44 protein-coding genes are annotated in these 57,671 nt (G+C 73.8%); 31 read left to right on the top strand and 13 right to left on the bottom strand.

The features are described 5' to 3' along the window. Positions 1 to 261: 261 nt before the first annotated feature. Positions 262 to 1,290, bottom strand: coding sequence for a LacI family DNA-binding transcriptional regulator (locus AB0O07_RS35080; RefSeq protein ID WP_365641337.1), 1,029 nt, complete (start codon positions 1,288 to 1,290; stop codon positions 262 to 264). Positions 1,291 to 1,560: 270 nt separating this feature from the next. Between AB0O07_RS35080 and AB0O07_RS35075 the strand changes: the two genes are divergently transcribed. The 8 genes from AB0O07_RS35075 to AB0O07_RS35040 all read left to right on the top strand — a co-directional run bounded on the left by AB0O07_RS35075 (position 1,561) and on the right by AB0O07_RS35040 (position 12,914). Beyond that, positions 1,561 to 2,868 carry an extracellular solute-binding protein gene (locus AB0O07_RS35075; RefSeq protein ID WP_365641335.1) on the top strand — a complete coding sequence of 436 codons (1,308 nt, stop codon included), beginning with the start codon at positions 1,561 to 1,563 and terminating at the stop codon, positions 2,866 to 2,868. A 242-nt stretch (positions 2,869 to 3,110) separates the two neighbouring features. Beyond that, on the top strand, positions 3,111 to 4,124 hold the full coding sequence (locus tag AB0O07_RS35070; protein WP_365641333.1) for a sugar ABC transporter permease: 1,014 nt from the start codon (positions 3,111 to 3,113) through the stop codon (positions 4,122 to 4,124). Positions 4,125 to 4,142: 18 nt separating this feature from the next. Next, the gene (locus AB0O07_RS35065; RefSeq protein ID WP_365641331.1) at positions 4,143 to 5,072 is read left to right on the top strand and encodes a carbohydrate ABC transporter permease; all 930 of its coding nucleotides are present in this window, start codon (positions 4,143 to 4,145) and stop codon (positions 5,070 to 5,072) included. 150 nt (positions 5,073 to 5,222) lie between these two features. Beyond that, positions 5,223 to 6,656 carry a GH1 family beta-glucosidase gene (locus AB0O07_RS35060; RefSeq protein ID WP_365641424.1) on the top strand — a complete coding sequence of 478 codons (1,434 nt, stop codon included), beginning with the start codon at positions 5,223 to 5,225 and terminating at the stop codon, positions 6,654 to 6,656. 299 nt (positions 6,657 to 6,955) lie between these two features. Beyond that, on the top strand, positions 6,956 to 8,920 hold the full coding sequence (locus tag AB0O07_RS35055) for a S53 family peptidase (RefSeq protein WP_365641328.1): 1,965 nt from the start codon (positions 6,956 to 6,958) through the stop codon (positions 8,918 to 8,920). 129 nt (positions 8,921 to 9,049) lie between these two features. Beyond that, positions 9,050 to 10,492 (top strand): polyprenol phosphomannose-dependent alpha 1,6 mannosyltransferase MptB, encoded by a 1,443-nt coding sequence (gene mptB / locus AB0O07_RS35050; RefSeq protein ID WP_365641325.1) that lies wholly within the window; start codon positions 9,050 to 9,052, stop codon positions 10,490 to 10,492. After that, the gene (locus tag AB0O07_RS35045) at positions 10,489 to 11,922 is read left to right on the top strand and encodes a glycosyltransferase 87 family protein (RefSeq protein ID WP_365641322.1); all 1,434 of its coding nucleotides are present in this window, start codon (positions 10,489 to 10,491) and stop codon (positions 11,920 to 11,922) included. Before mptB ends, AB0O07_RS35045 begins: the two co-directional genes overlap by 4 nt. Positions 11,923 to 12,104: 182 nt before the next feature. Further along, the gene (locus tag AB0O07_RS35040; RefSeq protein WP_365641320.1) at positions 12,105 to 12,914 is read left to right on the top strand and encodes a DUF4232 domain-containing protein; all 810 of its coding nucleotides are present in this window, start codon (positions 12,105 to 12,107) and stop codon (positions 12,912 to 12,914) included. Here the strand turns inward: AB0O07_RS35040 and AB0O07_RS35035 are convergent. Beyond that, entirely contained in the window at positions 12,901 to 13,467 is a 567-nt protein-coding gene (locus tag AB0O07_RS35035; protein ID WP_365641317.1) for a helix-turn-helix domain-containing protein, read from the bottom strand. The genes AB0O07_RS35040 and AB0O07_RS35035 overlap by 14 nt on opposite strands. Before the next feature lie 102 nt (positions 13,468 to 13,569). Here AB0O07_RS35035 and AB0O07_RS35030 point away from each other — a divergent pair, with 102 nt between their 5' ends. Continuing rightward, positions 13,570 to 14,031 (top strand): nuclear transport factor 2 family protein, encoded by a 462-nt coding sequence (locus AB0O07_RS35030; RefSeq protein ID WP_365641314.1) that lies wholly within the window; start codon positions 13,570 to 13,572, stop codon positions 14,029 to 14,031. 94 nt (positions 14,032 to 14,125) lie between these two features. Here AB0O07_RS35030 and AB0O07_RS35025 read toward each other — a convergent pair whose 3' ends face one another. After that, positions 14,126 to 14,893, bottom strand: coding sequence for an IclR family transcriptional regulator C-terminal domain-containing protein (locus tag AB0O07_RS35025; protein WP_365641311.1), 768 nt, complete (start codon positions 14,891 to 14,893; stop codon positions 14,126 to 14,128). Positions 14,894 to 15,073: 180 nt separating this feature from the next. Between AB0O07_RS35025 and shiA the strand changes: the two genes are divergently transcribed. Genes shiA through AB0O07_RS35010 form a run of 3 tightly spaced genes read left to right on the top strand, consistent with a single transcriptional unit; the run spans position 15,074 to position 18,408 of the window. Then, positions 15,074 to 16,441 (top strand): shikimate transporter, encoded by a 1,368-nt coding sequence (gene shiA / locus AB0O07_RS35020; RefSeq protein ID WP_365641308.1) that lies wholly within the window; start codon positions 15,074 to 15,076, stop codon positions 16,439 to 16,441. Between the two features lie 47 nt (positions 16,442 to 16,488). Next, a complete protein-coding gene (locus tag AB0O07_RS35015; protein ID WP_365641305.1) occupies positions 16,489 to 17,349 on the top strand; it encodes an isocitrate lyase/PEP mutase family protein in 861 nt (286 codons plus the stop codon). A gap of 18 nt (positions 17,350 to 17,367) precedes the next feature. Next, on the top strand, positions 17,368 to 18,408 hold the full coding sequence (locus tag AB0O07_RS35010) for a C-terminal binding protein (protein WP_365641302.1): 1,041 nt from the start codon (positions 17,368 to 17,370) through the stop codon (positions 18,406 to 18,408). On the opposite strand, the gene AB0O07_RS35005 is transcribed toward AB0O07_RS35010, so the two are convergent. The 8 genes from AB0O07_RS35005 to AB0O07_RS34970 form a co-directional block, all read right to left on the bottom strand. Beyond that, positions 18,405 to 19,673 (bottom strand): exo-alpha-sialidase, encoded by a 1,269-nt coding sequence (locus AB0O07_RS35005; RefSeq protein WP_365641301.1) that lies wholly within the window; start codon positions 19,671 to 19,673, stop codon positions 18,405 to 18,407. The genes AB0O07_RS35010 and AB0O07_RS35005 overlap by 4 nt on opposite strands. Then, positions 19,670 to 20,512, bottom strand: coding sequence for an aldolase/citrate lyase family protein (locus AB0O07_RS35000; RefSeq protein ID WP_365641298.1), 843 nt, complete (start codon positions 20,510 to 20,512; stop codon positions 19,670 to 19,672). The genes AB0O07_RS35005 and AB0O07_RS35000 overlap by 4 nt, the downstream gene beginning before the upstream one ends. A 100-nt stretch (positions 20,513 to 20,612) precedes the next feature. Beyond that, positions 20,613 to 21,608 (bottom strand): aldo/keto reductase, encoded by a 996-nt coding sequence (locus AB0O07_RS34995; protein ID WP_365641296.1) that lies wholly within the window; start codon positions 21,606 to 21,608, stop codon positions 20,613 to 20,615. Further along, positions 21,605 to 22,561, bottom strand: coding sequence for a dipeptide/oligopeptide/nickel ABC transporter ATP-binding protein (locus AB0O07_RS34990; protein WP_365641293.1), 957 nt, complete (start codon positions 22,559 to 22,561; stop codon positions 21,605 to 21,607). The genes AB0O07_RS34995 and AB0O07_RS34990 overlap by 4 nt, the downstream gene beginning before the upstream one ends. Further along, positions 22,558 to 23,472: an ABC transporter ATP-binding protein gene (locus AB0O07_RS34985; RefSeq protein WP_365641291.1), complete on the bottom strand. Its 915-nt coding sequence runs from the start codon at positions 23,470 to 23,472 to the stop codon at positions 22,558 to 22,560. The genes AB0O07_RS34990 and AB0O07_RS34985 overlap by 4 nt, the downstream gene beginning before the upstream one ends. Before the next feature lie 3 nt (positions 23,473 to 23,475). Then, the gene (locus AB0O07_RS34980; RefSeq protein ID WP_365641288.1) at positions 23,476 to 24,447 is read right to left on the bottom strand and encodes an ABC transporter permease; all 972 of its coding nucleotides are present in this window, start codon (positions 24,445 to 24,447) and stop codon (positions 23,476 to 23,478) included. Positions 24,448 to 24,450: 3 nt separating this feature from the next. Next, on the bottom strand, positions 24,451 to 25,380 hold the full coding sequence (locus tag AB0O07_RS34975) for an ABC transporter permease (RefSeq protein WP_365641285.1): 930 nt from the start codon (positions 25,378 to 25,380) through the stop codon (positions 24,451 to 24,453). Between the two features lie 3 nt (positions 25,381 to 25,383). Next, positions 25,384 to 27,000 carry an ABC transporter substrate-binding protein gene (locus AB0O07_RS34970; RefSeq protein WP_365641282.1) on the bottom strand — a complete coding sequence of 539 codons (1,617 nt, stop codon included), beginning with the start codon at positions 26,998 to 27,000 and terminating at the stop codon, positions 25,384 to 25,386. 236 nt (positions 27,001 to 27,236) lie between these two features. Between AB0O07_RS34970 and pdxA the strand changes: the two genes are divergently transcribed. From pdxA to AB0O07_RS34915, 11 genes are all read left to right on the top strand, one after another. Then, the gene (pdxA, locus tag AB0O07_RS34965) at positions 27,237 to 29,843 is read left to right on the top strand and encodes a 4-hydroxythreonine-4-phosphate dehydrogenase PdxA (protein WP_365641279.1); all 2,607 of its coding nucleotides are present in this window, start codon (positions 27,237 to 27,239) and stop codon (positions 29,841 to 29,843) included. A 524-nt stretch (positions 29,844 to 30,367) separates the two neighbouring features. Beyond that, on the top strand, positions 30,368 to 32,275 hold the full coding sequence (locus AB0O07_RS34960; protein WP_365641276.1) for a BTAD domain-containing putative transcriptional regulator: 1,908 nt from the start codon (positions 30,368 to 30,370) through the stop codon (positions 32,273 to 32,275). A 91-nt stretch (positions 32,276 to 32,366) separates the two neighbouring features. Next, complete coding sequence (locus AB0O07_RS34955) at positions 32,367 to 34,637, top strand: TOMM precursor leader peptide-binding protein (protein ID WP_365641274.1); 2,271 nt, start codon at positions 32,367 to 32,369, stop codon at positions 34,635 to 34,637. Next, positions 34,627 to 36,636, top strand: a complete 2,010-nt coding sequence (locus AB0O07_RS34950) for a TOMM precursor leader peptide-binding protein (protein ID WP_365641271.1) — start codon at positions 34,627 to 34,629, stop codon at positions 36,634 to 36,636. The genes AB0O07_RS34955 and AB0O07_RS34950 overlap by 11 nt, the downstream gene beginning before the upstream one ends. 144 nt (positions 36,637 to 36,780) lie before the next feature. Continuing rightward, positions 36,781 to 38,457, top strand: a complete 1,677-nt coding sequence (locus tag AB0O07_RS34945; protein WP_365641268.1) for a nitroreductase family protein — start codon at positions 36,781 to 36,783, stop codon at positions 38,455 to 38,457. Between the two features lie 103 nt (positions 38,458 to 38,560). After that, the gene (locus AB0O07_RS34940; RefSeq protein WP_365641421.1) at positions 38,561 to 41,431 is read left to right on the top strand and encodes a lantibiotic dehydratase; all 2,871 of its coding nucleotides are present in this window, start codon (positions 38,561 to 38,563) and stop codon (positions 41,429 to 41,431) included. Next, a complete protein-coding gene (locus AB0O07_RS34935) occupies positions 41,419 to 42,492 on the top strand; it encodes a lantibiotic dehydratase C-terminal domain-containing protein (protein WP_365641265.1) in 1,074 nt (357 codons plus the stop codon). Before AB0O07_RS34940 ends, AB0O07_RS34935 begins: the two co-directional genes overlap by 13 nt. Continuing rightward, a complete protein-coding gene (locus AB0O07_RS34930; RefSeq protein WP_365641263.1) occupies positions 42,489 to 43,604 on the top strand; it encodes a M50 family metallopeptidase in 1,116 nt (371 codons plus the stop codon). The genes AB0O07_RS34935 and AB0O07_RS34930 overlap by 4 nt, the downstream gene beginning before the upstream one ends. Positions 43,605 to 43,658: 54 nt before the next feature. Next, positions 43,659 to 44,693 (top strand): ABC transporter ATP-binding protein, encoded by a 1,035-nt coding sequence (locus tag AB0O07_RS34925; protein WP_365641261.1) that lies wholly within the window; start codon positions 43,659 to 43,661, stop codon positions 44,691 to 44,693. Next, entirely contained in the window at positions 44,690 to 45,445 is a 756-nt protein-coding gene (locus AB0O07_RS34920; protein WP_365641258.1) for an ABC transporter permease, read from the top strand. Before AB0O07_RS34925 ends, AB0O07_RS34920 begins: the two co-directional genes overlap by 4 nt. Then, a complete protein-coding gene (locus tag AB0O07_RS34915) occupies positions 45,442 to 47,436 on the top strand; it encodes a TOMM precursor leader peptide-binding protein (protein ID WP_365641255.1) in 1,995 nt (664 codons plus the stop codon). Before AB0O07_RS34920 ends, AB0O07_RS34915 begins: the two co-directional genes overlap by 4 nt. A gap of 100 nt (positions 47,437 to 47,536) precedes the next feature. Here the strand turns inward: AB0O07_RS34915 and AB0O07_RS34910 are convergent, their stop codons facing one another. Next, positions 47,537 to 47,713 (bottom strand): thiazolylpeptide-type bacteriocin, encoded by a 177-nt coding sequence (locus AB0O07_RS34910; protein WP_365641253.1) that lies wholly within the window; start codon positions 47,711 to 47,713, stop codon positions 47,537 to 47,539. A 260-nt stretch (positions 47,714 to 47,973) separates the two neighbouring features. Between AB0O07_RS34910 and AB0O07_RS34905 the strand changes: the two genes are divergently transcribed. Beyond that, positions 47,974 to 49,221 carry an amidohydrolase gene (locus AB0O07_RS34905; RefSeq protein ID WP_365641417.1) on the top strand — a complete coding sequence of 416 codons (1,248 nt, stop codon included), beginning with the start codon at positions 47,974 to 47,976 and terminating at the stop codon, positions 49,219 to 49,221. 217 nt (positions 49,222 to 49,438) lie between these two features. Beyond that, on the top strand, positions 49,439 to 50,359 hold the full coding sequence (locus AB0O07_RS34900) for an MHYT domain-containing protein (RefSeq protein ID WP_365641414.1): 921 nt from the start codon (positions 49,439 to 49,441) through the stop codon (positions 50,357 to 50,359). A gap of 59 nt (positions 50,360 to 50,418) precedes the next feature. On the opposite strand, the gene AB0O07_RS34895 is transcribed toward AB0O07_RS34900, so the two are convergent. After that, the gene (locus tag AB0O07_RS34895; protein ID WP_365641250.1) at positions 50,419 to 51,207 is read right to left on the bottom strand and encodes a FadR/GntR family transcriptional regulator; all 789 of its coding nucleotides are present in this window, start codon (positions 51,205 to 51,207) and stop codon (positions 50,419 to 50,421) included. Between the two features lie 267 nt (positions 51,208 to 51,474). Here AB0O07_RS34895 and AB0O07_RS34890 point away from each other — a divergent pair, with 267 nt between their 5' ends. Genes AB0O07_RS34890 through AB0O07_RS34865 form a run of 6 tightly spaced genes read left to right on the top strand, consistent with a single transcriptional unit; the run spans position 51,475 to position 57,519 of the window. Then, complete coding sequence (locus tag AB0O07_RS34890; protein WP_365641248.1) at positions 51,475 to 52,827, top strand: MFS transporter; 1,353 nt, start codon at positions 51,475 to 51,477, stop codon at positions 52,825 to 52,827. A gap of 1 nt (position 52,828) precedes the next feature. Beyond that, positions 52,829 to 54,574, top strand: a complete 1,746-nt coding sequence (locus AB0O07_RS34885) for a dihydroxyacetone kinase family protein (RefSeq protein ID WP_365641245.1) — start codon at positions 52,829 to 52,831, stop codon at positions 54,572 to 54,574. 25 nt (positions 54,575 to 54,599) lie between these two features. After that, positions 54,600 to 55,076 (top strand): ribose-5-phosphate isomerase, encoded by a 477-nt coding sequence (locus AB0O07_RS34880; protein ID WP_365641242.1) that lies wholly within the window; start codon positions 54,600 to 54,602, stop codon positions 55,074 to 55,076. After that, complete coding sequence (locus tag AB0O07_RS34875) at positions 55,076 to 55,861, top strand: triose-phosphate isomerase family protein (RefSeq protein WP_365641239.1); 786 nt, start codon at positions 55,076 to 55,078, stop codon at positions 55,859 to 55,861. Before AB0O07_RS34880 ends, AB0O07_RS34875 begins: the two co-directional genes overlap by 1 nt. Beyond that, on the top strand, positions 55,862 to 56,662 hold the full coding sequence (locus AB0O07_RS34870; protein ID WP_365641236.1) for a sugar phosphate isomerase/epimerase family protein: 801 nt from the start codon (positions 55,862 to 55,864) through the stop codon (positions 56,660 to 56,662). Further along, entirely contained in the window at positions 56,662 to 57,519 is an 858-nt protein-coding gene (locus AB0O07_RS34865; protein ID WP_365641233.1) for a phosphogluconate dehydrogenase C-terminal domain-containing protein, read from the top strand. Before AB0O07_RS34870 ends, AB0O07_RS34865 begins: the two co-directional genes overlap by 1 nt. The last annotated feature ends 152 nt before the right edge of the window (positions 57,520 to 57,671 follow it).

The following is a 57,671-nucleotide window of genomic DNA, read 5'->3' as shown; positions in this document are numbered from 1 at the left end:
GACCGGGCGGACCTGGCTCCGGATCCCGCCGGTCGCCGGTCGCCGGTCGCGCGCTGGTCGGGCCCCCGCCGGGCCGTGGCACGCGGGCCGCGCCCGGGCTCCGGCGGCAGGGGCCGGGCCCCGGTGGGAGCCGTGCTCGTCGGACGGTGCGAACGAGCCCCGGCGTGTCGTGTTCTCCCGGGACACGCCCGTCACCGGTCGCGGCCCGCGTGCCGTACGTCGCGCGACCTGGCGGAGGTCGCGCGACACGCCGTACGCCCCTCAGGCGCTCTCGCGGCGTACCAGCGTCGTCGGCAGGACCACATGGCGGCGGGGGCGGTCGAGGTCCGCGATCTCGTCCAGGAGCAGGCGGGTGATGGCCCGGCCGATCTCTTCGGACGGCTGGTCCACGCTGGTCAGCGGTGGGACCGTATGGCGCGCCACCATCGAGTTGTCGAAGCCCACGACCGCCACGTCCTCGGGGACACGCCGGGCCCGCGCCCGGAGTTCGGTGAGCGCGCCCGCCGCCATCACGTCCGACGCGGCGAAGACCGCGTCGAGGCCGGGACGCCGTTCCAGGAGCGCGCGCATCGCGGCCCGGCCGCCCTCCTCGGTGAAGTCCGCGGGGGCCACCAGGGATTCGTCCGGGGCCAGGCCCCGTTCGGCGTGGGCCTCGCGCCAGCCGCGCAGCCGGTCGCCGCCGACGTCCATGTCCAGCGGGCCGGTGATGGTGGCCACCGCCGTACGGCCCTGGGCCAGCAGATGGCGTACCGCCTGGGCCGCGCCGCCCGCGTTGTCGGAGCGGACATGGCTCAGCGGCTCCCCGACGGCCCGCCGCCCCGCCAGCACCGTCGGTATCCGCAGCTTCTCCAGGAACTCCGGCAGCGTGTCGTCCCGGTGGACCGAGACCAGCAGCACCCCGTCCACCCGGTGCGCCTCCACGAACCGGGTCAGCCGCTCCCGCTCCCGCCGGTTGCGGACCAGGATCAGCAGCAACTGCATGTCGGTGTCGGCGAGTTCCGTGCTCACCCCCCGGATCACCGCGGAGAAGTACGGCTCCGAGGCCAGCCGGCTCTCCGACTCCGGGATCACCAGCGCGATGCTGTCCGTCCTGCTGGTCACCAGCGAGCGCGCGGCCGGATTCGGTACGTACTTCAGCTCCGCGATCGCCGCCTCGACCGCCGCCCGCGCCTTCGCGCTCACGCCCGGCGCGCCGTTCACGACCCGCGAGACCGTGCCACGCCCCACCCCCGCGAGCTGGGCCACCGCTTCAAGAGTTGGCCTTCTGCCGGGCGGTTTACGGCTGCTCATCACGTCTCCTGACTCTCGCCCCCGGAGGGCGCCGGGACGCCCACCAGGAGATTGTGCTGGCCGACGCCGGATCCGGCCGAACCCGCCCTGGATTCGGACACATTCACGCAACGGAACCGACTTCGACTCTTGACACAGGCCGGTGTTCACCGAAGAGTCTTCCACAACCCGTTGGGAGCGCTCCCAGTTTCTGTCAGGAGCGGTCTCCCAGTCAGTCGAACGTGAGCCGTGGCCGCGCCCTTCCGCGCGCCGCCGCCAGGAGGAACACACATGGGCACTGCCCGCAGACGCTTAGGGTCCACCCTCGCCGCCGTGACCTCGGTCGCGGTCTCCCTCGTCCTGGTCGCGGGCTGCTCCAGCGGCTCGGACGCGGACAAGGCGCGTACGGAGGACGGCAAGACCGTCATCACCATGGGCCTCTTCGGGGTCATGGGGATCAAGGAGACCGATCTCCTCGACCGGTACATGAAGGAGAACCCGGACATCGTCGTGAAGGCGGATGTGGCGGGTGACGAGCAGAGCTACTACACCGCGCTCCAGACCCACCTCACCGCGGGCAGCGGCCTCAAGGACATCCAGGGCATAGAGATCGGCCGGGCCAAGGAGCTGGTGGACACCCGCGCCGACGCGTTCGCCGACCTCTCCAAGGACGGCGACCTCACCCACTTCCTCCCGTGGAAGTCGAGCCAGGTCACCACCAAGGACGGCAAGCTCCTCGGCCTGGGCACCGACATCGGCCCCATGGCCGTCTGTTACCGCAAGGACCTCTTCGAGCAGGCCGGACTCCCCACCGACCGTGAGGAGGTGGCGAAGCTGTGGGCGGGGGACTGGTCCAAGTACGTCGACGCGGGGCGGGACTTCAAGGCGAACTCGAAGGACAAGAAGGTCGCCTTCATGGACAGCGCCAGCGGGCTCTTCAACGCCATGATCTACGGCGGTGACAAGCAGTTCTACGACAAGGACGGCAAGCTGGTCTACCGCGACAACCCGGTCGTCACGGACGCCTGGAAGCTCTCGGTGGACGCCGCGCGGTCCGGACTCACCGCCCGGCTCCGCCAGTTCCAGCCCGGCTGGGACCCGGGCCTCGCCAACGGCACCTTCGCCACCGCCGTCTGCCCGGCCTGGATGCTCGCCCACATCAGCGAGAAGGCGGGCCCCGCCAACAAGGGCAAGTGGGACGTGGCCAAGGCGCCCAAGGGCGCCAACTGGGGCGGCTCGTTCCTCGGGGTGATGGAGAGCAGCCCGGTCAAGAAGGAGGCGGAGAAGCTCGTCGCCTGGCTGACCGCGCCCGAGCAGCAGGCGTACATCTTCGAGAAGCTCGGCAACTTCCCGTCGTCGAAGAAGGCGATCGACACCCCCGAGGTCTCCTCCGGCACGTCGCCCTACTTCAGCGACGCGCCGATCGGCCAGATCTTCGGGGACGCGGCGAAGGAGATCCCGGACGAGCAGATCCTCGGGCGCAAGGACGGCAGCATCAAGGACACCTTCTCGGCCGGGCTGCAACTGGTCGAGCAGGGCAAGAATCCGGACGAGGCCTGGAAGACCACCGACGAGCGCATCGAGAAGCTGACGCGCTGACGCCGTTCCGCCCGCGGGACCGTCGCGGGGCGCCGGTCCCGGGCCCTGCCCGCCCCGCCGGCCGGTCCCGCCGTCGGCCCGCCGGCGCCGTCACCACCGGGCCGGTCCTGCCCCGACCACAGGTCAACGGCCCGGTCCGGCGGTACGGGTGGCCCCGTACCCCCAGCAGCACGGGTACCACCGCCACCCCTCCCGCCGGACCGGGCCCGCCCCACCGATCACTCCACCGGAAGGAAGCCCACGTGGCCACCTCCACCCCCGCCGCCCCCACGGGCGGACGCCCGCACCCCGCGTCAGCCGGTCCTCCCGCCCCGGGCGGCACGGGGGGCGGGGCGTCCCGGCAGGCACGGCGTAACCTCCTGCACCGCCTGGACATCGGGGCGGTGCCGTACGGCTTCATCGCCCCGTTCTTCCTGATCTTCGCCGCCTTCGGGATCTACCCCCTGCTCTACACCTTCTGGATCTCCCTGCACCGGGTCGAACTCGCCACCATGGACACCATGGAGTGGCGCGGGCTCGCCAACTTCACGGAGCTGATCGCCGACGACCGGTTCTGGAACGCCCTCACCAACACCTTCACCATCGGTGTCATCTCCACCGTCCCGCAGTTGCTGATGGCGCTCGGCCTCGCCCATCTGCTCAACTACCGGCTCCGCGGCTCCGCCTTCTTCCGGGTGGCCGTCATCACCCCGTACGCCACCTCCATCGGCGCCGCCGCCCTCGTCTTCACCATGCTCTTCGAACGCGACTTCGGCATGATCAACTGGGGGCTCGGGCTCCTCGGCATCGACCATGTCGACTGGGAGAGCCAGAAGTGGCCCGCCCAGCTCGCCGTCTCCACCATCGTCATCTGGCGCTGGACCGGCTACAACGCCCTTCTCTACCTCGCCTCCATGCAGGCGATACCGAAGGACCTCTACGAGTCCGCCGCCATCGACGGCGCGTCCCGCTGGCAGCAGTTCCGCACCGTCACCATCCCGGGCATCAGCGCCACGATCATCTTCACCATCGTGCTCTCCACCATCGGCGCCACCCAGCTCTTCGGTGAGCCGCTGATCTTCGGTCAGGGCCCCAACGGCATCAGCGGCGGCGCCGACAACCAGTACCAGACGCTCGGTCTGCTGCTCTACGAAGAGGGCTGGAAGAACTACCAGATGGGGCGGGCCTCGGCGATCGCCTGGGCGATGTTCCTCATCCTGATCCTCGTCTTCGTCCTCCAGCGCCTCGTCGCCCGCTTCACGTCCCGTACGTCCTGACCAGGGAGCAGCACCCCCATGACCACCGATATCGCACAGGTCCGGGCGGGCGTCGGCGACCGGACCACCCCCCGCCCGCAGACGCGGGGCGGGCGCCGGTTCGCGCGCGCCCTGCGGCCGGGCGCCGGGCGGCAGCACCACGCGGGGCCGCTCGCCTATGTCCTGCTCGGATTCGCCGCGCTGGTCTCCCTCTTCCCGCTGTACTGGACGATGGTGGCCGCCTCGACCGACAACACCCGGGTCTCCCAGACCCCGCCGCCGTTCCTGCCGGGCCCCAACCTGCTCACCAACCTCGGGACGGCGTGGCGGGACGCCGCGATGGGGCAGGCGATGGTCAACAGCCTGATCGTCGCCGGGGTGATCGCCCTGTCGACCGTCTTCTTCGCCACCCTCGCCGGCTTCGCCTTCGCCAAACTCCGCTTCCGGGGCCGCAACATCCTGCTCATGATGGTCATCGGCACGATGCTGGTACCGCCGCAGCTCGGCGTGGTGCCGCTCTTCATGATGATGGCCGACCTCGGGTGGGGCCAGCGGCTCCCGTCCGTCATCTTCCCGACCCTGGTGAGCGCCGTCGGGGTCTTCTTCATGCGCCAGTATCTGAAGGAGGCGCTGCCCGACGAACTCATCGAGGCCGGACGGCTGGACGGCGCGCACTCGCTCCGCATCTTCTGGTCCATCGTGCTGCCGATCGCCCGGCCCCCGATGGCCGTCCTCTTCATGATCACGTTCGTCCACGCGTGGAACGACTTCTTCTGGCCCTTCATCGCGCTGGACATGACCAACCCGACCGTGCCCGTCGCCCTCACCCAGCTCAGCGCGGGGTATGTCCGCGACCAGTCCGTGATCATGGCCGGCGCGCTGCTCGGCACCCTGCCGCTGCTCGCGATGTTCATCGTCTTCGGCCGGCAGATCGTCGGCGGCATCATGCAGGGCGCCGTCAAGGGCTGACCGTTCCGGTACGGGGCGGCCGTACCGTACGGGCCGACGCCCCCTCGGTCCCCGGTCCCGCGCCCCTCCTCGACCCACCCACGCACCACACCGTTCGATCTCTGCGGAAGGACCCTTGTGGCCACCTCAGCACCTCCCACCGGGCGCGCCCTGGACCCTGCGGTATCCCCGGACGCCGCGGCGCCGCTCCGCTTCCCGCCGCACTTCCTCTGGGGCACCGCGACCGCCGCGTACCAGATCGAAGGCGCCGTCGACGAGGACGGCAGGACCCCCTCCATCTGGGACACCTACTCCCACACCCCGGGCCGGGTGCGCAACGGCGACACCGGCGACATCGCCACCGACCACTACCACCGCTGGCCCGAGGACATCGAGCTGATGTCCGGCCTCGGGGTCGGCGCGTACCGCTTCTCCGTCTCCTGGCCCCGCGTCCAGCCCACCGGACGCGGCCCCGCCTCGGCGAAGGGGCTCGACTTCTACCGGCGGCTCGCCGACGCGCTGCTGGCCAAGGGCATCGAACCCGTCGTCACCCTCTACCACTGGGACCTGCCGCAGCACCTGGAGGACGCGGGCGGCTGGCCCGAGCGGGACACCGCGCTCCGCTTCGCCGAGTACGCGGGTCTGGTCGCGGACGCGCTGGGCGACCGGGTGAAGACCTGGACCACCCTCAACGAGCCCTGGTGCAGCGCCTTTCTCGGCTACGGCTCGGGCGTGCACGCCCCCGGCCGTACCGACCCCGCCGACGCGCTGCGCGCCGCGCACCACCTCAACCTCGGCCACGGGCTCGCCGTCGCGGCGCTGCGCGAGCGGCTGCCGGAGGACGCCCGGATCTCCGTCACCCTCAACCTCCACCACGTACGGCCGCTCACCGACAGCGCGGCCGACCGCGACGCCGCCCGCCGGATCGACGGCCTCGCCAACCGGGTCTTCACCGGCCCCATGCTGGGCGGCGCCTACCCCGCCGATGTCATCGAGGACACCGCGTCCGTCACCGACTGGTCCTTCGTGCACGACGGCGACCCGGCCCTCATCCACCAGCCGCTCGACATCCTCGGCGTCAACTACTACTCGCCCACGCTCGTCTCGCACCACGACGGGCCGCCCCTCCACGGCGCCGACGGGCACGGCGCGAGCGACCACACCCCCTGGCCGGGCGCCGACCACGTCGCCTTCCACCAGACCCCCGGCGAGCGGACCGCGATGGGGTGGACGATCGACCCGAGCGGACTCTACGAACTGCTGCTGCGGGTACGGGACGACCACCCCGGGCTGCCGCTGATGATCACCGAGAACGGCTCGGCCTTCGACGACTACGCGGGCCCCGACGGCGCGGTCCGCGACCCGGAGCGGGTCGCCTACCTGCACGGCCATCTGACCGCCGTGCACCGGGCGATCGAGGCGGGGGCGGACGTGCGGGGGTACTTCCTCTGGTCGCTGCTCGACAACTTCGAGTGGGGGTACGGCTACAGCAAGCGCTTCGGCACGGTGTACGTCGACTACGCGACCCAGCGCCGCATCCCCAAGTCCAGCGCGCACTGGTACGCGAAGCTCACCCGGAACGGGACGCTGCCGCCGCGCGACTGACCGCGCGAACCGGCCGGGGGCGCAGGCCGGGGGAGGAGAAAGGGGGGAGGGCGCGGTTCCGGTGACCGGGGAGGCACCGGGGCCGCGCCCCGCTCCGGCGAGCGGAACGCCCGGGGGCGGGGCTGTGCCCGGCCGCCCGGGTTGAGCGGGACATGACGTGTCTTTGGGTTTCCTTTGGCCGGCGCATGTCCCTCTGATGAACAGTTGATCGCAAGAGTGAACGGTACCCGTGGGCCCCAACCAGGCGGCCCGCAGCGCCGGTTCACGCGTGCCGGTGCCCTCACACCGCAGGGGGTTCCATGAGATCCAGCCGACCGCGCCCGCGCACCGCACTGACCTGGGCGGCGACCCTGCCGCTGGTCGTCGGTGCCCTCGCGCTCGGCGTCCCGTCCGCAGGCGCCGACACCGGGCCCGCCGGACGCGACACCCTTCACGGCACCCAACCGCTCTGGGCGACGCCCCGCGCCGACCGGGGCGGCGTCCCCGCCACCACCCCCGTCACCGCCCGCGTCTATCTCGCGGGCCGGGACGCCGCCGGGCTCGCCCGCCTCGCCCGTGCGGTCTCCGACCCCGGGAACGCCGCGTACGGCCACTATCTGAGCGCCCGGCAGACCGAGGAGCGCTTCGGCGCCACTCCGGAGCAGACAACCCGGGTCACCGCCTGGCTGACGGCGGCCGGACTCAAGGTGACCGCCGCCAACAGCCGTTATCTGACGGTGCGCGGCGACGCCGGGGCCGCCGGAAAGGCCTTCGCCACCCATCTCCGCCACTACACCAAGGACGGCCACACCTACCGCGCCCCGGACACCACCCCCTCGGTCCCCGGCGCGCTGAACGGCGCCGTCCTCACCGTCACCGGTCTGGACAACGCACCGCACCGGGCCACCCACGACGACACCCTGCCGCCCCCGGACGACGTCTTCCGCAACGCCGGCCCGTTCTCCTCCTCCTACGGCTCCCGGACCGACCCGAACCTCCCCTCCGCGTACGGCACGAAGGCCCCGTACGCCGTGAAGGGGTACACCGGCAAGCAGCTCAGGGCCGCCTACGGGGCGAAGAACCACACCGGCAAGGGCGTCACCGTCGCCATCACCGACGCGTACGCCTCGCCCACCATCGACCAGGACGCCCGTACCTACGCACGGCGCAACGGCGACCGGGCCTACCGTCCCGGCCAGCTCTCCCAGCTCGTACCGTCCGACTACCGGTACACCGAGGAGTGCGGCGCCGCCGGCTGGTACGGCGAGGAGACCCTCGACGTCGAGGCCGTGCACGCGGTCGCGCCCGAGGCGGACATCCTCTACGTCGGCGCCTCCTCCTGCCTCGACGACGACCTCATCGACGCGCTGGGCCGGATCGTGGACGGCCGGCTCGCCGACATCGTCTCCAACTCCTGGGGCGATGTGGAGTCCAACCAGACCCCCGCCTCCGCCGCCGCCTACGACCAGATCTTCCAGCGCGGCGCCGTCGAGGGCATCGGCTTCTACTTCTCCTCCGGCGACTCCGGCGACAACGTCGCCGCCACCGGCACCAAGCAGGTCGACATCCCGGCCAGTTCGGCGTGGGTGACCGCGGTCGGCGGCACCTCCCTCGCCGTCGGCAAGGGCGACACGTACCAGTGGGAGACCGGCTGGGGCACCCTGCGCGCCCCGCTCTCCGCCGACCGCACCCGCTGGGACGGGTTCCCGGGACCCTTCACCTCCGGCGCGGGCGGCGGCACCAGCGCGACCGTGCCGCAGCCCTTCTACCAGCGGACCGTCGTCCCCGGCCGGCTCGCCCGCGCGCACGGCGGCGCCCCGATGCGCACCACCCCCGACATCGCGGCAGTCGCCGACCCCAACACCGGCTTCCTGGTCGGCCAGACCCAGACGCTCGCCGACGGCACCCTCGGGTACGACGAGTACCGCATCGGCGGTACTTCGCTCGCCGCCCCCGTCATCGCGGGCATCCAGGCGCTCGCCCAGCAGGCCCGCCACGGGGTGCCGGTCGGCTTCGCCAACCCCGCGATCTACCAGCGGTACGCCACCGCCGCCTACCACGACGTGACCGACCACCCGCTGGGCGCCGGGCGCGGCCTCGCCGTCGTACGGAACGACTTCGTCAACGGGCAGGACGCGGCGGACGGCATCGTCACCTCCGTACGCACCCTCGGCGCCGACAGCTCGCTGGCGGCCGTCGCGGGCTACGACGACGTGACGGGCGTCGGCACCCCGGCCGGCGGCTATCTCGCCTCGTACACCCCGCCGGCGCACGCGCGGCGCTGACGGTACGGGAGGGGTGGTACGGGAGGCCCGGTCCTCCCGTACCACCCCCGCGCCGTTCGCAACGCGCCCGCCACCGGTACGTGGCGGTGGCGTCGCCTCCCGGCCATCCCCTCCTGCGAGCCTCCACGAATGCTCGCCCTGAACGCCGATGTGAAACCCGATCGCTGCCGGATCGTGGGGCTCGTGGGGACCGTCGCGCTGACCGCGGGCGGTGTCACCGCGGGCGCCCTGCCGGTCCGTGACACGCCGCTGCCCACCTCGGGCCGGGGCGCCCTGGGCCTGCTCTGCGCGTACTTCGGGCTCGTCCTGCTCATCGCCGCCTGGTGGTGGCTGGGGCGCGCGGTGCGCTCCGCGCGCCCGCCCGCGCCCCGCGAACTGCTCACCACGCTCGCCGTCTGGGCGGCGCCGCTGCTGGTCGGGCCGCCCCTGTTCAGCCGGGACGTCTACAGCTACCTCGCCCAGGGCGCCATGGTCGACACCGGGATCGACGTCTACCGCCACGGGCCCGCGCTGCTGGGCGGGCCGCTCGCCGCCGAGGTCGCGCCCGTCTGGCTGCACACCCCGGCGCCGTACGGTCCGGTCTTCCTCGCCGTCGCCGCCAGGACCACCGACCTCGTGCCCGACCAGCTCGCCCCCACCGGGCTCTCCTCCGGCGTCCTCGGGATGCGCCTGGTCGCGCTCCTCGGCGTCGCGCTGATGGCCGTCTTCCTGCCGCTCCTCGCCGACCGCTGCGGGGTCTCCCGCGCGGCCGCGCTCTGGCTCGGCGCGCTCAACCCGCTCGTCCTGCTCCACCTGGTCGCGGGCGCCCACAACGACGCGCTGATGCTCGGGCTGCTCGGCGCCGGACTGGTCGCCGCCCTCGGCGCGCTGCCGCTCCGCGCCACCGTCCTCATCACGCTCGCCGCCCTGGTCAAGGCGCCCGCCGCCCTCGGGCTGCTCGCCGTCGCCGCCCTCTGGTCCGGCCAACTGACCGGCCGCGCCCGGGGGATCAGGGCGATCGCGCTGACCGGCGCCGTCGCCCTCGCCACCACCGCCCTGGTGACAGCCGTCACCGGCACGGGATACGGCTGGCTCGCCACCCTCAACACCCCCGTCTCCGCCGGAAACTGGTCCCTCACCAGCGGACTCGGCCGGCTCAGCGGCGCCCTGCTGGACGCGGCCGGCACCGGCCTCGGCGAACTGGCCGTCCCCGTCTGGCGCTGGTGCGGCCTCGTCGCCACCGCCGTCGCCGTCGGGGTGCTCTGGCTGCGCAGGGAGCGCCTCGGACCGGTGTACGCGCTCGCCCTCAGCCTGCTCGCGGTCTTCGCCCTCGGCCCGGCGTTCCGCCCCTGGTACGCGCTGTGGGGGCTGTTCCTGATCGCCGCCGCCGCGCCCGAGGGCCGGGTCAGGCGGTGGGCCGCCGGCGGCAGCGGGGTGCTCGCCCTCGCCCTGCTGCCCAGCGGCTCACCACCCGACGCGCTCCAGCTCACCCTCGCCGTCGGCGGCGGGGCGCTCGCGCTGCTCGCCCTGTGGTGGATGTTCGAGATGTCCGACCCGGCGACGCTGCTCTCCCGTACCCGGACCGCGTCATGAGCGCGGCACCGCTCCGGCGCGCCGTGGCCACCCCGGTCCGCCGGGCGCTCACCGCAGGTCTCCTCGCCGCCGCCACCGCCGCCTTCCTCGCCCTTGTCCCGCTCCACCGGGACTTCTTCGACGTGGCCGTCTACTACGGCACGGTCGACGACTGGGTGCACGGCGGCCGGATCTACGACTACCTCAAACCCGGCACCCACTACGGGTTCACCTACCCGCCCTTCGCCGCCGTGGCGATGGTGCCCATGGCGCTCGTCCCCTGGCCGGTGGCGGTCGGCGTCAGCATCCTGCTGAGCGCGCTGGCCTCCGCGCTGCTGCTGCACTGGCTCGCCGTCCCGGTCGTCCGGCGCGCGCTGGCGGCGCGGCGGGGGCGTACGGACGGGGCGGGTGCGACGGACGGGGTGCGCGCTGCGGACGGGGCGGGTGCGACGGACAGGACGCGCTTTGCGGACGGGGCGGGTGCGGCGGACCGTACCGGCGGCAAGGGCGCCGGGGGCGCGGCCGGGGGCGGCGGGGCCGCCGACGACCCGGTCGGGCGGGAGTGGTTCGTCCTCACCGTCACCGGGTGTCTCTTCGCGCTCCTCGAACCCGTCCGGGACACCTTCAGCTTCGGCCAGGTCAATCTGGTCCTGGTGGCGCTCGTCTTCGCCGACGCCCGGCTGCTGGCGGGACGGCACGCCCGGTACGCCGGGATCGGGATCGGCCTGGCGACCGCGATCAAGCTCACCCCCGGGCTCTTCATCGGCTATCTCCTGATCACCGGACGGCGGCGGCAGGCCGCCGTCGCGGGCGGTACGGCGGCCAGCGCCACCCTCCTCGCCGCCCTCGTCGACCCGGACGCCTCCCGGGCCTTCTGGACCGAGGCCCTGTGGGACACCGACCGGGTGGGCGAACTCGGCTATGTCTCCAACCAGTCGCTCCAGGGCGTCCTGGCCCGGCTCCAGCCCGACCACCCGAGCCGTGCCCTCTGGGCCGTCTGCGTCCTCGTGGTGCTCGCGCTCTGGGCGTACCGCGCCCGCGCCGCCGCGCGCGACGGCGACGACCGCGCCGGGTTCGCGCTGACCGGCCTCGCCGCCTGTCTCGTCTCCCCGGTGACCTGGGTGCACCACCTCGTCTGGCTGATCCCGGCGCTGATCGTCCTGGCGGACGCGGTGTTCGTACGACCCCTGCCGGGCGAGCGGCGGCGGCTCGGACGGGCGGTGTGGACCGCGCTGTACGTGGTGCTGTGCAGCAGCGTCGTCTGGCTCTGGCGGTGGGACTCGACCGGGCCCGACGCCGTCCTCGGGGCCAACGCCTATGTCTGGATCACGCTCGGGCTGCTCCTCGTGGCTCCCCGCCCGACCGCCCGCCGGGCGGCCCGCGCGGACGCTCCCGTCCCGGCGGAGGCGCCGCACCCGATCGGCGGAGACGTGGCACCCTCCCGGAGCTGACCGCACGGCCGGTGGTTCCGCCCCGTCCGACCGGGAAGACGAGATTCCGGAGGACCGGCCACGCCCTCCGGATACGGCAGAGGGCCGTATTTCAGCAACTTTCGGGTATATGTGCGATGAAGGGGTTTGTGCCGGGTATACGCGGTCGGGTATCGCGCGAGGCGAAGGGACAGGTGGAGTACATGTCCGAGCACTTCCAGAACTCCGGGGAGACGCCGCCACGACGCGGGCGCCCCGGCGCACCCGCCCGGCGCGCCGGAGGCCGCCGGGCGTGGCGTACGGCGGCGCTCGCCGCCACCGCGACCCTGCTGGCCGTGGCCACCGCCGCCTGCGGCAGCGGCGGGGGCTCCGCCGGCGGCTCGGCCGACCCGGCCCCGTCGGCCTCGGCCGGCGCGCCCTCGGGCACCGGCGCGGCGGGGGAGCCGAGCGCGGCCTCCGCCGGCGCCGACTCCTCCGGAGGAGCCTCCTCCGGTGGCGCCTCCGCCACCGCGCCGAGGACGACGGACACGGCGGGCTCCGCTGCCCCCTCGGCGCCCGCCGCGCCCTCCGCAACGGGGAACTCCTCCGTCGGGACCCAGTCGGCCACCTCGTACGCCCGCTGTACCGCCGCCCGGCTCGGGCTGAGCCTGAGTTCGCCGAACCCCGGCGCCGGGCAGGTCTACTACGATCTGCGCCTCGTCAACAAGGGGTCCGCCCCCTGCACCCTGCGCGGCTTCCCCGGGGTCTCGCTGCTCGCGGGCGACGGCGCCCCCATCGGCCGTCCCGCCACCCGGGAGGGCGGGCAGCTCCCCGCCGTCAACCTGAAGCCCGGCGTCACCGCGTATGTCACGCTGCACACCCTGAACCAGGGCATCAAGGGCGACTCCTGCTGGGCCAGGCCCAGCCTGCTCCAGGTCTATCCGCCCGGCTCCACGGACGCGATGACGCTGGCCACCTCGGAACCCCGGGTCTGCGGGGACACCTTCACGGTGGGGGCGGTCAGGGCGGACTGAGCAGCCGGGCCACGGCCGCGCGGGCCTGGTGGGCCGGGGCCGGGTCGCCGCTGATCGCGGCGGTCACCATGGCCCCTTCGGCGAGCAGGAAGACCGGCTCGGCCACCGGCACCCCGGTGGCGCCGACCCAGGCCCCGAGCTGGTCGCGGAAGGCCCGCTTGTGCGCCCTGACCTCGGCCAGCACCGCCTCGGACGACGCGCCGAGCTCACCGAAGGCGTTGATCCAGGCGCACCCCCGGAACCCGGGCTCGGCGAACCACCCGGCGAGCCAGTCGAAGACCGCGAGCACCCGCTCGTACGGGTCGGCGACCCGCTCCACATGGGTGGCCAGATTCCCCCGCCACCGCAGGTCGCGGCGTCTCAGCATCGCCACCACCAGCTCCTCCTTGGTGGCGAAGAACCGGTAGATCCGCTTCAGCGGAAGCCCGGAGGCCGCGCGGATCTCGTCCATGGAGACCGCGCGGACGCCCCGCGCGTAGAGGAGCCGCTCGGCCGCGTCGAGCAGTTCCTCGCGGTCCCGGCGGTTCCGCTCCTCGGTGATCGGGGCCGGCATCCTGGGCTCCTTGACGTCGAGAACGCTCGTTCTCTACCTTGCTGAGCGCTGGTAGAGAATAGACGTTCTCGTTATACGTTCTCCATACGAGGAGGCCCCTCCGTGCCCGAAGAGCGCCCGCCGTTCCCGCCGTTCACCCGCGAGACCGCCCTGCGGAAGGTCCAGGCGGCCGAGGACGCGTGGAACACGCGCGACCCGGAGCGAGTCGCCCTGGCGTACACGCCCGACTCGGTCTGGCGGAACCGGGACACGTTCATCGGCGGGCGCGAGGAGATCGTCGCCTTCCTGACCGCCAAGTGGGAGCGTGAGCGGGAGTACGCGCTGCGCAAGAGCCTCTGGTCGTTCGACGGGAACCGGATCGCCGTCCGCTTCCAGTACGAGTGGCACGACGACGCGGGCCGGTGGTGGCGCAGTTACGGCAACGAACTCTGGGAGTTCGACGAGCGCGGCCTCATGCGGCGCCGCGAGGCGAGCATCAACGACGTCGCCATCGACGAGGCCGACCGCCGGATCCACGGCCCGCGCCCCGAGGCCGAACACGGGGCGGACATCCCGCTCCGGTGACACCCGCCGCTCCCGTGCCGGCCGTCCCCGACGTCGGCCGTCACGGGAGCGGGGACCGGGGGGCGGGGGGCGGGGATCCGGAGCGGCGCGGGCGTCAGAGCGGCGGGGCGGCCTTCGCGATGCGTTCCGCCTGGGCGCGCAGCGGGGCGACGACCGTCTCCTCCAGCTCGGACGGGGCGAACCGGGTGGCGGGGAAGAGCGTGGAGAGCGCGGTCGGCGGGGCGGCGTCCCCCGGCACCAGGACCGCGACGCCCGCCATTCCGACGTCGAGTTCGCTCGTCGACCAGGACCAGCCGCGCTCGGCCGCGGTGGTGAGCTGCTCCCGCAGGACCGCCCGGTCGGTCACCGTGTGCGGGGTGTAGGCGCGGATGTCCGCCGTCAGGAGATACGCGTCCAGCTCCGCCGGGGGGAGATGGGCCAGCAGGATCCGGCCCGCCGAGGTGACATGGGCCGGTGAGCTCTCCCCGATCGGGATGTGGAGATGGAGGGTGCGCGGGGCGTTGGCGCCCGCGACATACCGGACGTCGTGCCCGTCCAGCACCGCCATCAGCACCGACTCGCCCACCTCCCGGCTCAGTTCCCGGATGTACGGCTCCACGGCGGCCACGCCCAGGTTGGCCAGGTAGGAGAAGCCGAAGTCCAGCACGCGCGGCGCGAGCGAGAAGCTCCGGCCGCTCTGTGCCACGTACCCCAGATCGGCCAGCGTCAGCAGGATCCGCCGGGTGGTCGCCCGGCTGAGCCCGGTGGCCTCGGCCACCTCGGTCAGCGTCCGGTGCTGATGGCGCGCGTCGAAGGCGCGGAGCACCTGGAGCCCCCGGTCCAGCGACTCAAGAAAATGCTCTCCCCGCTCCTGCGGCGCCATGCCCCGGCTCCTTTCGGTCACGTCGATCATAGGAGCCCCCTGAGGGAGCCCTGTGCGAGAGCCCCTGAAGAAGCTCCTGGTACGACCCTTGACACCCTTCCCCGGCATATCTACGGTCACGTTTCAGCCGAGTTTCGGAGAGCGCACTAAAGTTCGCTCAGCGAACACAATGGAGTGTCCATGAGCACACCCGTCATGTCCAGCGGGACCGATGAGCGCCAGGCGCGCCGCGCCGCGTTCGGCAGCTTCGCCGGCGCCGTCATCGACTGGTACGACTTCATCCTCTACGGGCTGGTCGCCGCGCTGGTCTTCAACACCGAGTTCTTCCCCGACGTCAGCCCCGCCATCGGCACCCTCGCCGCGTTCGCCACCTTCGGCGTGGGCTTCCTCTTCCGCCCGCTCGGCGGCATCGTCTTCGGTCACTTCGGCGACCGGATCGGCCGCAAGCGGATGCTCGTCCTCACCATGGTGATCATGGGCACGGCGACCACCCTCATCGGCTTCCTGCCCGGCTACGCCACCATCGGCTGGTGGGCCCCGTTCCTCCTCGTCGTCCTCCGGGCCGTCCAGGGCTTCGCGGTCGGCGGCGAGTGGGGCGGCGCCGCGCTGATGGCCGTCGAGAGCGCGCCCAAGGCCCGGCGCGCCTTCTACAGCAGCGGCGTCCAGGTCGGCTACTCGGTGGGGCTGGTCATCGCGACCGGCTTCGTCCTGCTGATGAGCAGTGTCACCACCGACGCGCAATTCCTCGCCTGGGGCTGGCGGGTGCCCTTCCTCGCCAGTGTCGTCCTCGTCGCCATCGGGCTCTGGGTACGGAGCCGGGTGCAGGACGCCCCCCAGGTCGTGGAGCAGGTCGAAGCGGCCGAGACCACCGCCGCGGCCCAGGGCAAGCGCCGTATCCCGCTGGTCGAGGCGTTGCGCGAACACCCCCGCGCCTTCGCCCAGATCTTCGGGCTCCGCCTGGTCGAGCTGGTGTCGGGGTACATCGTCACCGCCTTCGCCCTCAGCTACGCGACCAGCGAACTCGGTTACTCGCGGCCCTTCATGCTCAACGTCGGCCTCCTCGTGGGCGCGCTGGGCATCCTCACCATCCCCGCGTACGCCTATCTCTCCGACCGGATCGGCCGGCGCCGGGTCTACCTCACCGGGGCGGTCGCCGGTGCCGTCCTCGCCGTCCCCTTCTTCCTCGCCCTGGAGAGCGGCTCGAAGATCGCCACGGTCATCCTCGCCGTGCTGCTCTTCAACGTCGCCCACGACCTCGCGGTCAGCGTCCAGCAGCCGCTCTTCACCGAGATGTTCGGGGCCGAGTACCGCTACAGCGGCGCGGGCGTCGGCTACCAGTTCGCCAGCGCGATCGCGGGCGGCTTCACCCCCTTCATCGCCGCCGCCCTCGCCACGCTGACGGACGGCTCCTGGCACCTCGTCGCCCTCTACCTCTTCATCGGCTGCGCCGTCTCGGCCGTCCTCGCCTTCAACCTGTCGCGCGACCACACCCCCACCCCGGACCGGCGTGCGCCCCGCAGGGAGCCCGAGCCGACGGCCGGCGCCTGACCCCCCGTCCACCGACCGCGCCCACCCCTCCACCGAAAGGCCCCGTTGTGCAGCGGCCCGCTTCCTTGCGCACCCTCCTCGACGCCCCCGGCATCGTCAGCGCCCCCGGCGCCCCCGACTCCCTCACCGCCCGGCTCGTCCAGGCCGCCGGGTTCCCGGCGGTCTACATGACCGGCTTCGGCGCCACCGCCGGCCGGCTCGGCACCCCCGACATCGGGCTGCTCAGCCAGACCGAGATGACCGAACACGCCCGCAACATGACCCGCGCCGTCACCATCCCGGTCATCGCCGACGCGGACACCGGATACGGCGGCCCCTCCAACATCGAGCGGACAGTGCGCGAGTACGTCCAGGCCGGGGTCGCCGCGATCCATCTGGAGGACCAGATCGCCCCCAAGCGCTGCGGCCAGATGGCCGGGATCCGGCTCATGGACGCGGCGGAGAACGTACGGCGGCTGCGGTGCGCTGTCGAGGCGCGCGGCGACGACGACCTGCTGGTCATCGGCCGCACCGACGCGCTGCCCGCCGCCGGGGTGACCGAGGCGGTCCGGCGCGCGCACGCCTACCAGGAGGCCGGGGTCGACCTCGTCTTCGTCGACGGCATCAAGCACATCCACGAGGTCGAGGCGGTCGCCGAGGCCGTCGAAGGACCGAAGGTCGTCTCGCTCGTCGACGGCAACGAGACCACCCGGCTCACCGCCCAGGACCTCACGGACCTCGGCTTCTCCGTCGTCCTCTACGCCGTCACCACCCTCTTCACCGCCACCCGCGCGGTCGCCGACGCCCTCGGCCACCTCAAGGCGGCCGGCACCCCGCTCGGCGGCCCGGCCCAGCACACCTACGGCGAGTTCACCGAACTGGTCGACCTCGCCCACCACCAGGACCTCGACCAGCGCTTCGGCGCCTGAGCGGGGCGGGAAGGCACCATGAGCACCACGACTTCCACGGCGACCACGTCCACGGCCGCCACCCCCACCGCCGCCATCCCCACCGTCGTCGTCACCGACTACGAGTTCGCCGATCTCGCCCCCGAGCGCGCCGTCATCGAGGGCGCCGGCTTCCGGCTCGTCCCCGCCCAGGCGAGGACCCCCGAAGAACTCGTCGCCGCCTGCGCCGGCGCCGACGCCGTCATCAACCAGTACGCCCAGCTCACCGCCGAGGTGATCGGAGCGCTGCCGAAGGTACGGGTCATCTCCCGCTACGGCATCGGCCTCAACACCATCGACGTCGACGCCGCCACGGCCGCCGGGATCATCGTCGCCAACGTCCCCGACGGCTCCCTGGAGGACGTCTCCGACCACACCTCGGCGCTGATCCTCGCGCTCGCCCGGGGACTCGGCCCCTACCGCGCCTCCCTGGCGGCGGACGGCTGGGACTACACCGTGGCCGCCCCGCTCTTCCGGCTCCGCGGCCGGACGCTCGGGCTGCTCGGATTCGGCCGTATACCGCAGTACGTCGCCCGCAAACTCGCCGGATTCGGGCTCCGGGTCCTGGCCAGCGACCCGTACGCGGACCCCGCCGTCGCGGCCGGCCTCGGCGTGGAGCTGGTCGACACCGAAACCCTGCTGCGCGCCGCCGACTTCGTCTCGGTCCACACCCCGCTCACCCCCGAGACCACCGGGCTGCTGGGCGCCGAGGCGTTCGCCCTGATGAAGCCGACCGCCTACCTCGTCAACACCGCCCGGGGACCGGTGATCGACCAGGACGCGCTGGTCGCCGCCCTGGAGTCGGGGCGGATCGCGGGCGCCGGGCTCGATGTGTTCGCCACCGAGCCGCTGCCGGCGGGACACCCGCTGCGCACCCTCCCCAACGTCCTGCTCTCGCCGCACTGCGCCTGGTACTCGGAGGACTCCGAGGCGGAGATACGCACCAAGGCGGCGAGAAACGTGGTGGAGGTGCTGACGGGCGCCCCGCTCACGTACCACGTCAACAAGGACGTCGTGCCGCGCCGGGCCCCGTCGGCCTAACCGGAGAGGCGCGCGCCGGTCCACTCCGGGGTCAGCCGGATGTACTGGATCGCGCGCCGGTGCCGGGTGAACGCGACATGCAGGGTGCCGTCCTCGTCGGCGGCGACGGTCGGATAGGACAGCTCCCGGTTGAGCCCGTCCCGTGAGTTGTTCGTCAGGCAGTAGCCGTCGCCGGTCGCCAGGTCGTGGCGGACCGGCCAGGTCACCCCGCCGTCCGAGGAGACCGAGAGCGAGAGCGGCGCGCGCGGGGCGCCCCAGAAGGCCCCTCCGTCCCCGGGCGTCCCGGCCGTCTGCGGAGCCGTACCGGTGGGCGGCGCCGCTCCCTCCGGTACGCCCGCTCCCTCCCGTACGCCCTCGTCGTCGATCTCGTCGTACAGCGACTCCCGGCGCTCGGTGGCGTCGGCCGCGCTGCTGGGGTTGTGGACCAGCGCCAGCCGGCCGTCGGCCAACGGGACGAACTGGACGGAGGAGTTGTTGTTCGGCACCGCCAGCGGCTCGGGCGCGCTCCAGGTCAGCCCCTCGTCCCGGGAGACCGACCGGTGCACCGCGTCCGCCCGGCGGCTGCGGAAGAGCGCGATCAGCGTCCCGTCCGGCAGCGGATGGACGTTCATGTGCACCAGACCGGTGGAGCCGGGCACCGGACGCTCCGTCCAGCTCGCGCCCGCGTCGTCGCTGACCATCACCGCGCTGGTGTCCCGCCCGCCGGACCAGCGCTCGCCCGGCACCGAGGGGCAGCGGAAGACCGGCAGCAGCCACCGCCCCGACGGCAGCACCGCCACCGGCTGGCGGACGAAGATCCCGCCGCCGGGTGTCGCGGGGAAGAGCACCCGGGGCGCTTCCCAGGTCGCCCCCGCGTCCCGGCTCACCCGGCACCGTACCTCCGCCGTGTCCTGACGGCCCGCCCGCTGCGCGGTGTGCAGCAGCCACAACGCGCCCGAGGGCGCCGCGAAGAGCACCGGGTTCTGCTCGGAGCGCGTGGCGTCGGCGGAGAGCCGGACCGGCGCCGACCAGGCCGCACCGCCCGGCCCCGGGGCCTCCCGCGCCAGCCGCGCGAACCAGACGGAGATGTCGCCCACCCCCTCCTGCGTCCCGGCGAACCAGACACAGCCGAGGTCGCCACCGGGCAGCCGGGCCAGATTCGCCGCGTGGTTCTGTACGGCGGGCGCCGACAGCAGCGCCTCGGCACGCCCCGGCTCGGCGGGATGCGGGCGCACCACCCCGTCCGCGCCCTCCGCGCCGCCCGTCTCGCCCGGCGCCGAGGTCATCGGGGCTCCCCGCCCTGGCCGTCGTCGTCCGGGCCGTTCCCGTCCACGCGGCCGGCGTCCGGGAGCGCGTCGGCGAGGTGGCGGCCCGCGATCTGCTCCAGGTGGGCCAGGTCGCTGGAGACCGTCGCGAAGGTGAACCCCTGCGCCAGCCGCGCCGCCGCGCTCGCCCCGTCCGCGTTGTGGATCCCCGCCGCGATCCCGGCCGCCGCTGCCGCCTCCCGCACCGTGACCAGCGCGGCCTCGAACCGGTCGGCCACCGCCGGGTCCGTCGAGGTGGCACCGCCGATGGCGATCCGCAGATCGGAGGGGCCCACATAGACCCCGTCCAGCCCCTCGGTGGCGCAGATCTCCGCGACGTTCGCCAGCCCCTCGGCGGTTTCGATCATCGCGAGCACCACCGTCTGCTCATGCGCCTCGGCCGGATGGGGGCCGATCCGCAGGGCCGAGCGCATCGGCCCGTACGAGCGCCGCCCGACCGGCGGATACCGTACGGCGGCCACCGCGTCCGCCGCGTCCCGCGCCGTGTCGACCAGCGGCACGATCACCCCGGCGGCGCCCGCGTCCAGCGCCCGGCCGATGGGGGAGGGGTCGTTGGCCTCGACCCGGACCAGGCCGACGGCGGTGGAGCCCTTGGTGTCGATGGCGGTGAGCGAGGCGAGCAGCCCGGTGTACTCGATCAGACCGTGCTGCGCGTCGAGCGCCACATAGTCGTAACCGAGACGCGCGATGCGCTCGGTGGAGACCGGGGAGTCGAGAACGGACCAGTAGCCGACCAGCCGTTCACGGGCGCGCAGCGCGGCGGCGAAGGCGGCGGGCGTACCGGGCGTGGAGCGGGTCATGGGCGGGACTCTCCTTGGGTGTCGGGGCGATTGTCGGGGCGGGTGTCGGTGTGCCGAGTGGGCCGTGCCGGGGCGTCGGGTCCCGGGTACGGGCGCGGGGTCAGCGGTGGTAGGCGGGCATCGGGCCCCGGAGCGCCGCGCCGACCTCCTCGCAGGCGGCGGTGGTCTCCGGAGCGAGCGGGCCCGCCTGCGCCGCGGCGATATTGGCCCGCAGCTGCTCGGTGCGCGAGCCGCCGAGGAGCAGCGCGTCGGTGGAGGGGCGCTCCAGCAGCCAGCGCAGCGCCAGTTCGGTGAGCGGGATCCCGGCCTCGGAAGCGATCCCGGACAGCCGCTCCACCGCGTCGAACAGCCGCTGGTCCCAGTACCGTTCGCGGTACATCGCCGCCAGCCGGGAGTCCCCGAACCGGCCCGATTCCGGGGTACGGGCGAAGGAGTGACGCCCCGTCAGCAGGCCGCCGCCGAGCGGGTTGTAGACCAGGGTGCGCAGCCCGGAGACCGCCGCGTACTCGACGTACTCCTCCTCAAGGCGGCGCGCCAGCAGGTTGTGCAGCTGCTGGGCTACGACCGGGCGCGGCGCGCCCGACGCGTCGGCCACGCGGGTGAGTTCGGCGATCTGCCAGGCCGAGTGGTTGGAGACGCCGAGGGCGAGGATCTTGCCCTCGGCGGCGAACTCCGCGACCGCGCCGAGGGTTTCCTCGACCGGCGTGGAGCGGTCCGGCTGGTGGAGATAGAACAGGTCGACATGGTCGGTGGCGAGCCGCCGCAGACTGCCCTCCAGCGCGGCGCGCATCCCGGCGGCGGAGAGCGGGGCGTGGCCGCCCTGGTCCGGGTGGGGGATACCGGCCTTGGTCGCCAGGACGATCCGGTCCCGGCGCCCCGGCAGCAGCGTGGCGAGGATCCGCTCGCTCTCGCCGCCCGCGTAGCCGTTCGCCGTGTCGACGCCGGTGATGCCCGCGTCCAGCGCGGTGTCGAGCATCGCGGCGGCGCCCGCCCGGTCGACGGTGTCACCGAAGGTCATCGTGCCGAGCACGAGCCGGGAGAGCGGACGGTGCAGGCCGGGCAGGACGAGCCCGGGGGTGTCGGGTCCGGTGGTCACGGGAGATCGCCTTCCGGTACGGGGGTGGGGGACGCGGGGGCATCGGCGGTGGTCGTCGTACGGGCGCCGGGCTCGCCGGCCGGCTCTGCGTGGCGTGCGGGGGTGAGCAGGTGACGGGGTTTGACGCCCCGGACCGTGGTGGGGTCGAGGGCGGCCCGGCGCAGCGCCCGGGTGTACGGCTCGGCCGGGGAGGCGAGCACACCGGCGGTCGGGCCGCGCTCCACGACCCGGCCCGCGCGCATCACCACCACATCGGTGGAGATCTCCCCGACCACCCCGAGATGGTGGGCGATGACCAGATAGGCGATGCCCGTCTCGCGCTGCAACTCCCGCAACAGCTCCAGGACCTGGGCCTGTACGGAGACATCGAGCGCCGAGGTGGCCTCGTCGCACACGAGCAGGTCGGGGCGGGAGGCGAGCGCGCGGGCGATACCGATGCGCTGGCGCTGCCCGCCGGAGAACTCGGGCGGTCTGCGGTGCAGCGCGGTGGCCGGCAGGCCCACCCGGTCCAGCAGCTCGGCCGCGCGCCGCGCCCGGCGCGCCCGGTTCGCCTCCCCGGCGATCCGCAGCGGCTCGGCCACGATCTGCTCGGCCGTCAGATGCGGGTCGAGCGAACCGTACGGATCCTGGAAGACCATCTGCACCCGCCGCCGCAGCGGGCGCAGCCGCCGCTCCGGCAGCGCCGCGATATCCGTACCGTCCAGCAGGATCCGGCCGGACGCCGGGCGCAGCAGCCGTACCAGCGCACGGGCGAGCGTCGACTTGCCGCACCCCGACTCGCCGACGACGGCGAGCGCGCCGCCGCGCTCCAGGGTGAGGCTCACCCCGTCGACGGCACGGAGCGGGCCGCGCGCGGTCGGGTACTCGACCACCAGGTCCTCGACGCTCAGCAGAGGCGCCTCGCCGGACGCGGCGTGCCCGGCCGCCGAGCCGCCGGCACCCAGGGCGCTCACGCCGTCACCCCGTGCGGCGCGGCACCGTCCGGCGCGTCCTCGTCCCAGGGGCCCAGCCGTGGCACGGCGGCGAGCAGGGCGCGGGTGTACGGCTCGGACGGCGCGTCCACGATGCGGGCCGCGGGGCCCGACTCCACGAACGCTCCGTCCCGCATCACATGGATACGGTCGGAGACGACCCGGGCCACCCCCAGGTCATGGGTGATCATCAGCATCCCGAGGGACTCCCGTTCCTGTAGCTCCATCAGCAGGTCGAGCACGCCCGCCTGCACGGTGGCGTCGAGCGCGGAGGTCGGCTCGTCCGCGATCAGCAGCTCCGGCTCACCGGCCAGCGCCATCGCGATCAGCATCCGCTGGAGCATGCCGCCGGAGAACTGGTGCGGATACGCCGTCCACCGCGTCCCGGGGTGCGGGATACGGACCTGGGCGAGCAGCTCCGTACCGCGCTCCCGCACCTCCGTACGGGAGAGCCCGGGGTGGCGCAGCCGCAGCGCGTCGCCGAGCTGGCGGCCGATGGTGTGGACGGGGCTGAGCGCGGTCATCGGGTCCTGCGGGATCAGCGAGACGGTGCGGCCCCGGACCGCGCGGGCCGCCGCCGGATCGGCGAGGACATCGCGCCCGGCGATCCGTACCGCGCCCGAGAGCACCGCCAGCCCCTCCGGCAGCAGCCGCAGCACGCCCATCGCGGTCGTCGACTTGCCGGAGCCGGATTCCCCGATCAGGGTGACGGTCTCGCCCCGGCGCACCGTGAAGCTCACCCCGTCCACGGCGCGCACCACCCCGTGCGCGGTGATCAGCTCGATCTGGAGCTCCTCGACCTCCAGCAGCGGCACCCCGCCCCCTGCTCCGGCCCCTGTCCCGGCTTCCTCGGCGGCGGCCCCCGAGCCGGTCGCGGTCGTCGTACGGTCCATGGCTCAGGCTCCCTTCCCGGCGCGCGCGGCACGCGGCGCCCGCACCGTACGGGTCCGCTCGCGCAGCCCGTCGCCGATGAGGTTGACGCCGACCACGAGCAGCACGATGGTCAGCCCCGGCAGGGTCACCAGCCACCAGGAGGTGGTCAGATAGTCCTGGCCGTCCGAGATGATCCTGCCCCAGGTGGCGAACGGCCGCTGCGGGCCCGCCCCCAGGAAGCTCAGCGCGCTCTCCAGCAGTACGGCCTGGGCGAGCAGCAGCAGGACGACGAGCCCGGCCGGGCGGATGATGTTGGGGATGACATGGCGGCCCAGGACCGACCAGCCGCGCAGCCCCAGCACCCGGGCCGCCGCGACATACGGTTTCTCCCGCTCCACCAGGACCAGCGAGCGGGTGAGCCGGGCGACCTCCGGCCACTGGGCGACGGCGATCACCGCGGTGATGACGGGCACCGAGGGCCCGAAGAGCGCCACCACGAGCAGCAGCATCATCAGCAGGGGCAGCGCGAGCTGCGCCTCCAGCAGCCGGGAGACCACCGTGTCGACCCAGCCGCCGAAGAACCCGGCCGCCGAGCCCGCCGCCACCCCGATCACCCCGGAGACCAGGACCGCGAGGATACCGACGGTCAGCGAGACCTGGCCGCCGTGGAGGATCCGGGAGAGCAGATCCCGGCCGAGCTGGTCGGTGCCGAGGAGATGGCCCTCGCTGAGCGGCGGCAGCCGACGCCGGGAGAGGTCCTGCGCGTCGGCGCCCGGCAGCGGCAGCACCCGGGCGAGCGCGACCGGGAGGACGACGAGCGCGGTGCAGACCGCGCCCGCCCACACCTTGATCCGGGCGTCGCGCCGCCGCCGGGTGGCGGTGGCGCGGGCGAGCGCGCGGGCGGTCACCGCGCTCGGCCGGGCGCGCTCCCGCCCGGATCCGGGCGCGCCGGGCGGCGGGCCGGGGGAGGCGGCGGTGGGAGGGGCGGTGGTCATGGCTCAGGCCGCCTTTCCGAGGCGTACCCGCGGATCGAGCAGCGGGTAGGTGAGATCGACGAGGAGGTGGACGAGGATCGCGAGCACCGCCGTCACCAGCACGGTCGCCTGGATCAGCGGATAGTCCCTGGTCTCCAGGGCCCGCACCACCAGCGAGCCGACCCCGGGCCAGCCGAAGACCACCTCGACCACGACGACCCCGTTGAGCAGCGCGGCGAAGCGGGTGCCGAGGGCGGTGACCAGTGGGACCGCCGAGTTGGCGAGGGCGTACCGCCAGATGAGGACGGACTCGGAGAGGCCCCGGGAGCGGGCCACCGTCAAGTACGGGGAGTCGAGCGCGGCGCTCATCTCGCGCCGTACCAGCCGGGAGACCAGGGCGAGTTGGAGCACCGCGACGGTGAGCGTCGGCAGGACGAGCCCGCTCCAGGAGGTGAACCCGGAGGCCGGCAGCACGGGCACCACCACCGCGAAGACGGTCAGCAGCATCACCCCGGTCCAGAAATCCGGCATGGACTGACCGGCGATGGTCAGCACATTCGCGCCCAGTTCGCGCTTGGTGCCGGCCCGGCGCGCCATCCACACCCCGAGCGGCACCGCGACCACGGTGGTGACCGCGATCGCGGAGACGGCGAGGGTGACGGTGTACGGCATCCGGTCCAGCACGACATCGAGGGCCGGGGCGCGGAAGGAGTAGCTGGTCCCCAGGTCGCCGGTGAACAGCTCGCGCAGGAAGATCCCGTACTGCGTGAACAGCGGCCGGTCCAGGCCGAACACCTCCCGGACCCGGGCGAGATCGGCGCTGGTCGCGTTGGGCCCGGCGTACGCGGCGGCCGGATCGCCCGGCGCGAGGCGCACCAGCAGGAAGACGGTGGTGAGGGTGAGGAAGACGGTCAGCAGGCTCTGGCCGAGGCGGCGGGCGAGATAGGTCGGCACGGCTCAGCCCTCCAGCCGGACGGCGGCCAGGTCGTACGAGTTGATCGGCAGCAGCGACAGACCGCGCACCCGTTCCCGGCGGGCCAGCAGCGTCTTGGGCGCGAACGCCCAGAGGCTGGGCCAGGTCTCCCAGACGGCCTGCTGCACCACGGCGAGCTGCCGGTTCCGCTCGGCGTCGTCCACCTGGGTGGCGGCGGCGGTGAGCCGCCGCTCGACCGCCGGGACGACGTACCCCATGAAGGCGTCGCCGGTACGGTCCTTCGCCGCGGTGCCGCCGTACATCCCCTGGAGCATGGTGAGCGCCTGGCCGGTGGGGCTGCCGTAGCCGTTGCCGATGACGTCCCAGTCGCCGGCGCGCCCCTGCCGCCAGGCGAGGATGTCGCCACCCGGTTCGAACTGCCGGAGCGTGGCGCGCACCCCGACCGAACCGAGCATGTCCACGACCGCCTCCATCACCGAGGCGTCGGCGGCGAACTCGCCGGACTCCCAGATGATCCTGAGCCGCAGATCCGCCGCGCCGAGCGAGCGGAGCAGCGCGCGGGCCCGGCGCGGGTCGTAGCTGTACGCGCCGGTGCGCACCGCGCCTTCGAGGGCGAGCGGCACCACCCCGCCGGCCTCCTCGGCGGAGCCGCTGAGCACCCCGTCCACCAGGGCCGCGCCGTCGATCGCGTACGAGAGCGCCCGGCGCACCCGGGAATCGGCGAGCGGAGTGCCGCGCGGTTTGCGGAAGTTGTAGAAGAGCTGGCACATCCGGACCCCGGCGGTCTGCTCGACCCGTACCCCGGGGAGCCCGGTGAGCTGTTCGGCCGAGTCGGGGGTGAGGGTGTCGACGACATCGAGTTCCCCGCTCCGCAGGGCGACGACCCGGCCGGACTCCTCGGGGACGAAACGCACCCGTACGGTGTCGATACGGGGCCGGGGTCCCCAGTAGCGCGGGTTGCGGCCGAGGGTGTACTCACCGGCGCCCGCGTCGGCGCCGAGCACCCGGTAGGGACCGGAGCCCAGCCCCGAGCGCAGCTCCTCGGGGCGGTTGGCGGCGGCCGGGGTGATGTGGATGTTGGCCATCAGCCGGTCGAGGACCGGCACGGGCTTCCCGGTGTGGAGGAGGAAGGTGCGGGGCCCGGTCTTCTCGACGGTGGGCAGTTCGGGGAAGAGGCCGAGCAGGAAGGAGCCGTTGACCTTGCCGTACATCGCGAGGGCGGTGGCGACGTCCTCGACGGTGACGGGGGAGCCGTCGGAGTAGTGGACGCCCTGGCGGAGCCGGACCGTCCAGACGGTGGGCTCCGTCATAGCGAAGCGGTCGGCGAGCACCAGACGGGGCTTCATGCCGGGGCCGATCCGGGTGAGCGCCTGCCGTACGGCGCGCTGCACGGTGACGGCGGCGTCGAACTGGTTGAGCTTGTTGTCCAGGCTCACCAGCGAGCGGTTGAGACCGAGGGTGAGGGTGCCGGGGCCCGGGGCGCCGGTGGGGCCCGCGCAGGCGGAGAGCGGGGCGAGGGCGAGACCGGCGCCGCCGAGGGCACCCCAGCGCAGCAGGGTGCGGCGGCCGATCTCGGGGTGCGCCGCGTGCGCCGCGAGTGCCGCATGTGTCGCATGTGCCGCGTGCGCTCTGTGCGCCATGTGCGGGGGAGCGTCGGAAGGGGCGCTCCGAGGGGTAGGGGTCATCGTCGACCTTCTCGGGTTCCGGGGTGTCCGGCCGGGCCGGTACGAGACCGGTGCGACCCGCACCAGCAGGTGCCGCGCCGCACAAGGTGGCACGATTGCGCGAAGTGCGCAAGAGGTCTCGCGCACTTCGCGCAAGCTGTGTCATCATCGACCACCGAGGCGGTCCGCCGGGGGCGCCCGAGGAGGTTTCCGTGTTCCCAGAGCAGGCCGGCGACGCGCCACGCGGCGACACCGCTCCCTCCGTGGGGCGGGTGCTCGCCCTCGCCGACGACCTCTCCGGCGCGGCGGAGACGGCGGCGGTACTGGCCCCCGGCGCCCGGGGCCGCCCGCCCCGGATCCTGCTGGGTCCGGGGGACTTCGTGCCGCCCGGCCCTGGCGAGACGCTCGTGGTGGACCTCGACACCCGCCGCCTCGTGCCCGCCGAGGCCGCGCGCGCCGTGGCGGCGGCCGTGGCGTCCGCCGCCGCCGGCACCCTCCTCCTCAAGAAGATCGACTCCCTGCTCCGGGGCAACCTCGCCACCGAGACCGCCGCCTACGCGCGGGGCGCCGCCGGGCTCGTCATCGCGCCCGCGCTCCCGGTCGCGGGCCGTACCGTCCGCGACGGCGTCGTCCACCTGCGCGGCACCCCGCTCCACGAGACCGGCGCCTGGCGCGCGGAACCCCGCCCCGCCCCGCCGTCGGTGGCCGCCGCCCTGGCCACCACCCCCACCTCCCTGGTCCCCCTCACCGCCGTCCGCACCCCGGTGGCCGTCCTGACGGAGCACCTGCGCACGCTGATCGCGACGGGCCACCACCCGATATGCGACGCGGAGACCGACGCGGACCTGGACGCGATCGCCGCCGCAGCGCTCCGACTGGGCCCCGGGGTACGCCTGATGGGCACCGGCGGCCTCGCTGCGGCGGTGGGCCGTGCGCTCGCGGCCGGGCCGGCCGTGCCGGGCGCCACCCCGCTCGGACCCGCGCCGGACACCCGGCCGTCCGCCCCCGCCGACGGCCCGACACCGAAGACCGCCTGCGGCGCCGGACCGGCGCCGGGCCCTGTCCTGGCCGTACGGGCGCCGGGCGTGTCGTCGGCCGGGGCCGGGGCCGGCGTCGGTGTCGCGGGCGAGGTCGCCCCCGATGCCGGTCCGGTGCCGAGCGCCGCCCCGGCCGCGCCCCGCGCCGCGCCGCCCGGGGCCGTTTCCGATGCCCCGTCACCCGGCCCCGCCCGTACCGACGGACGCCCCCTGCTCGTCGTGGTCGGGACCGCCGAACCCGCCGCCGTTGCGCAGATCGCGCAACTCGTCGCCACCGGGGCGCGCCATCTCCCGCTGTCGGCGGAGGCGCTCGCCGCGCCCGGCTCCCGGGTGCCGTTCGGCCTGGCGCCGGGCGGGATCACCGTCGTCAGCGTCGACCGCGCCCACGGACTCCGGACCGGCGCCGCCCGGCAGATCGTGGCCGGGCTCGCGCGCGCCGTCGCCGGGGCGTGGACCGGGCCCGGTGCCCCCGCCGACCTCGTGCTCACCGGCGGCGAGACCGCCCGGAGCGTGCTCGACGCGCTCGGGATCACCCGGCTGACCCCGGCCGGGCAGATCCACCACGGCGCCGTACGGTCGCGCGCCGACGACGGGCGTACGGTCGTCACGCGCCCCGGGAGTTACGGCGACACCGGATCCCTGCTGCTGATCGCCCGCGCCCTGCGCCCGGGCGGGCCCCCCCGCGACGGCCGAACCGTCCGTCCAGTCACCCGTAGCGCAAGGAGAGTTCCTGTGAACGCAGCCCCGACGACCGCCGCCGGGCAACCGGCCGGCACCCCCGTCCCGCCGCTCCCGGTCATCGCGGTCACCATGGGCGACGGCGCGGGCATCGGCCCCGAGGTGATCGTCCCCGCGCTGCTCCACCCGGACACCGCGGCCCGCTGCCGCCCCGTCGTCGTCGGCGACGCCCGGCGGCTCCGCCAGGCAGCGGCGCTGCTCTCCCGCGACTGCGAGATCGTCCCCGTCGAGGCCCCCGCCGAGGCCGAGTTCACCCCGGGCCGTATCAACGTCATCGACCTCGGACTGCTCCCCGTCGACCTCCCCTGGGGGCGGCTCTCCGCCGTGGCGGGCGACGCCGCCTATCAGTACGTACGGGTCGCCGCCGAACTCGCCGTCTCCGGCGCCGTGCACGGCATCTGCACCGCCCCCCTCAACAAGGAGGCCCTGCACGCGGCCGGTCATCTCTACCCCGGACACACCGAACTCCTCGCCCACCTCACCGGGGTCGAGGAGGTGTCGATGATGCTCTCCACGCCGAAGGTGAAGGTCATTCATGTCACCACGCACATCGGGCTGATCGACGCGGTCCGCCGCATCGAACCCGGCCTCGTCGAACGCACCGTGCGCCGCGGCCACGAGGCGATGGTCCGCGCCGGTGTCCCCGCCCCGGTCATCGGCGTCTGCGGGATCAACCCGCACGCCGGGGAGAACGGCCTCTTCGGCTACGGCGAGGAGGACGAGAAGATCGTCCCGGCCGTCGAGACGCTCCGCGCCGACGGCATCGACGCCGTCGGCCCGCTCCCCGCCGACACCGCCTTCTTCCTCGCCTCGCGCGGCGACTACGACCTGATCGTCGCCATGTACCACGACCAGGGCCACGGCCCCGTCAAGGTCATGGGCATCGAGGCGGGCGTCAACCTCACCGTCGGACTCCCCGTCATCCGTACCTCCGTCGACCACGGCACCGCCTTCGACATCGCGGGGACCGGCCGGGCCGAGGCGGGCAGCATGGTCGAGGCGCTGCGGCAGGCCGCGGAGATGGCCACCGCCCCGGTCCACTGAAATCCGGCCACCGGGTAGCGGGCCGAGAGGGGCCCGGGGAAGGTCCGGAAAGAGGTCCCGAGGAGCAGACGCCCCTCGGGACCTCCCTTTTTGTGCGTGTTCGCACGGGCGCATCGTATTGATGCTCAACAAGCGTTTTCCTTCCGATTGCGGGACGCCGTGGAGGAATGTTCCGTACGGAATACCGAACAACAGGTGTGCGGCAGGGTCGACTTTCCGCCGGGGGGTTACTAGGATGTCCGACAAGATCTTGGCGCCGCCATTGTCGAAACCCTCCAGGATTATTTGGGTGTTGTTCATGGGTGGGTAAAGCACAGTTAATTCCTCTAGGCACTTTTGGACGTATCGCGCCGTTGAACAGCGGATACGGGGGAGTAGGAAATCCGTGAGGTCCGGCAGAGGTCTGAACCACAGAAAAAAGCGAGGGAATTCGCTCTGTGGCTGTCCCGGCGGCGTGGGGTACCCGTACTTCGGTACTTTCATGCTTCCCGGGCGCGAGTGCTGACACGAGGAGCGGGGGTCGCGTGCGTTTCCAGCTTCTGGGCCCTTTGAGCATTGCCGAGGGCCATGACGTTGTTGTGCTCAAACCGTCCAAGCCGTCCAGTCTGCTGGCGGCTCTGCTCCTCCACCCCGGCACCGTCGTCTCCACCGGCTATCTGCTGCGCGCCCTGTGGGACGACGACCATCCGGCCACGGCGAGGGCCGCGCTCCAGAGCTGTGTGCTCAGGCTGCGCCGGATCTTCGTCAAGTACGGTGTCGCCGGCCAGGTGATCGAGGCGGTGCCCGGCGGCTACCGGATGAACGTGGACGCGGCCACCCTCGACCTGGTGCGGTTCCGGACGCTGGTCCGCGAGGCCGGCACCGCCGGGGACGCCGAGGGCGAGCTCTACCGGCTCAAGGAGGCCCTGACGCTCTGGCAGGGCCCGCTGCTCGCCAATGTGCCGTCCCCGATGCTCCACCGCGACGAGGTGCCGGTCCTCACCGAGGAGCGGCTGCGCACCCTCGAACGGGCCTGCGACATCGAGCTGATGCTCGGCCGGTGCCGGCAGGTCCTCGTCGACCTCTGGGAGGCCGCCCGCCGCCACCCCGGGAGGGAACGTTTCTCCGAGCAGCTCATCGAGGCCCTGTACCGGACGGGCCGCCAGTCGGAGGCGCTCGCCGAATACCGCGCCGTGAAGGGGCGGCTGAAGGAGGAGCTGGGCATCGACCCCGGCCCCTCCCTCCAGCGCCTCGAACTCTCCATCCTGCGCGGCGACGACCTCGGCCCCGCCGCCCTCGACCCGGCCCCGCACCCCCTGGAGCTGGCCGCGCCGTCCCGGGCCGCCGCCCTGGCCCCGGCGACGGACGGCCGTACGGAGGAGGGCGGGGAAGGAGCGCCGGAAGGCGTACGGGCCGATCCGCACCCCGGGGCGCCCGCGGCCGCGCCGCCGTCCGCGGCCCAGGTGGCCCAGGCGGCCCCGGCGGTCGCGGGGGCCGTTGCTCGTCCGGTGCTTCCCGTCGCGCCGGTGCCCGCCTTCACCGGGCGCGCCGCCGAACGTGCCGCGCTCACGGCCCGGCTGACCGCGTCCGCCCCGGGCGGCGCCCCCCTCGTGGTGGTCTCCGGCGCCCCCGGCATCGGCAAGAGCGCGCTGGCCCGGCAGTGCGCCCACGACACCCAGGACCACTTCCCCGGCGGTGTCACCTTCGTCGCCATGAACCACCTCGACGGCACCCCGCTCACCGCCGACGAGGCCCTGGCCCGGCTGCCGGACCCCGGGGCGGTGAGCGCCGGCGCCCTGCTCGTCCTCGACGATGTCACCACCGCCGACCAGGTCCGCCCGCTGCTCGCCACGGTGCCCGGCGCCGCCGTGATCGTCACCAGCCGGCGCGGACTCGCCGGGCTGATGGCCACCCACGGCGGCACCGTCCACCGGCTCGCCCCGCTCGCCCCCGCCGAGTCCCGGCAACTCCTCACCGCCACCCTCGGCGCCGAACGGGTGGCGGCTGAACCGGCCGCCGCCGGTGAACTCGCCGACGTCTGCGGCCACTTCCCGCTCAGCCTGCGGATCGCCGCCGCCCGGCTGCTGACCCGCCCCGGGCTGCGGATCGAGGACTGTGTCCGCTGGCTGGCCGAGGACCCGCCCGCCCGGCTCTCCCTCGCCGACGACCCCCGGATGTCCGTCCCCCGGGTGTTCGGCGCGGCGCTCGACCGGCTGGACCCGCCCCGCCGCGAGGCCTTCGGCCGGCTCGGCTTCCGGGAAGGGCTGCTGGTCCCCGTCGACGCCTTCGGCGACTCGGCGGAGGCCGAGGAGACGCTGGAACGGCTCGCGGACGCGGGGCTGCTCGAAGAGGGGCCGCCCGGTCCGTACCGGATCCACCCACTGCTGAAAATCTACGCGCGTTGGCAGGCGCGCGACCAGCACACCGGCAAGGCGGCCACCGCCGCCCCCTGAGTGCTCTCCCGGGCGCCCGCCGCCCCCTCACCGCTCTCCACTCCCGCCCGATCAGGCCACCGTGACCACGTATCCAGGGGTGTCATCTCTCATGGGCTCAGCGACCTACGAAGCCGTTGCCTCCACCAGTCCGCGCATCCGCCGCGACGTCCTGTTCACCGAAACACCGGACGGTGTCCTGTTCCACAACGCGGACGGCGGGTTCCAGCTCACCGCGCGCTCCGCCTACCGCTTCGCCACCCTGATCGTCCCGCACCTCGACGGCACCCACTCCGTCGCCGAGATCTGCCGGGGCCTCGGCGACCAGCAGCGCGCCATGGTCGGCGAACTGGTCCACAACCTCTACGAACGGGACTTCGCCCGCCCCGTCCCGCCCCCGGCGCCCGCCCCCGACGAGCCGGCCGTCCCGCCCGAGGCGGCCCGCCGCTTCGCCCCGCAGATCGCCTACGCCGACCACTACGCCGACGACGCCGAGCGCCGCTTCGCCCGCTTCCGCGCCGCGCGGGTGGCCGTCCTCGGCGACGACCCCGTCGCCCGCTGGTGCGCCGTCAGCCTGATCCGCAACGGCTGTGCCACCGTCGCACTCCACCCCGCGCTCGGCGCCCGGCACACCGAGGCGATCGAGGCCGAGGCGCGCGAAGCCGCCGCCGACGGCTGCCCCGTCGACCTCCCGCGCCTCGCCTTCGGCGGCTCGGACCTCCTCACCGCCCCCGACACCGCGCCGGCCTGGGCGGACCTCGACGGCTACGACATCGTCGTGGTGACCGGCGGCCCGGCGGCGCCCCGCCGGATCCTCCCGCTGCTCCGCGCCGGAGTCCCCGAGGGCCGCACCCTGCTCCCCGCCTGGTCGTACGGGCCGCAGGCGGTCGTGGGCCCCCTGATGACGGCCGGCACGGCCGGCTGCCTCTGCTGCGCCGTGCTGCGGGTCGGCGCCCACGACGGCGCCGCGTACGCCGCCGACCTCTGGCAGAGCGTGGCCCTGCCCGGCACGGAACCGGCCGGCGAGACGCCCGGCGGGCCGCTCGCGGCGATGCTCGGCAATCTGCTGGGGTACGAGATCTTCCGGCTCACCACCGGCGCCCTCCCCGCCGAGACCGCGGGCCAGGTCGTCGTCCAGGACATGCGCTCCCTCGACGTCACCGCCGAGCCGCTGCTGCCGCACCCCCGCTGCCCGTTCTGCGCCCCGGCCGCCGCCGCTGCCGACCTGGGCGGCGCTCCCCAACTCCCGGTGGATCTCGGCTCGGTGGGGACCACGGGGCCCGCGCTGCCGACCGCCGAGACCGCCCGCGAGGCCGACGAACTCGTCGCGGAGCTGAACCGCCGCGCCACCCTGGTCCGGCCGCGCGTCGGCGTCTTCACCCGGTTCGCGGACGAGCCGGTCACCCAGATCCCGCTCAAGGCCGGTCTCGTCGAGTTCGGCCTCGGCCATGGAGCCGCCCGCCGGATCGCCGCCTTCGACGTCCACCATGTCGCGGGCGCCCGGATCCGGGCGCTCAACGCGGCGGCCGGGGTCTACGCGGAACATGTCGTCCCCACCGACGTGGTGGCGGGCGCCCGGCTCGACGCGGAGCGCGCCCGTTCCCGTACCGTCGACCCCGCCGCGCTCACCCTCGCGGCGGGCGCCGCCCCGGCCGCCGGGCAGGTGACCGCCTGGACCCGGGGAGCCTCCCTGCTCACCGGGGAGCGGGTGCTCGTCCCGGCCGCCGCCGTACGCACCTTCGGGCCGCACAACGCGGAACGGCTCTACGACGCCACCTCCGCCGGGACCGGGGCGGGCGCCGCCCTCGCCGACGCCGCCGCCGAGGCGCTGCTCTCCGCCCTCGCCCACGACGCGCTCGGCCGGGCCCTGCGCGGGGCCCCGGTCCACCGGGTGGACCTCGCCGCCCTCGCCGGGGGCGACGACGCCGAACTCACCTTCCTCGTACGGTCGGCGGAGGTCCTGGAGGCCGGGCTCGACCTCGTCGACCTCGGCGAGGACGGCCGCTCCGGGGTCCATGTCCTGCTCGCCAGAGGGGCCGGCCACTGGGCCGTCGGCGCCGACACCGGCCGGCAGCGGGCCGCCGTGGCCGCCGTACGGGACCTGCTCGGCCTGATCCAGCTCGGCCGGGAGGAGAGCGCGGGCGCCTTCGACACCGGCGACCCGCTCCTGCGCGACCTCGACGCCACCACCCTCCACGCCACCGGCGCCCCCGCCGCCTCGCCCCTCGGCGTACCGGCGACGCCCTGGTCCGAGGTGCTCGACCGGCTCAAGGCGGCCGGGCGGGACGCGCTGCTGGTGGAGACCGGCTCCGCGGACCTGGCCGCCGTCGGCCTCACCACCGCCCGCGTCCTGCTCACCACGGAGGAACCCCGTGGCATCTAGCACCCTCGACGCGCCCAGCGACGCGCCCGGCACGGAACGGGCGCCAGGACAGCCGGAGCCGGACGGGGCCGGACACCCCCTGCTCGGGCCGCTCCGGCGCGCCCTGGCCGGGCTCGGCGGGCCCGAGGCCGTCCTCACCACGCTCGGCGCCCATGACGCGTTCGGCCCCGGGGCCCCCACCGAGGTCCCGGGGGCGGGCGGTGGTGTCCCGGTCCAGGTGTACGGCGGCCATGCCGTCGTCGGCCCCCTGCCCCCGGCCGGGTCCGAGGACCGCGCCCCGGGGAGCGCCGGGTGCGCGCACTGTCTGGCCCGGCGCTGGCAGGCCGTACGGTCGGTGGCGCTCCGCGACGCCCTCGAACGCGGCGGCGCCACCCGGGCGGCGGGCCCCTCCCCGTACGCCATCCCCTTCGCCGCGGACGCCCTCGCCGCCCTCATCACCGCATGGGCCGCCCAACGTACGGGCGCCGAGGGGCCGTTCCCCGAGATCCGCCTGCTCGACCTGCGCACCCTCACCGTCCGGCACTACCCCCTGGTGCCCGACCCGGAGTGCCCGCGCTGCGCCACCCCCCGTACCGACAGCGCCGAGGCGGCGCGGTTCACCCCGGGCCCGGCGCCCAAACACCGCCCCGGCGCCTTCCGGGTCCGCCCCGTCGAGTCGTACGCCCTCTCCGTCGCGGCCTTCGCCAACCCGGTCTGCGGCGCGCTCGGCCCCTCCGTCGTCCACGACATCTCCTCCACCTCCACCTCCGCGACGATCGGCTGCTTCTCGATGCGGGCGGGCGACTATCTGCGCGAGACGTTCTGGGGCGGCCACGCCGACACCTTCGACCGGAGCGACCGCATCGGCGTCCTGGAGGGGATGGAACGGTACGCCGGGATGCGGGCGCGCTCCCGGACCACCAGCGTCACCGGCACCCTCACCGAGCTCGGCGCCACCGCCGTCGACCCCCGCGAAGTCGGCCTGTACGCACCGGAGTTCTACCGCGCCAACCCCCGGGTGCGCCCCTTCACCGCCGACCGGGAGATCCCCTGGGTCTGGGGGTACTCGCTCCGGGACGACGAACCGAGGCTGGTCCCCGAGGTCCTGACGTACTACCACGCACCCGGCCTGGAGAACCGCTTCGTCCAGGAGAGCTCCAACGGCTGCGCCTCCGGGGGCCGGCTGGAGGAGGCGGCCTACTTCGGGCTCATGGAGGTCATCGAACGGGACGCCTTCCTCCTCGCCTGGTACGGGCGGCAGCCGCTGCCCGAGATCGACCCGGCCACCAGCGCCCGCCCCGCCACCCGGCACATGGTGGACCGGCTCGCCATGTACGGCTACCGCGCCCGGTTCTTCGACACCCGGATCACCTTCCCCGTCCCGGTCGTCACCGCCGTCGCCGAGCGCTTCGACGGCGGCCTCGGCCGGATGTGCTTCGGCGCGGGTGCCGGACTCGACCCCGAGTCGGCGCTCGACTCGGCGCTCTGCGAGATCGCCACCGACGCCGTCAACCTCCAGGGCCGCACCGAGCGCGACGAACCCCGGCTCCGCGCCATGGCGCACGACTTCGACCTGGTGACCGCGCTCCACGACCACCCGCTGGTCTACGGCGTCCCGGAGATGGGCGAGCACGCCGGGTTCCTGCTCGACCCGGACACCCCGCACCGGCACGGCATCCCGCCGGGCCCGCCCCGCGCGGTGGCCGACCTGCGCTGGCCCGACGGATCCGGGGCCACCGCATCCGCGGACCTCGGCGAGGACCTGCGGCGGTGTGTCGACGCGGTGGCCGCCGCCGGCTTCGACGTGGTCGTCGTCGACCAGACCCTGCCCGAACAGCGCACCCTCGGTGTGCACACCGTCAGTGTGCTCGTCCCCGGGCTGCTGCCGATCGACTTCGGCTGGTCGCGCCAGCGCGCCCGCACCATGGGACGGATGCGCACCGCCCTGCGCACGGCGGGGCTGCGCGCGCACGACCTGCGGCCCGAGGAGCTCAACCCGGCCCCCCACCCGTTCCCGTGAACCGCCCCGGCAGCCGTCCCGCGCACCCCCGTCCCGCGCGCCCCGGACCCGCACCACCCGGCCCGGCGCACCCCCGCACCCGTACCGCCGTTCCCGCCCCACCCGTCGTACCGCCGAGCAGCGTCCAGCAGAGAGGAGGGTCCCGTGGGCTACGCCCATGAGTACGCCGACGCGATCATGCACCGCGGCAGGATCCCGATGGAGCCCGCAGATTTCGTCCCCGACTGGGCGGACCGGCCGAGGAAGGCCAAGTTCTACCCCGGCGTCGAGTCCTTCCCGCTGCCCGACCCCGAACTCCCCGCCGGGGCCACCCTGGCCGCCTCCTTCCGGCGCCTCGGCGGCGCCCGCACCGCGCCCGGGACCGGCCGGCACCCCCGCGCCTTCACCCTCGACGCGCTCTCCGGGATGCTCCGCGACTCCTACGGGCTCACCGGCCGCAGGCTCGGTGTGCAGACCAACACCGACCTCGCGGCGCTGCCCCACTACACCCAGGCCAACTGGTCGCGCGGCACCGCCTCCGGCGGCGGTCTCTACCCGGTCAGTGTGTACTGGGTCGCGGGCCCCAGCGGCCCCCGCACCCCCGGTATCCACTACTACAGCGCGCCCCACCACGCCATGCAGCGGCTGCTCACCGGCGATGTCACCGGCGAGGTCCGCGCGGCGCTCGGCCGGCCGGGCCCGGGACCTGACCAGTTCCTCGTCCTTGGCATCAAGTACTGGCAGAACGCCTTCAAGTACAACAGCTTCTCCTTCCACGCCGTGACCATGGACCTCGGCGCGATCCTCGCCACCTGGCGGCTCTGGGCCCGCGCCCAGGGCCTGACGGTCGAACCGGCCCTCTGGTTCGACGAGGTGCGGCTCAGCAGGCTGCTCGGCGTGGACCACGAGGAGGAGGGCGTCTTCGCCGTCGTCCCGCTCACCTGGGACACCGCGGGCACCGCAGGCCCGGCACCGGACCCGGCGTCCGGCTCCGCGCCCGGCCCGGCGCCCGAGGCGTCCGGCGGAGAGCCCGCCGGAACCCCGTCCGTACGCCACACCGACCACGAACGCTCCCGCACCGTCCTGGACTTCGCCACCTTGCGCCGTATCCACCACGCCACCACCGAGGGCGCCACCGACCGGCCCGCGCCCGGCGCGCTGGCCCCGGCCGCCGCCGTACCGCCGCGCTCCACCGGCACCCCGGTCCCGCTCCCCGCGCCCGAACTCCCCTCCGCCACCGTCCGCGAGGCCCTGCGCGAACGCCGCAGCAGCTTCGGCCGCTTCGACGCCCGCCGCCCCGTCACCCCCGCCCAGCTCGGCGCCACCCTCGCCGCCTGTGCCGAGGCCTGCCTGGGCAGCGAGGCCGAACAGCCCGCGGAGCCCGGGACCGAGGCGCCCCGGCTCGTCACCCAGTACGCCTTCGTCAACCATGTCGAGGGGGTCGCACCGGGCGCGTACGCCTACGACCCCGACGCCCACGCGCTGCTCCCCGTCGTCCCCGGGGCGCCGGGCCCCTTCCTCCAGCGCAACTACTTCCTCTCCAACTACAACCTCGAACAGGCCGGTGTGGTGATCGTCCCGACCATCCGCACCACCGCCGTCCTCGACGCCGTCGGCGATCGCGGCTACCGCCTGGTCAACGGGGTGATCGGGGCCGTCGCCCAGACCTTCTACACCGCGGCCACCGCCCTCGGGCTCGGCGCCGGGGTCGCCCTCGGCTTCGACAACATCTCGTACATCGAGGAGCTGGACCTCGAACGCACCGGTGAGAAGCCCCTGTTGATCATGTTGCTCGGCAACGAGCGCCCGGCGCCCGCCGACTTCCGCTACGAGATCGTCTGACCGGGACAGGGGGGACAGAGCCATGACGACACCCGGAACCGGAACGGATCCGCTCACCGTGCACACCAGCCGGCACACCCATTGGCATCCCGGCCGCCGCTTCATGCTGCGCGTCGCCGGGCTGCCGGTCGAATCGGTGCGCGCCCTGCGCTGCGCCGACAGCCGCCGCTGGGCGGACCAGGTACTCGACGCCGAGGAGCGGCTGCGGAGCCGGGGCGCCGCCCTCGGCGACCTGCTCCACGACCTCGTGGGCACCACCGGCACCGCGGCGGACGGCGAAGGCGCCCGGCAGCGCAGGCGGTTGCTCGCGCTGCGCCGCCAGATCTTCAACAACCGGCTCCCCGCCGACCCGGAAGGCGCCGTCCGTCTCGTCGCCGCGCTCGACCCGGACGCGGCCGGACCCACCGCCGCCTGGCTGAGCGAGCGCGCCGAGCTGGAGCGGCTCCGGGCCGAGGGGGAGCCGCTCTTCGCCGCCGACCTCGCCAGGACCCGCGCCGCGCTGCGCGGACTCCTCGCCGAGGACCGGCTGCGCCACGGCCTCCAGCTCGCCTCCCCGACCCTGGACGGACAGCTCGACGGCTACCTCCGCCAGACGGGAGGCACAGGAGGCACGGAAGGCACGGAGGCAGGCACGGGAGGCGCGGCAGGGGCCGGGCCGGGGGCGGTCCCCGGCAAGCGGCTGCGGAAGATCGAGCGCGCGGTGCTCTCGTACCTCTACCGCACGGCCTGCAAGACCAGCCCCTTCTCCACCTTCACCGGGGTCGCCGCCGGCACCTTCCCGGCCGGCAGCGAGGAGGGCGCTGCCGAGGACCGGACCCCCGAGGAGGGCGCCCCGCTCCGCCTCGGCGAGCGGTGGACCAGCCATGTCCGGCTCAATGTGGTGGTGCTCGGCCGGTTCGCCGAACTCCTCCTCGCCGACCCGGAGCGCCGGGGCGATCTGCCGGTACGGCCAGCCTCCGGCTGGGAGCGGGACGGCGACCGGGTCCGCTACGTACGCCAGTCGATCGCCACCGGCGACGACTCGGCCGCCGTCACCTTCGACGCGGTCAAGGACCGGCTCTTCTTCCTCCGCCGCAGCGGCGCCCTGGACGAACTGCTCGCCCTCTTCGACGGGGACGGGGAGGTGCGCTACCGGGATCTGGTCGAGCGGCTCCGTACCGTCCACGGCGCCGAACCCGCCCTCTGCGAGAGCTATGTGGCCGCCCTCCTCCAGCTCGGCCTGGTCCGCGTGCCCTGTCTGGACACCGACGTGCACACCGCCGACCCGCTGCGCTCCTTCCGCACCGCCCTCACCGCGCTCGGCCGCCCCTGGGCCGACGAGCTGGCCGCCGCCCTCGCCGGACCACAGCGTGCCGTCGACCGCTTCCCCGCCGCCGGCCACGCCGAACGGGCCCTGCTCCTCGCGGAGTTGCGCGCCGGACTCCGGGCCGCGCAGCGCGGGCTCACCGGCGGCGAGGCGGCCACCCTGCCGCAGACCCTGCTCTACGAGGACGTCAGCGCGGGCCGCGAGCTGACCTCCGGTCCCGGCGGCTGGGCCGGACCCGGGGAGAGCGAAGCCCTGCGCTCCGTCGAACGGATCCTGCCCGCCTTCGACCTGACCCTCCCGCAGCGCGTCACCTTCAAGGGGTTCTTCCTGGCGCGTTACGGCAGCGGCGGGCGCTGCGACGACCTGCTCGGGCTCGTCCACGACTTCCACGAGGACTTCTTCGAGCAGTACCTCACCTTCGCCGCCAAGCGGCGGCCGTTCGACGACCGGGGCGCGTACGTCCCCGAGGAGAACTGGCTCGGCCTGCCCGGGATCCGCGCCGTCGACGCGGCCCGGCGCGCCTTTGTCGACCGGATGCGCCAGGCGTGGGCGGACGGCGGTGACCGGGCCACCGAGATCCGGCTCGGCGAGCGGGACCTCGACCCCGTCGCCGACGAACTCGCCCCGCTCGCAAGTGACTTCGTACCCCAGTGCCACCATCTGCAACTCGCCCGCACCGAGCCCGACGGGCCGCCGCTGCTCGTCCTCAACCGCTCGTATGGCGGACTCTCCTTCCCTTTCAGCCGGTTCACCCATGTGTACGACACGCCCGACGAGGCGGGCCGCCCCGGTACCTTCTCGGCGGGGCTGCGCGCGACCGCCGAGGCCGTCACCCCGCCCGGCGCCGTGCTCGCCGAGATCACCGGGGGAGCGGTCACCAGCAACCTCAACCTCCACAGCCCGCTCACCGGTTACCAGATCGTCTGCCCCGGCGAGACCTCCTCGGTCCCCGAGGAGTGCCGCATCCACCTGGACGATCTGAGCGTCGAGCACGACGCGGCCACCGACCGGCTCGTCCTGCGCTCGGCCCGGCTCGGCCGCGAGGTGGTCCCGGTCTACCTCGGCTACCTCGTGCCGCTCGCCCTGCCCGAGATCCCGCGCACCCTGCTGCTGATGTCCCCCACCTCGATGGCGCCCCTGGACGTGTGGAGCGGCGTCCCGGCGGGCGAGGCCCGCGACGGGGTCACCACCCGGCCCCGGGTGCGCCACGGCGATGTCGTCCTCAGCCGGCGGAGCTGGACCACGACGGCGGGCGCGCTGCCCGTCCGGCGTCCGGGCCCCGGTGCCGGTCCGGCCCCCGGCCGGGGCGCCGGCCCGGGCCCGGCACCCGGCTCCGGCACGGACCAGGAGCGTTTCCTCGACTGGCAGCGCTGGCGGCGTGCCCACGGGGTGCCCGACCGGGTCTTCGCGACGGTCTCCTCGGGACCCCGGGGCGGCGCGGGCGCCAAGCCGCAGTACGTCGACTTCGACAGCGCGCTCTCCCTCACCGCGTTCGAGGCGCTGACCCACCACCCGGACGACCGGATCGTGCTGCGCGAGGCGCTTCCCGGCGAGGACGGGCCGTATGTCCGCACCGAGCGCGGACACCATGTCGCGGAACTCGCCGTGGAGACCTTCACCACCACCACGGACCGACCGACCAAGGACGTATCGCCATGGCAGAGCTGACCCCCGCCCCCGCCTCCGCCCCCGCACCGGCGCCCGGCCCCGCCGGCGCGGGGGAGTGGCAGGCCCTCCACATCTTCTACGCCGCCAACCCGCAGCCCCTGCTGGTGCGCTGTATCCGGCCGCTGGTCGCCGAGCTGACCGCCGAGGGGCTGCTCGCCGGGCACTTCTTCATCAACTACTGGCTGGAGGGCCCCCATGTCCGCCTCCGGCTCCGACCGGCGACCCCGGCGGCCACCGCCGAGGTCGTACGCCGAGCGGAGGAGGCCGTCACCGCCTTCCTCCGCGCCCGGCCCGCCCTCTACGAGGTCGACTCCGGATTCCTCAACGAGTTCTACAACACCCTCTTCGAGATCGAGTTCCCGGAGGGCGACCGGGGCGCGTTCCTGGACGCCGAGGGGCGGATGAACCTCCGCCCCAACAACTCCTTCTCCCACGAGCCGTACGAGCCCGAGTACGGCAAGTACGGCGGCCCCGCCGGGATCGCCCTCGCCGAGTGGCACTTCGCCCACTCCAGTACCCTGGTCATGGACGCCTTCCACACCATGAACCTCCATCTCCGCACCGTCCTGCTGGGCACCTCGGCCCAGTTGATGATGGTCATGGCCGGCTGCTTCCTCCCCGACGAGGAAGAGCTGGGCGGCTACCTCGACCGCTACTACGAGTTCTGGCACGCCGCGTTCCCCGGCACCGGCTTCATCGGCTCGAAGGAGTACGACCGCAATTACGCCGAGACCGCCCCCGGGCTCGCCCGCCGCTTCACCGCCATCCGGGCGGCGCTCCGCACCGGCGAGCTGGCACGCCTCCCCGCCTTTCTCCGCGGCTGGGCCGAGCACTGCCTCGAACTCCGTTCACGGGCGGAGGAGCTGGCCGTCCGGGGCGAGCTGGTCTTCCGCTCCTGGGACGGCACCCGCGACGAGCGGGTGAGCGACCCCGCCGTCGCCCTGCCGCTGCTGCTCTCCCCGTACATGCACATGACCAACAACCGGCTCCATGTCACCATCCGCGACGAGGCGTACCTCTCCCATGTCCTCGGCCGGGTCCTCCGCGAGGAGAAGCCGTGACCACACCGCAGGGAGAACTCCTCTCGCACAGACCGGCGTTGAGACCCGAGATCCTGCTCAGCCCCGCCCTGCTGCACGGACCCGCCACCGTCCACCTCATCAAGGAACCCACGGCGGGCGCCGCGTTCGAGGTCGGCGAGAAGGAGTACTTCCTGATCTCCCGGCTCGACGGGGTCCGCACCCTCGCCGAGATCGGCGACGAGTACGCCCGTACGTACGGCAAGAAGCTCGCCGCCCCGCACTGGCAGCGCCTCCTCCAACTGCTGGGCACCCGGGGCCTGCTGGCCGGCGGGCCGCCCCGCCCCGAGCCCGCACCCCGCGCCGCCGGCGGGCCGTTCCGGGGCACCGCCCTGCGCGGCACCCTGCGGCTGGTCGCCGACGCCCACGCCACGACCACCCGGCTCCACCGGGTGCTCAGGCCCGCGCTGCGCGCCCCCGTGCTGATCCCGCTCGCCGTCCTCGTGGCGGCCATGGAGGTGGTGCTCGCCGCGCACCTGCCCGAACTCGCCCGCGACACCTGGTGGCTGGTGCGTCACCCCGCGCCGCTCGTCGCGGTCTGCACCCTGCTCTGGCTCTCCACCGCGCTCCACGAACTCGCCCACGGCATCGCCGCCCGCCACCACGGCGGCACCGTCGGCGAGATCGGGCTGCGCTGGCGGCTGCCGGTCGCCGTCATGTACTGCACCGTCGAGAACTACCGCTATCTCGCCCGCCGTTGGCACCAGCTCGTGGTCGCGGCCGCGGGCGCCTACGCCAACCTGCTCTTCCTCCTCCCCTTCCTCGCCTGGTGGGCCGCGCTCCCGCCCGGCGACCCCACCCGCCGGGTCCTCTCCGGGCTGCTGCTGCTCGGCAGCGTCCTCGGAATGGTCAACTTCCTTCCGCTGCCCCCGCTCGACGGCTACACGATGCTCGGCCACGGGCTGCGCGTCTCGGCCCTCGCGCCGGAGAGCGGACGCTATCTGCGGCTGCGCCTGCGCGACCGGGAGGCCGCCGCCGCATACCCGCCACGGGCCAGGACCCTCTACCTCGGCTACGCCGTCGGGTCCGCCCTGTTCGTGGCACTCCTCCTGGCGGCCCTGGCGACAGGGCTCGTCTTCCTGCTGATCCGCTGACCCACCACACCGTTCCACACCACCGATCCACAACCCCGAGGGGCGCAGAACCACATGAGCGAGGCCAGGACCACCGCGTCCGTGCCGCACGAGCCGTCCGCCGATCCGGCGATCGTCGTCGAGGAGATACGCAAACGATACGGGGACCACCAGGCCGTGGCCGGGGTCTCGCTGACCGTCGGGCGCGGGGAGTTCTTCGGGCTCCTCGGCCCCAACGGCGCCGGCAAGACCACCCTGGTCGAGATCATGGAGGGGCTGCGCCGCCCCGACTCGGGCACCGTCTCGGTGCTCGGCCACGCGCCCTGGCCCCGGGACATCGGCCTGCTGCCCCGGATCGGGGTGCAGACCCAGTCGTCCGCCTTCTTCGTCCGCCAGACGGCGCGCGAACACCTCCGTACCGTCGCCGCGCTGTACGGGGCGGGCCGGGAGGCCGCCGACCGGATCCTGGAGACCGTCGGGCTGGCCTCCCGGCGCGACGTACGGGTCGAGGACCTCTCCGGCGGCCAGCGCCAGCGCCTCGCCATCGCCTCCGCGCTGGTCCACGGGCCCGAGCTGATCTTCCTGGACGAGCCCACGGCCGCGCTGGACCCGCAGGCCCGCCGGGACCTCTGGGAGGTGCTGCGCGCCCTCAAGAGCGAGGGCCGCACCATCGTCTACACCACCCACCACCTGGACGAGGCCGAGGCGCTCTGCGACCGGGTGGCGATCCTCGTCGGCGGCTCCGTCGTCGCCCTGGACTCCCCGCACCACCTCGTCACCGCCGCCGCCGCGCCGACCCGGCTGATGGTCCCCGCCGAGCGGATGACCGAGGAGGAGGCGGCGGCCCTGCCCGGGGTCGACCGGGTCACCACGCAGGGCGGCTCACTGGTCCTGGAGACGGCCGCGTCCGGCAAGGTCCTCCAGGCCGTCGACGAACGGATCGGCCTGGACGGGGTACGGACCCGTACCGCCACCCTGGAGGACGTCTACCTCCAGCTCACCGGCGCCACGCCCACCGGCACCGCCACCGGCGCTCAGCCCACCGACACCGGCACCGGCACTCAGCCCACCGACAGCAAGCACACCGACACGACGGAGCACCAGGCATGAGCGCCTACGCAAGCCTGACGGGGGCCGGCTACCGCGCCCAGGTCCGCGACAAGGCCACCCTCTTCTTCACCTTCGCCTTCCCGCTCCTCTTCCTGGTCGTCTTCGGGCTGATCTTCCGGGGCCAGGACGTCGAGGAGACCTCCCGCCCCTACATCGCGTACATCGCGCCCGGCGTGATGTCCTGGGGCGTCGCCAACGCGGCCGTCTTCGGGATCGCCTTCACCCTCATGCAGTGGCGCCGCGACGACCTGCTCCGGCTGATCCGGCTCACCCCGACCCCGCTCACCTCGGTCCTGGCCTCCCGCTATGTGCTCGCCCTCGGTGTGGGCGCCGTCCAGGCGGCGGTCTTCGTCCTCGTGGCGATGCTGCCGCTCTTCGGCCTCGAAGTGGACCCCCGGTGGCCGCTGGTGGTGCCCGTCCTGGTGCTCGGCATCACCGCGTTCCTCACCATCGGGGTGATCATCGGCTCGTACGCCACCACCCCCGAGGCGGTCGCGGCGATCGCCAACTGCCTCATGGTGCCGATGGCGTTCGTCTCCGGCTCCTTCCTGCCGCTCGACCTGATGCCGTCCTGGCTCCAGACCGTCTCCCGTGTCCTGCCGCTGCGCTATCTCAACGACGGGGCCTCCGGCGCCCTCACCGGCCGCGGCGACCTCGCCGGCATCGCGCTCTCCTGCGGCGGACTCGCCGTGTTCACCGTGGTCTTCGGGGCGATCGCGCTGAAGACCTTCCGCTGGAGCGACTCGGCATGACCGCGACCACCGCAAGGACCGCTCGCCCGCCGGCCGGTCATGACCCGCTGGAGGACGCCTGCCGGGCGCTCCAGCGGGCACTGACCGCCCGGCGGGCGCCGGCCGGCGCGCCCGGCGCCTCGGACGCCTCCGACGCACCCGGCGCGCCCCCGGTGGCGGTCGTCCCGCTGGGCGCCGCCGATGTGCTCGGCCACCGCGCCGGCGACCCCTACGCGGCCGTCCGCCCCACCGCCACCGTCCACCTCACCACCCGCGAGGTGCTGGTGGGCCCGTGGGGCGGCGACGGGTCCGCGCCCGCCTGCGGCCAGTGCCTGGCCATGCGCTGGCAGCGGCTGCGCACCCGTACCGAACGCGACGCCCTGGAGACCGGCACCGGCACCCGTGCCACCGGGAGCTGGCCGGAGCTCACCCCGTACATCCTCGACGCGGTCGACGCCCTCCACCGGGCCGCCGTAAGCGAAGGACGGGTGGAGCCGCCGGGGCGCGGCGCCCCGGACCGGGCGCTGCCCCAGGTCTCCCGGCTGGACCTGGCGACGCTGGAGGTACGGAGCCACCCCCTGCTCCCGGAGCCGCTCTGCCCGCACTGCGGCCCCCGCGACCCCGCCCCGCCGCCGCTCGCCCTCGTCAGCAGGCCCAAGCCCGCCCCCGACGTCTACCGGCTCCGCCCCGCCTCCGGCTACCCGATGCCGGTGGCGGCGCTCGCCAACCCCGTCTGCGGGGCGCTCGGCGCGGGCACCTGGATCAATGTCACCTCGCCCACCACCGCGCCGGTCGCCGGCAGCGTGTTCATGCGCGGCTACGCGGGCCTCACCGACGTCACCTGGAGCGGCCAGGCCAACGGCTTCGACGCCAGCCGCGACCTCGCCTTCCTGGAGGGTCTGGAACGGTACGCGGGCACCCACCGCCGTAACGGCACCGCCCCGCTCGTCGCCGCCCACCGCGACCTCGGCGACCGGGCGCTCTCGCCCGTCGCGTGCGGCCTCTACCCGCCCGAGACCTACCGCGACGACCCCATGGTCGCCCCCTTCGACCCCGGCCGTCCCATCCCCTGGGTCACCGGACACTCGCTGCGCGACGACCGCCCGGTCCTCGTCCCGGCCCGCCTCGTGTACTACAGCGCGGGGCTCGCCGCCGACAACTTCGTCTTCGAGTGCTCCAACGGCTGCGCCATCGGCTCCACCCTGGAGGAGGCGGTCCTCGGCGGGCTGCTCGAACTCATCGAGCGGGACGCGTTCCTGGTCGCCTGGTACGGCAACACCCCGCTCCCCGAGATCGACCTCGCCACGGTGGCCGACCCCACCGTCCGCACCATGATCGACCGGGCCGCCGCGCAGGGGTACGACGTGCACGCCTTCGACAACCGGATCGACCTCGACGTGCCGGTCGTCACCGCCCTCGCGGTACGGCGCGACGGCGGCCCCGGCACCTACTCCTTCGGCGCCGGGGCGAGCCTGGACCCGGCGGCGGCCCTGGCCGGCGCCCTCTCCGAAGTCCTCACCTACATCCCGCACCTGCCCCGCCAGGTGACCGAGCGCCGCGCCGAACTGGAGGCCATGGCCGACGACTTCGGGAAGGTCCTCCATCTGAAGGACCACGCCCAGCTCTACGGGCTGCCCCGGATGACCGAGCACGTACGGAGCTATCTGGAGCCGTCCGCGTTCCGCCCGATGGACGCCACCTACCGGGAGTGGGAGGAGCGGGGGCGCCCGCGCACCGGCGATCTGCTCGACGACGTCGCCCACATCCGGGACGAACTGGTCCGGGCGGGCCACGATGTGATCGTCGTCGACCAGACCACCCCGGAGCAGCACCGCATCGGGCTGCGCACGGTCGCCACCCTCGTGCCGGGGCTGCTGCCGATCGACTTCGGCTGGTCGCGCCAGCGCGCCCCCTTCATGGCGCGGCTGCGCACCGCCGCCCACCGGGCCGGGCTGCGGGCCACGGAGCTGACGGAGCGGGAGATCCGCCGCGTACCGCACCCGTTCCCCTGACCACCGTGCGTTCCGGCCCGCGCCCACCGGCCCGGAACGCACGGACGGGCGGCACCTGCGCGGAAGGTCGCAGGTGCCGCCCGTCCCGGAGCGGCCTGGATCAGGCGCTGCAGGAGGTGGTGCTGGTGGTGGAGGAGCAGGTCGACGTGGAGCTGCAGCTCGTGGAGCCCGCGAGCACGACCTCGCTGGCGTCCGAGTAGTCCGAGATCTCGAAGGTCTCCGACTCCAGCTCCATGATCTCGTCGGCGAGGGAGGCGAGGGTGGTGTTGTCGGCCATGGTGACTCCTCAGTGTCAGCTCTCCGGCCCCGGGGGTTTCCCGGCGGTCCGGTGGTGCGCCGCCGCGAGGACCTGTGGCCGGGCCCCGGCGGCACTCGTATTCCAGCCGACCCCACTGCCACCCGGGCCCCTCTCCCGCTGACCGGACGTGTCAGCGGTCTGTACGCGGCACGCGGCCGGGGCACCGCACGATGGACCGGGTGAACCATGCCGCGCACCCCCCAGAGGCGTACCCCGGAGCGGCGTACCCCTACGAGAACGTGCCCGTCCTCGACGGCCTCCGCGAGATCCTGCGCCCCGCCGTCGCGTTCTGCCTCGATCTCCACCAGCACCCCGAACTCTCCGGCGAGGAGCGCCGCACGGCGGCCCGGCTGGGGGAGTGGCTGCGCACCGCCGGGTACGAGGTGACCGGCGGCCTCGGCGGCCACGGAGTCGTCGGCGTGCTCCGCAACGGCCCGGGCCCGCGCGTCCTCATCCGTACGGAGCTGGACGCGCTGCCCGTCACCGAGAACACCGGGCTGCCGTACACCAGCACCGGACCCGTCGCCCACGCCTGCGGCCACGACGTCCACATGGCCGCCGCGGCGGGCGCCGCCTCTCTGCTGGCCCGCGCCCGGGAGCGGTGGCGCGGCACGGTGGTCGTCGTCGGCCAGCCCGCCGAGGAGACCCTCACCGGGGCACGCGCGCTCCTCGCCGACGGGCTCTACGAGCGGTTCGGGCGGCCCGACACCGTTCTCGCCCAGCACACCGCGCCGCTGCCCGCCGGGATGGTCGCCCACGCGTACGGGCCGATGCTCGCCGGGAGCGCCGGGATCGAGGCCGTGGTGCACGGCAGGGGCGGCCACGCCGGCACCCCGCACCTCGCCGTGGACCCGCTGCTCACCGCCGCCGCGGCGGCGCTCCGGCTCCAGGGGGTGGTCTCCCGGGAGTGCGCCCCGACCGAGCCCGCCCTCCTCAACGTCGGCTCCCTGCACGCCGGTACGGCCGCCAACCTGATCCCCGACCGGGCCACGCTCGGCATCACCGTACGCGCCCTCTCCGAGCGCACCCTCGACCGGATGACGGCCGCGGTGGAGCGCGTCCTGCGGGCGGAGTGCGCCGCCGCGGGCTCCCCCCGGGAGCCGGAGGTCCGTACCGTCGCGCGCTCCCCGGTCACCCATCCCGATCCGGCGGCGACCGCCGTCGTACGCGAGGCCCATGTACGCCTCTACGGCGCCGAGCGGGTGGCACCCTGGCCCCCGTCGATGGCGACCGAGGACTTTCCGCTCTACGGGGACGCGGGGTCCGGAGTGCACGGGGAGGACGGGATCGCCCTCGTGTACTGGATGTTCGGGGTGGTGGGGCCGAAGGTGTGGGCCCGGACACCGGGCACGGCGGAGGAGAAGCTCGCCGCCCTCCCGCCGCACCACTCCCCGGAGTTCGCCGCCGATCTCAGGACGGCGCTGCCCACCGGCATCACGGCGATGACGGCCGCCGCGCTCGCCCGGCTCGGCACTGACCGGATATGACGGTTCGTCAGCCCTCTTACGGGCGGCGGAAGAACGGCCGGACGCCGAAGGAAAGAGGACGTATCGGACGGGGCAGGACATCCCGCCGGCCCTGAACCGTGCACCTTTATCAACAAGTGATCGAAAGGGTGTCTGTCACCCCTCTTTATGGCCATAGTGTCGCCACGAGCGCACATTTTCTGCACGTACATCTCACGGGGTGAAGGGCGCGGCATTCATGCAGGGCACCATCGACGGGTTCAACTACGGTGCCGTCACACCTGTGGCGGCGTATCTCATGGCTGTTCTGGGCGGTGCGTTGGGGCTCCGCTGCACCACCAGGTCGCTCCGGACCGAGGACTCGTGGAAGCCCGGCTGGCTGGGACTCGGTGCGACATCCATCGGCTCCGGCATCTGGACCATGCACTTCATCGCCATGATCGGCTTCCAGGTCGAGGAGGCGCCGGTCAGCTACGACATCCCGACGACCGTGCTCAGTCTCGTCGTGGCGATCGTCATGGTCGGTGTCGGGATCTTCGTCGTCGGCTACCGAGGGGCGACCCGGGCCACGCTGATCACCGCGGGGACCGTCACCGGGCTCGGGGTCGCTGCCATGCACTACATCGGCATGGCCGGCATGCGGCTCAACGGGGAGCTGCACTACGAAACGGTGACCGTCGTCCTCTCGGTCGTGATCGCCGTCGTCGCCGCGACCGCGGCGCTCTGGGCCGCCGTGTCGATCCACGGCTTCCTGCCCAGCCTCGGTGCCAGCCTCGTCATGGGCATCGCCGTGACCGGTATGCACTACACCGGCATGGCGGCGATCAGTGTCCACCTCCAGGGCGGCTCCGGCGGCCACGCGGGCGGCGGTTCGCCCACCTCGATCATGTTCCCGATGCTGCTCGGCCCGGCGGTCTTCCTCGTGCTGGCCGGTGTCGTGGTGATGTTCGACCCGCTCCTCGTCCTCGGCGAGGGCGAGTGGGACCGGCCCGAGGCCGGGAAGGCGGAGCGGAGCGCTCCGCCGCGCCCGGTCTGGCCGCCCGCGTACGACGAGCCCCCGGCCCGCCATCCCGCCGTCCCGCCGCAGGGACCTCCGGCGCAGAGCCGTCCGCCGGCGCAGGGCCAGGGGCAGCGCCCGCGGAGTCCGTACGACTGGTGACCGTCACCCGGTGACGCCGCCCCGCCGCCCGGACCCGGTCCGGGCGGCGGGGCGGCGCCTCACGCGTCCTGCTCCGCCGCCCGGCCCTCGCCGTCCGCCGCTCTGATCGACTCCCGCAGCCGCGCGCTCGCCATCCGCATGTGCTCCGCCATCGCCTCGCTCGCCCCGTCCGGGTCCTGGGCGCGGATGGCCGACAGCACCGCGTCGTGCTCGCAGAGGGTGCCGCTGACCGTGCCCTCCAGATCGCTGACCCGCTCCATCCACACCTGGAGCAGTGCCCGGATCGAGTGCAGGATGTCGCTGAGCACCGAGTTCCCGGCGATGTTCGCCGTCTCCAGGTGGAAGGCGATGTCCGCCTCGATGAACGCCGCGACATCGTTGCCGGCGTCCCGCATCCGCCGCAGATGCTCCTCAAGGCGCGCCACGTCCTCCTCGGTGGCGCGCTCCGCCGCCAGCCGCGCCGACACCCCCTCCATATGGGTGCGGACCTCCACCAGGTCCTGGGTGCGGCGCTGCCCCAGCATCAGTCCCCAGTTGATGGCGCGCGGCAGGAACTCCGAGGTCCCCTCGCGCACGTACGAGCCGGAGCCGGGGCGGATCTCGATGATCCCGAGCACGTCGAGGGCGGAGAGGGCGCCCCGCACGCTGGAGCGCGCGACCCCCAGCGCCTCGGCGAGCTGACGCTCGGCGGGCAGCCGGGTGCCGGGCTTGATGTCGCCTTTGGAGAGATGGTCGAGGAGCCGCTTGGCGACCTCGCTGACCGACGACTCGCGCACCACGGGGCGCAGCAGCCGGGCGAGATCCGGTGATCCGGGCGATTGCTGATCAGGCTGACTGGTCACGGTCACCAGTACACCAGATGGGTGTTCCCCCTGTTCAAAGGTGTCCTGAACGCGTGCCCACGCGCGTCGCCCCGCGCTCTGTCAAGAGTGTCGTGCGTCACTTCAAGAGTGACGCTCGCCACATTGGTCAATTGGTGACCAATTTTCTTCTGGGGGTTACGTTGAAGACACATCAGCCGGTGGAACGTGTTGCGCCTGTTTCGGCCACGTCGATCACCACCGTCTGTGACCCGAGTACGGACAGAGCTGTCCGGCGCTGTTGAGGGAGTCACCATGGGTGCCACCGCGTTGCCATCCGCTGTCGAGAGATCAGCGATCAAGAAGGTCTCGATCCGGCTCGTCCCGTTCGTCGCCCTGATGTTCTTCGTGAACTATCTGGACCGGACGGCCGTCTCCTTCGCGGAGCCGAACGGGATGGGGCAAGACCTCGCGCTCACCGCGGCGCAGTTCGGATTCGCGTCCGGGGTCTTCTTCATCGGTTACATCATTCTCGAAGTGCCCAGCAACATGGCACTCCACAAGTTCGGCGCCCGCCGCTGGCTCGCCCGGATCATGGTCACCTGGGGCATCGTCTCCCTCCTCTTCACCTGGGTGCAGAGCAGCGAGCAGCTCTACGCGCTCCGCTTCCTGCTGGGCGTCGCCGAGGCCGGGTTCTTCCCCGGGGCGATCCTCTTCCTGAGCCAGTGGGTGCCCGCCCGGCACCGTACGAAGGTCCTCGCGCTCTTCTACCTGGCCCAGCCGCTCACCACGGTCATCGGCGCCCCGCTCGCGGGGTGGCTCATCGGCCACCACGGCCTCTTCGGCCTGGAGGGGTGGCGCGTGATGTTCCTCTTCGTCTCGCTCCCCGCGATCCTCCTCGGCGTCATCGCCTGGTTCTACCTGATCGACCGGCCCGCCGACGCCAAGTGGCTCACCCCCGCCGAGCGCGACTGGCTCACCGCCGAGCTGGCCACCGAGAACGCCGGCAAGACCGGCGCCGACCAGGGCCACGGCCGGGGCGCGCTGAAGGAGGCCTTCCGCAGCGGCCGGGTCTGGACCCTCGCCATGGTCTACTTCGGCTTCATCTACGGCCTGTACGCGCTCGCCTTCTTCCTGCCCACCATCATCGAGGGCTTCCAGGAGAGCTTCGGCACCTCCTTCAGCGTCATGGACAAGGCGCTGATCACCGCCATCCCGTATCTGCCGGCCGCCGTCGTCCTCTTCTTCTGGTCCCGGCACGCCACCCGCAACGGCACCCGGACCTGGCATGTCGCGGGCCCGGCCGTGGTCGGCGGCATCTCCATCCCCGTCGCCCTCTACATGGGCTCCCCGGCCGCGACCATCGCCGTGATCACCGTGACCGCGTGCTCGATCTTCGCCGCGCTCCCCGTCTTCTGGTCGATCCCCTCCCGCTTCCTGACCGGCGCCGCCGCCGCGGCCGGCATCGCCCTGATCAACACCGCGGGCAACATCGGCGGCTTCGCGGCCGGCTATGTCACGGGCTGGCTCAAGGACTTCAGCGGCTCCTACACCCTCTCCATGTTCGTGGTGGGCGGCTTCATGATCCTCTCCGCCGTGCTGATGCTGGCCCTCGCCCGGCGCCGCCCCGCCCACCCCTCCGACCAGCCGCTTGCCGAGGTGCACTGACATGACCCGCCTGTTCAACGCCCCCGAGGCCTTCGCCGACGAGGCGCTCGAAGGCTTCGTGGCGGCCCACCGCCGCTGGGTGCGCCCCGTCCCCGGCGGAGTCGTACGCTCCGCCCCGGCCCCGGCCGGACAGGTCGCCGTCGTCATCGGCGGCGGCTCGGGCCACTACCCGGCCTTCTCCGGCCTGGTCGGCCCCGGCCTCGCCCACGGCGCCGCCGTCGGCAACGTCTTCGCCTCGCCCTCCGCCCGGCAGGTCCGTACGGTCGCCGAGCACGCCCACACCGGCGGCGGCGTGCTCCTCATGTACGGCAACTACGCGGGCGACGTCCTCCACTTCGGACAGGCCGCCGAGCAGCTCACCGCAGACGGCGTCGAGACCCGCACCGTCGCCGTCACCGACGACATCTCCAGCGCCTCCGCCGACGAAGCGGAGAAGCGCCGGGGCATAGCCGGTGACCTGCCGGTCTTCAAGGCCGCGGCGGCCGCCGCCGAAGAGGGCCGGAGCCTCGACGAGGTGGTCCGGGTCGCCCGTCACGCCAACGCCCGCACCCGCTCCTTCGGCATCGCCTTCAGCGGCTGCACCCTGCCCGGCGCCGACACCCCGCTCTTCACCGTCGCCGAGGGCCGGATGGCCGTCGGCCTGGGCATCCACGGCGAACCCGGCATCGGCGAAGAGTCCGTGCCCACCGCCGACGAGGCCGCCGAACTCCTCGTCTCCACCCTGCTCAAGGAACTCCCCGAGGGGATCGGAAGCCCGCGCGGCGAGCGCGCCGCCGTCATCCTCAACGGGCTCGGCACCGTCAAGTACGAGGAACTCTTCGTCGTCTACCGGCGGGTCGCCCAGCTCCTCGCCGAGGCCGGCATCGAGGCCGTCGAACCCGAGGTCGGCGAGCTGGTGACCAGCTTCGACATGGCGGGCGTCTCGCTCACCCTCTGCTGGCTCGACGAGGAACTGGCAGCCCTCTGGACCGCCGGGGCCGACACCCCCGCCTACCGCAAGGGCGCCGTCACCGCCCAGGCCGCCCCCGCCGCCGACACCGGCGGGACCGCCCGCGCCGAGGCGGCGAAGCCCCTGCCCGCCGCCACCGAGGAGTCCCGCGCCACCGCGGCCACCGTGGTCGCCGCCCTCGACGCCGTCGCCGCCACCGTCGACACCCACGCCGAGGAACTCGGCCGGATCGACGCGGTCGCCGGCGACGGCGACCACGGCATCGGCATGCGCCGGGGCTCCGGGGCCGCCCGTACCGCCGCCACCGAGGCCGCCGGGGAAGGCGCCGGGGCCCGTACCACCCTCTACGCCGCCGCCGACGCCTGGTCCGACCGGGCCGGCGGCACCTCGGGGGCCCTCTGGGGCGTCCTGCTCCGCGCCGTCGGCACCGCCCTCGGCGACACCGAGGCGCCCACCGCCCCGGTGGTCGCGCACGGCGTCGAGGAGGCGTCCGCCGCCGTCCAGCGGCTCGGCGGCGCCGAGGTCGGCGACAAGACGATGGTCGATGTCCTCGTCCCGTTCGCCCGCACCCTCGCCGACGCCACCGCCGGGGGCGCCGCCCTCACCGACGCCTGGGACCGCGCCGCCACCGCCGCCGAAGAGGCCGCCCAGGCCACCGCCGACCTCGCCCCGCGCATCGGCCGGGCCCGCCCGCACGTCGAACGGTCCCTCGGCACCCCCGACGCCGGGGCCCACTCCCTCGCCCTGATCGTCCGCGCCGTCCACGGCGTACTCGCCGCCCGCCGAACCACCGCCTGAACCACCACCGAGGAGCACACCCCCCATGAGCGACAAGCTGCGGATCGTCGTCGGATCGGACGACGCCGGCTTCGACTACAAGGAAATACTGAAGAAGGACCTCCAGGAGAACGAGCTCGTCGCGGCCGTCACCGATGTCGGCGTCGACGCCGAAGGACACACCGCGTACCCGACCATCGCCATCGCCGCCGCCGAGCTGGTCGCGCGCGGCGAGGCCGACCGCGCCCTCCTCGTCTGCGGCACCGGCCTCGGCGTGGCGATCGCCGCCAACAAGGTCAAGGGCATCCGCGCCGTCACCGCCCACGACTCCTTCTCCGTCGAGCGCGCCGTCCTCTCCAACAACGCCCAGGTCCTCACCTTCGGCCAGCGCGTCGTCGGCATAGAGCTGGCCCGCCGGCTCGCCGCCGAGTGGCTCACGTACCGCTTCGACGAGTCCTCCGCCTCCGCCGCCAAGGTCCAGCTCATGAACGACTACGAGACCGACGAGGAAACCGCCGCCTGATGTCCGCCCCCACCCTGCTCGGGGTGAGCCTCAAGATGTACTTCGGGCATCACGAGACGCTCAACTGGGCCCGCCGCATCGGCGACATCGCCGCCCGGCACCCCGCCGTCACCGGCGGACTCACCGAACTCTTCGTGCTGCCCGCCTTCCCGGCCATCGTCCCGCTCGGTACGGTCCTGGACGGCACGGGCGTCGCCGTCGGCGCCCAGGACCTCGCCACCGACGACCGGGGCCCCTTCACCGGGGAGGTGTCCGGCCCGTATCTCAAGGAGATCGGCTGCGCCTACGCCGAGGTCGGCCACGCCGAGCGCCGCCGCCTCTTCGGCGAGGGCGACACCGTCGTCGCGGCCAAGACCGCCGCCGCCCTGCGCAACGGCCTCACCCCCGTGCTCTGCGTCGGCGAACTCGACCGCGCCGAACCCGCCGAGGCCGCCGAACGCACCGTCGCCGAACTCGCCCGCATCCTCGACACCGCCGCACAGGACGGCGCCGAGGGCGGCCGGGTCGTCGTCGCGTACGAGCCCCAGTGGGCCATCGGCGCGCCCCGCCCCGCCTCGCCCGAGCACATCACCCGGGTCTGCGCCGCCCTCACCGGCTGGCTCGCCGAACGCCCCGCGTACAGCGGCAGCCGCGTCATCTACGGCGGCAGCGCCGGACCCGGACTGCTGACCACCCTCGGCGAAGGGGTCGACGGACTCTTCCTCGGCCGCTTCGCCCACGACCCGCACGCCGTCGAGGAGATCCTCGACGAGCTGAGCGCCAGGACCGGGAAGGCGGACGCGTAAATGGCCCGTGGACTGAGCACCTACGCCTACTTCTGGCGGATCTCCTCGCGCGCCCCCCGGCCGCTCACCGTCGAGGAGATGCTCCGCGACACCCACGAACTGGGCGGCGAGGTCTTCCAGATCTGCGACTACCCGCTGATCGAGACCTTCGACGCGGCCCGCCTCGCCGACATCCGCGCCACCGCCGAGGACCTGGGCATCACCCTGGAACTCGGCACCCGGGGCATCACCGAGGACCACCTCGACCGCTATCTCCGCCTCGCGGACGCCCTCGGCACCACCCTCGTCCGCTCCATGCTCCACACCGCGGACCACCGGCCCGGCACCGACGAGGCCACCGCACTCCTGCGGCGCGCCGTCCCCCGGTACGCGGAGCGCGGGGTCACCCTCGGCCTGGAGACCTACGAGCAGGTCGCCACCGACGACCTGCTCACCGTCGTCCGCGCCGTCGACGACCCCCACCTGGGCGTCGTCCTCGACCCGGGGAACTGCGTCGCCCGGCTGGAGCGCCCCCGGGATGTCGTCGAGGCCACCGCCCCGTATGTCGTCAACATTCATGTCAAGGACTTCGCCTTCACCCGCAGGGACGGGTGGGTCGGCTTCACCTACGCCGGCGCGCCCCTGGGCGAGGGCCTGCTCGACTACGCCCACCTCGTCGCGACCGTACGGCCCGACGAGCGGAACCTCAACCAGATCGTGGAGCACTGGCTCCCCTGGCAGGACGGCGGGTTCGAGACCACGGCCAGGACCGAGGACCAGTGGACCCGGCACTGCATCACCACCCTTCAGAGGAGTAAGTAATGGCCACCGAGAAGAAGACCGTCGCCGTCATCGGCGCCGCTGGCAAGATGGGCCAGCGCGTCTCCAACAACCTCGTCAAGAGCGACTTCACCACGCTGTTCGCCGAGAACTCCCCGAAGGGCCAGGAGCTGATCCGGGGCCTCGGCCGGGAGCTGACCGACTCCGACGAGGCCGCCCGCCAGGCCGATGTCCTCATCCTCGCCGTGCCGGACGTCGTCCTCGGCACCGTCTCCGAGCAGCTCGTCCCGCTGATGAAGCCCGGCGCCGTCCTGCTCACCCTCGACCCGGCCGCCGCCTACGCCGGCCTGCTCACCCGCCGCGACGACGTGCACAACGCCGTCGCCCACCCGTGCCACCCCTCCGTCTTCCTGGAGCGCACCACCAAGGAGGAGTACGCGGACACCTTCGGCGGCATCGCCGCCCCGCAGGAGGTCGTCGCCTCCTTCGAGGGCCCCGACGCCTCCGTCCGCGAGCTCGCCGAGTCCGTGATCCGGACGATGTACGCGCCCGTCGTGGACGTGCACTGGGTGACGGTCAAGCAGCTCGCCGTCCTGGAGCCGACCCTGGTGGAGACCATCGCCTGCATGGTCGGCGCGCTCCTCACCGAGGCCCTGCACGAGACGGTCCACACCGTCGGCGTGCCGGAGGCCGCCGCGCGCGCCATGCTGCTCGGCCACACGCAGGTCGCGCTCGCCAACACCCTCAAGGGCGACAACCCGTTCTCCGACGCCTGCCTGATCGCCATGGACTACGGCCGCGAGTCGATCGTCAAGGACGACTGGAAGAAGGTCTTCGAGGACGACGAGCTGGACAAGGTCATCACTCGGATGCTCCGCATCAAGGAGATCAAGCGGTAACAGCACCGCATTCCGCTCCGCGCCCCTCCCCGCGCGGAGCACGGCGGTGGGGGGGGCGGGGGCCGCGGGGCCGGCCCCCCCCGCGCCCGGTTGAGCCACGGGGTAGGGGGGGGGGGCGGGCGCCGGGGGGGGGGGGGGGGCGGAGCCGCCCC

Source organism: Streptomyces sp. NPDC093085 (assembly GCF_040683935.1).
Classification (GTDB): Bacteria; Actinomycetota; Actinomycetes; order Streptomycetales; family Streptomycetaceae; genus Streptomyces.
Note: the sequence above shows the minus strand (reverse complement) of the source record. Positions and strands in the feature narration are given on the sequence as shown.

What these genes read in the sequence shown, in the direction of transcription:
- AB0O07_RS34910 (WP_365641253.1), bottom strand. Translation starts at nt 47,713, where the DNA reads ATGGCCGACAACACCACCCTCGCCTCCCTCGCCGACGAGATCATGGAG.
- AB0O07_RS34890 (WP_365641248.1), top strand. Translation starts at nt 51,475, where the DNA reads ATGGGTGCCACCGCGTTGCCATCCGCTGTCGAGAGATCAGCGATCAAG.
- AB0O07_RS35065 (WP_365641331.1), top strand. Translation starts at nt 4,143, where the DNA reads ATGACCACCGATATCGCACAGGTCCGGGCGGGCGTCGGCGACCGGACC.
- mptB (WP_365641325.1), top strand. Translation starts at nt 9,050, where the DNA reads ATGCTCGCCCTGAACGCCGATGTGAAACCCGATCGCTGCCGGATCGTG.
- AB0O07_RS35075 (WP_365641335.1), top strand. Translation starts at nt 1,561, where the DNA reads ATGGGCACTGCCCGCAGACGCTTAGGGTCCACCCTCGCCGCCGTGACC.
- AB0O07_RS34940 (WP_365641421.1), top strand. Translation starts at nt 38,561, where the DNA reads ATGCTGCGCGTCGCCGGGCTGCCGGTCGAATCGGTGCGCGCCCTGCGC.
- AB0O07_RS34900 (WP_365641414.1), top strand. Translation starts at nt 49,439, where the DNA reads ATGCAGGGCACCATCGACGGGTTCAACTACGGTGCCGTCACACCTGTG.
- AB0O07_RS34925 (WP_365641261.1), top strand. Translation starts at nt 43,659, where the DNA reads ATGAGCGAGGCCAGGACCACCGCGTCCGTGCCGCACGAGCCGTCCGCC.
- AB0O07_RS35080 (WP_365641337.1), bottom strand. Translation starts at nt 1,290, where the DNA reads ATGAGCAGCCGTAAACCGCCCGGCAGAAGGCCAACTCTTGAAGCGGTG.
- AB0O07_RS35025 (WP_365641311.1), bottom strand. Translation starts at nt 14,893, where the DNA reads ATGGCGCCGCAGGAGCGGGGAGAGCATTTTCTTGAGTCGCTGGACCGG.
- AB0O07_RS34885 (WP_365641245.1), top strand. Translation starts at nt 52,829, where the DNA reads ATGACCCGCCTGTTCAACGCCCCCGAGGCCTTCGCCGACGAGGCGCTC.
- AB0O07_RS34980 (WP_365641288.1), bottom strand. Translation starts at nt 24,447, where the DNA reads ATGACCACCGCCCCTCCCACCGCCGCCTCCCCCGGCCCGCCGCCCGGC.
- AB0O07_RS34865 (WP_365641233.1), top strand. Translation starts at nt 56,662, where the DNA reads ATGGCCACCGAGAAGAAGACCGTCGCCGTCATCGGCGCCGCTGGCAAG.
- AB0O07_RS35000 (WP_365641298.1), bottom strand. Translation starts at nt 20,512, where the DNA reads ATGACCCGCTCCACGCCCGGTACGCCCGCCGCCTTCGCCGCCGCGCTG.
- AB0O07_RS35055 (WP_365641328.1), top strand. Translation starts at nt 6,956, where the DNA reads ATGAGATCCAGCCGACCGCGCCCGCGCACCGCACTGACCTGGGCGGCG.
- AB0O07_RS35045 (WP_365641322.1), top strand. Translation starts at nt 10,489, where the DNA reads ATGAGCGCGGCACCGCTCCGGCGCGCCGTGGCCACCCCGGTCCGCCGG.
- shiA (WP_365641308.1), top strand. Translation starts at nt 15,074, where the DNA reads ATGAGCACACCCGTCATGTCCAGCGGGACCGATGAGCGCCAGGCGCGC.
- AB0O07_RS34880 (WP_365641242.1), top strand. Translation starts at nt 54,600, where the DNA reads ATGAGCGACAAGCTGCGGATCGTCGTCGGATCGGACGACGCCGGCTTC.
- AB0O07_RS34935 (WP_365641265.1), top strand. Translation starts at nt 41,419, where the DNA reads ATGGCAGAGCTGACCCCCGCCCCCGCCTCCGCCCCCGCACCGGCGCCC.
- AB0O07_RS34870 (WP_365641236.1), top strand. Translation starts at nt 55,862, where the DNA reads ATGGCCCGTGGACTGAGCACCTACGCCTACTTCTGGCGGATCTCCTCG.
- AB0O07_RS34955 (WP_365641274.1), top strand. Translation starts at nt 32,367, where the DNA reads ATGGGCTCAGCGACCTACGAAGCCGTTGCCTCCACCAGTCCGCGCATC.
- AB0O07_RS34985 (WP_365641291.1), bottom strand. Translation starts at nt 23,472, where the DNA reads ATGGACCGTACGACGACCGCGACCGGCTCGGGGGCCGCCGCCGAGGAA.
- AB0O07_RS34915 (WP_365641255.1), top strand. Translation starts at nt 45,442, where the DNA reads ATGACCGCGACCACCGCAAGGACCGCTCGCCCGCCGGCCGGTCATGAC.
- AB0O07_RS35005 (WP_365641301.1), bottom strand. Translation starts at nt 19,673, where the DNA reads ATGACCTCGGCGCCGGGCGAGACGGGCGGCGCGGAGGGCGCGGACGGG.
- AB0O07_RS34875 (WP_365641239.1), top strand. Translation starts at nt 55,076, where the DNA reads ATGTCCGCCCCCACCCTGCTCGGGGTGAGCCTCAAGATGTACTTCGGG.
- AB0O07_RS34920 (WP_365641258.1), top strand. Translation starts at nt 44,690, where the DNA reads ATGAGCGCCTACGCAAGCCTGACGGGGGCCGGCTACCGCGCCCAGGTC.
- AB0O07_RS35010 (WP_365641302.1), top strand. Translation starts at nt 17,368, where the DNA reads ATGAGCACCACGACTTCCACGGCGACCACGTCCACGGCCGCCACCCCC.
- AB0O07_RS35040 (WP_365641320.1), top strand. Translation starts at nt 12,105, where the DNA reads ATGTCCGAGCACTTCCAGAACTCCGGGGAGACGCCGCCACGACGCGGG.
- AB0O07_RS35035 (WP_365641317.1), bottom strand. Translation starts at nt 13,467, where the DNA reads ATGCCGGCCCCGATCACCGAGGAGCGGAACCGCCGGGACCGCGAGGAA.
- AB0O07_RS34970 (WP_365641282.1), bottom strand. Translation starts at nt 27,000, where the DNA reads ATGGCGCACAGAGCGCACGCGGCACATGCGACACATGCGGCACTCGCG.